Below are 57,671 nucleotides of genomic sequence, written 5' to 3' on the forward strand. Positions count from 1 at the left end.
TTCTAAATTAGAATAAAACGTTTCTTCTTGTTCCAACAAATTCATCCTTGTAAAATGTTCTTGCTGCATCTCTTGATATATTTTCACTTTTGCCTCTTTTGTTTTAACTGAATTTATATTATAAACACATCCAGCTAAAGTAACCTCTATAAAACTTTTCTTTACCTCTTCATAAATTCCTTTTTCATTCAGCGCATCAAACACTTGCTCATATGCTTCAAAAAACATTTCTGGATTTTTACTTTTTACACTTTGAAGATTATTCTTTTGTCCAATTCTATAACTTATTAAAACCTCATCTATATATGTAATTTTATTCGCTAACGCTAACGATAATAATACAAAAAAAGCATCATTTGTATGCTGCAATTCCTGAAACTGCAATTTTTCTCTTTCAATAAATTTTCTACTATATAATTTTGTCCATGGACACGGTGTCGTAATATTAAATATCTTTTCCGGTATATCCTTTCGTGAAAATACTGACTTATCTCCTATATACTCTTTCCGCAAAAAATCCGGTCTTTCTTTATGTTCTCCATTATCTACATTAAAACACTCCCCTCCAAACAAAACTATATCTGCATTTACTTTTTTCCCTTGTTTATATGTTTTTTCCAATAGTCCTCTTTCAAACAAATCGTCCGAATCAAGGAATATAACAAATTCTCCATTTGCTTGTTTCAATCCATTATTTCTTGCAACTCCAGCATATAAATTTCTTTGATGTAAAATTTTGATTCTATCGTCTCTTTTTGAATATTCTTCCAAAATTTCCAATGAACGATCCGTCGAACCATCATCTACACAAATAATTTCTATTTCTTTTAATGTCTGACATATTAAGCATTCAATAGCTTCTTCTAAATATGTTTCTGCATTATATACTGGCATTATAACCGAAACTTTAATTTCACTCATTTGTATTCCTCATTAAATGTTATTTTTTAGGACTTTTTTCGGCTCCATAAAGCCAATTTAATACAGCGCGGTATATATAGCAAATATTTTCCAACTCGAAATGTTATTGAATTTTTTATTGCTTTTATTTCATTTTCCAATCTCTCATCTTCTTTTCTTTGCTTTTCTTTTAACAAAATCACTTCGTCCCTAAATCTTCTATAAAACGGATATCCATACTTCTCTTTTCTATCTATTTCTAAACAATCATACACTCGTCTGATCCACTCTTCAATTTCTGTCTCACCCTCTATAATTCCACAACAAATTATCTCTCCAAACTCCTCCGTCATCCGAAACCACGTCAAATCAACTAGTCTTTCCAGATGATTTCTAACTGCCATATCCATATCCATATAGATACCCTTCAACAGCGCTATCCGTTTTTCTCTTGTCCATTTCAAATCTCTATGACCATAACGATATCGATACACCACTTTCTTTACCGCATAAAACTTTTCGGCAGTAATCATCGCTTTTACAAAAAATGGAGGATCCTGAAATCGAATCAATTTAGGGAAATACAACTGATGTTCTAATATAAATTCCCGATTATATAAAAATCTATGATACCCAAAATCAAATTGCCAATCCCTGTATTCAATTACACCCTCTTTTTGAAATACATATCCAAAATACTGTTCTGGAAATTCTGTTCTGACCTCTCCCGTCCTGTCATTGTATTCACTAAACTCCCCGCCACATATCTGACACCCACTATTTTCCGCTTTTTCAAAAAGGACTTCCAGAATATCCTTTTCTGGATACCAGTCATCTGGATCCATAAAAATCAGATATTTACCGGAAGCCTTTTTAATTCCGTTATTCCTTGCTGTCGAAACTCCCTGATTTTCCTGACGGATCGGTAAAATTCTGGCATCTGCTTTCGCATATTCTGCCAGAATTTCCCATGATCGATCCGTTGAACCATCATCAATACATACTACCTCTATCTCTTTTAAAGTCTGGCTCAAAATACTGTCCAGGCACTCTTTCAGATATAATTCCATATTATAAATAGGAACAATTATTGATACTTTCGTCATATGCTCTCCAATCATTTCTATTTTCTTTGTTCCATATATGCATCACATACAGTCTCTACTTCGCCAGCCATTTTAAGCACCCCATGATCCAACCACGCTGCATGATCACAAAGTTTTTTCACTGTCTCTATATTATGTGACACAAATAATAAGGTTGTTCCACCCTCCAGCATGTGACTCATGCGTTCCATACATTTCTGTTGGAAAAGGAAATCACCTACTGCCAGAATTTCATCAACAATTAAAATCTCCGGCTTAACCATCGTTGCAATCGAAAAGCCAAGTCTGGCAGACATACCGGATGAAAAATTTTTAATTGGAGTATCAAGGAAATCATGCAATTCTGCAAAATCCACAATTTCATCAAAATGCTCTTCCATAAATTTCTTCGAATGTCCTAAAACAGTTCCATTCAAATAAATATTTTCACGAGCTGTTAAATTCGGATCAAATCCTGCTCCTAACTCAATCAGAGGCGCAATCTCTCCATTTACGGTAATACTCCCTTTATATGGCTTTAAAATTCCACTAATTGCCTTTAAAAGTGTTGATTTTCCAGAACCGTTCACGCCAATGAGCGCCCACGCTTCACCTCGTTTTACTTTAAAAGAGACATCTTTTACTGCCAGAAATTCCTGAAATATCAGTTCTTTTTTTATCAGCTTAATAATGTATTCCTTCAGGTTATCAACCTTTTCACTCGCCATATTAAAACGTATGGTTACGTGATCTATTTCGATTGCATAATCTTCCATTTCAGCACCTGTTCCTTAAATATATAAAATAAAGTCATCCTGTTTTCGCTTAAACATTAAGACTCCAAGCACCAGCATCACAAATGCTATCAACCAGCCGCCCCAGAAAACACGTGGTCCCGGAAAACGACCATAATAAACTAAATCTCTAAACTGCGCCACATAATAATATAACGGGTTCAATCCCTTTACGATAAAGGCAACACTGCCTGGTAAGGACTCCACCGGATAAAAAATCGGTGTTAAGTACATCCATGCTGTAATAATTGCCTGGTAGATATACTGCACATCTCTAAAAAAGACATTGAACTCTGCTAAAAAGAATCCCAAACCACAACAAAAGATATATATTTGAATTACTACAATTGGGAACAAGAAAAAGGTCCAATATATATGTGCTCTTGTGGCAAGCATAACAATAAATAATGCTCCAAACGAAAATAGCAAATCCACCATACAGCTCGTCACCTTCGATAAGGTAAAAATGTATTTTGGCACATACGTTTTTTTCAAAAGCGCCGCATTGCCCGTAACAGAGGTCATCGCCTGGTTTGTCGATGTAGACATAAAATCAAACAACATCTTCCCCGTAAACAAATACACCGGGAAATTTTCAATATTCCGGCTGAACATCGTCGAAAACACAATCGTCATAATAATCATGACAAACAACGGATTCAGCACACTCCACAGATATCCCAGAAAGCTGCGTCGATATTTTAGTTTTATGTCACGGCTTACCAGCTGTATCAGAAGATCTTTGTATTTCATAAAAACATTGATCCGGTCAATCCAAGCCCTCATTTTTTGGTTCCTTTCTCTATCTCCAAATACTGTTTCCATGCATCCATGCATGTGAATTTTTGAATCTCATTCCGGTATTTCTCGGCTGCTGATTTATGTTTTTTCATCAACCTCCATGCGTCACGGTAAAGTCCACAAGCCAGCCACATCTGTTTCCAGTCTTTCTTTGCCAGAACGGCTTTTCCCGAAAACGGCTCAAACAACACAACTTTTTTCTTCCGGAATGCCTGGAACGGAGATTCAACTGGCGATAAAGCGATTATTTTTTTATCCGCAGGAAGCAGCCAGCCATTGAATGTGGCTTTTTTTACCAGATTTGCCGCTTTTCTCGCCGGGCCGAAATATTCGTTTACCGTTTTCACTTCATAGGAATCCCGATAGTCTTCCGCATATTGTTTAATCCGACGATAGTCTTCTTCCCCTAATTCTTCCTTCAGATTTTCAATCGGTTTCATTGCAACCTGCTCTCGAAGCCAGTTATTCAACTTTTCTGCATCCGTTTTAGATAACCATTCCGGTCCACGGCAGAAATCATAGAATGCCTGATATGCCAATCGCATTTCTCCGTAGCGGAATTCAATGATATCCACTGTAATACGTTTCCAAATCCATTTAAGGATCTCTGTTTGACTTCTCTCCTTTTCGATCAAAGCGGTCGTAATTAATGTATTCCGCACATCGTAATACGTATTTACGCCTGTAAAGGTAAGTTCAAACCCTTTATGCCATACGCCAAATCCATTTAAAAAGACGATTCCCGCTTTCTGGTTTCGAATGCCAAATTCGATATCATCATGGTGAAGAAACAGCGGGATCGGCAGATTATCCGGGCGCACAAGATTCAAACTCATGCAGCAGCACCACCAGCCGGAATACGGCGTGTTTTTATGAACTGCTTCACACATATATTTATCCGTACATGTGTGGAAATCTCTTAAATCTGCCAGTGGGAAATCATTCTTTACTACAAATTCTTCAAACCACTCTCCGGCTGCCTGCTGAATATACAGGAAATCCTCCCGCCACAAGCTTCCGCCTAAGGTAATATCCTCCCACTCATCCTTCCGCATCCCCAAAAATCCATACGCCCGCACAAACAGCTCCGGATCCATGACCGCATCGTCATCCATCATCTGTACGTGTGTCAGTCCCAGGCGTTCTTTCTCCTCGATCGCTTCAATCATGCCTCTCGTAAAGCCGCCGGCGCCGCCGACATTTCGGTTTGGAATGATGCGAATTGTATCTGGATGCTGGGCAGCCAGGCGGCTGATTTCTTCGTGTTCCGAGAGTGTTCTCCCATTATCCACCAGCCAATAGCAGAGATTCATCGATGCATTTTCCGGGCGCTCTAAAAAGCGGAGAACACTTTTTAAATTTCGCAGCACATACGGTTCGCGTTTAAATGTACAGACAACCGCCGCGATGCGAACCGACTTTTCCTCCTGACATTTTCCCTCATACCACCCAGACAGCTGCGGTACATCTGATTTGCTGCTTATTCCTGGTTTTACTGAAAACCAGAATACACCTTTATCCGTCTCCTGATACGGAAATTCCAATGTCAGCGGCTCCGGCTGTCCGCTCAATTCGATTTCACGGATCATGGTTTCGTCATGTATCAGCCGGACTGCCTGGCAATCGCCCACTTCCAGATGCAGCGTCAGTGTTTCCTGATTTGTATATTTTTTTCTTTTTTCTATATAAAAGAGATTGAAATAGCCATTGAAATCAATCCACTCACCATTCCGGTGGAAATACAGCTCTTCTTCCCTGCAAATGTCCGGTTCTGGGAACCGTATATTCTGTAATCTCATCCGCTCTTCTCCTTCTTTTGTTTCGTCAGAACTGGCGTTTCTGATGTTTCAGCACCCAAACCGCCGCCCCATACAACCGATACCGGCTCATCCGGAGCGCCTTTACCGCCTTATTCCGGTTTGCATGATAAATTCCCGGATATTTTTCCAATAATTCCTTGTCAAACCGAACCAGCTGATTTCTCACCTTTTTATCCGCCGGAAGGCTCAAAAGGATCTTGACTCTTCCTGCCGCCACGCGGGCGATTCCGCTCTCAATATAGCGCAGTTTTTCTTCAGAGCAGGCAATCTCTCCATTCCGGCATTTCTGATAAAATGCACACAGGGATTCCAGCACCCGGTCGTAATTTTTCTTGTTCTGCACCATTTTTTCCGGGCTGACACTCTGACCTACACGTCCAATCCGGTACTGGTAGACAAAATCCGGCAGAAAGGACACGGTCCGCACCCACGGAATCGGATACAGGATGTATTCCGCATCGACGTAATAACAATGTTCGTCGATCGAAAGCGGCATCTGTCTCAAAATCTCTGTCCGCCAGGTAATCCCATGCATTTTCATATAAACCTGATCAGCGATACCATCCAAAACGTATGATTTTCCGTATTTCACGCCCTTGAATGGCTCTTTCATCTCCGCCTTACTCGGAAAAGAGGATTCCTCCCCGCTTCCATTGTCAAACCGCCAGTAAAAGCCGCTGACCACCGCATCATCGTTGGTATGCGCCAATGCATCTAATAAATTTGAAAATGCCTCCGGCTCGACCCAGTCGTCGGCATCGACAATCTTTAGATACCGGCCGCGCGCCTCCCGGACGCCGCAATTAATGCCAGAACCGTGACCGCCGTTTTCTTTATGAATCACACGGACTGTATCGGGATAGATTTTTGCATATTGATCTGCAATTTTTCCGGTGTGATCTGTCGAACCATCGTCTACCACCAACACTTCCAGGCACGACTGCCCATTTTCCTGGTATCTCGCATCCGGTTCTGTCTCTCCTTTCTCCATGTCTGAAATTTCAGGTTTTTCAAGAACTAGACGTTTGTTTGTACATTCGTCACAGAGAGAGTCCAATGTGTATTTAATATATTTTTCCGCGTTATACGCCGGGATGACGACTGTCAGAAGCGTTTCCATTGTCCGCCACTCCTTCCGTACTTTCTTTTAACATCATGATCTTCGGTGTCATCAGCATCAGCTTCAGATCCAGAAGCAGAGAATAATTCCGTATGTAGGTCAGATCCAGTTTCAGCTTGTCATAGGAAGTCGTATTGTATTTCCCGTAAACCTGTGCATAACCAGTCAGTCCCGCTTTCATTTTCAGGCGGTAGCAAAATTCCGGGATCTCTTCCTCTATCTCCTCCGCCAGCTCCGGACGTTCCGGGCGCGGTCCCACGATCGACATCTCGCCTTTCCAGATATTAAAAAGCTGCGGAAGCTCGTCCAGACGGGTTCTGCGGAGGAAGTGTCCGACCGGCAGAATCCGGTCATCATTTTCAGCCGCCAGTCTGGCGCCTGTTTTCGCCTCTGCGTTCTGGATCATCGTCCGGAATTTACAGATCTGAAACTCTTTCCTACCCTCGGTCAGCCTCGTCTGCTTATAAAACACAGGTCCCCGGTCGGTCAGATAGATTGACAGCGCCACCAGCAGAAAAAATGGCGATAAAACAACGATTCCCAATCCTGAAAAGAATAGGTCAATCGCCCGTTTCACAAACCGCTGTCCCCCGGAAATGCCCTCATTTCTTGACAGAAGAAGCGGACTGTCGAAAATATCCAGTTCTTCCGAGGTCCGGAGCAAAATATCCGACAGTTTCGGCACTGTATAGGTGCGGATGTCCTTTTCAAAGCATTTTTTCAAGAGTGCATTTCGCTCCTTGGCTGGAATATCGCCGATAATCAAGGCGTCAAATGTCCCTGCTTCCCGGATGATCGCCTCCATTCCTGCCCGGATATGAATCGCTTTCGCCAGGTAATATTTATCCTCGCGCGAATTGATTTTTTCCATCAGATGAAATGCCGGACGATCGCCGCATACCAGAAGCATTCTTCTCGGCGGAAACAGCAGCCGGTACAGCCGCTGAAATAAATATGTCCAGACGATCGCCGCCAGAAGCTGTACCAGCATCATCGCCAGCAAAGTCCGCGGATCGTGAAATTTCTTATCCAGCAATGAGATTTGTATATAGGTAATAATATTTAAAAGCCCGATCGACAGTATCTGGGAGCAAAGCAGGTTTCCCTTTTTCAGATATCCGATCCGGAATCCCCCATATGTATATAGGAAGAAAAACAAAATTCCTGCATACAGGGCGATCATCAGCCAGTTTCCTCTTCTCCAAAATGGAAATTCAATTAATTTATTGAAATAACCGTTCCAGACGCATCCATAAATTCCCGTCAGGACAGCCATCAAAATGACCGCGCCTCCCATTCGGAACAGCCTCTTGAATGGTTCGTATTGTCTCAAAATCGTATCCTCTCGCAACTGTCTGCTTTCTCACAGGCAAACTCCGCGTACAAATGTACGGTTCTTACCAAACAGTTACTTTCTTTCATCTTTTTTTATCCTGAACTATCAGGCGTGCATTCTTTCCCGCAACTTTTTCTGATACAAATAGCCGCGAATCCCAACCGGCAGTATGCTTGCCGCCACACGCACAGCACAGTTACTTATATATTCAGGAAATGTCAAAAATCCACTTTTATAAAAATGGGTCTGCAGACGTATATTTTCTCTCGCATACGCCAGACCGCCGCGCCGCTGCATCATGCCATTTCCCGTTCTCGCGTATACCAGCACATCCGGCAGATTTTCCGCCCGATAACCAGCCTGCAGCATCCGCACCCATAGTTCGTAATCTTCGGCACCCTTCACGGCACGATAATTGCCAACCGCTAAAACAGCGTCCCGCCGCATCATAACCGCCATGTGGTTCATCGGGTTGCGCTTGCGGGCAAATATAAGAATCTCCTCATAACCGCACGGCAGCGTCCGGGTACCGGTGATACAACAATCTTCTGGAATCTCCACCGGCTCTTTCGGTGTATCTATCGTCCACTGCATATTTGCTGCTTTTTCCAGCGAATCCATCTCAAACTCGGCAATCGCCCCGCTCGCCAGCGCCAGCGCTGGGTTGCCTCGGAACTGCACCAGCTGCTTTTCACATCGTTCCGGACAGGCGATATCGTCGCTGTCCATGCGGGCAATCAGATTATTTCGGCAGCTTTCCACCCCTGCTGCCAGTGCCGGTCCTATGCCGCGATTTTCCGGCAGACGCACGATTTTCACCTGTTCGGACCATGTTTCTTCTAATTTTCTGATTACTGCATCGAGTTCTTCCGTCAGCGGACCATCGCAGACCAGGACAAACTCATCCGGGGAAACACTCTGTTTCATCATGCTGAGCGCCGCCCGGTAAAAATAGAACGGATTTTCCTTTCGGTAAACAGGCATCAGAACGGAATACTTCATATCTATACTTCTCATATGCCTGCCACCTGCTCCCGGTTTTCATCGCCTTTTACACGGATCGCCAGTTCGACCCGCCGTGCTGCTCCCAGCATCGGTATCTCCAGCGTCACAACCCGTTTTCGGATTCGTTTCCGCACAATCTGTCCCAGCGACTCTCCCAATATGCCTTCCGCCGACACGAGCTCTCCCGCCTCGTTTACCTGTACGAGAAATCGTCTTACCGTATGCTGCGGATCCTCTCGAAGCAGACGTTTCAGGAAATCTTCCTCCGCCTTTTCCAACGGTACTGCCTTCTCATCGAGCGGAAGCTTCGCAGAACCAGCCAAAATTCCTATCTTCTGTTCCAGTTCTCCCGCATCATCCGTATCCACAAAGATATATCCCGGAAACATCGGCTCCACACCGATGTGATAAATCCCGCCCATCCGCCAGGACCGTTCTTTAGACAGCACAAAACAGGGCTTATCCGACTCTCCCGAATAAACCCGGTTCAATTTCTCTGCCATCTCAGCTTCTCTTCCTGTAGGCGTTTGTACTGCGTACCACATACCGAGCTTCTTCCTCTCGTTTTTACAGTTTTCGCAGAATACCTAGTTCTGCGAAATCTTTGTTCATTATACTATGCTTTTAGAGCGAATTCAATAGAAGTTTCTCCCAAGAATCTATTATGAAATTATTAAGATACGCATTTCTGATCAATTATTTACCAAATTTCCGATTAATACTATTTAAAAATCAATATTATCAAAATAAAACTCCTTTTGTGTCTCTGAAATTTCCTCCAAATTTCGCAGAACTAGGTATTCTGCGAAATCTTTATTGTTTGATTTATTTTGCAATACCATACAGTATATATACACATTATCTTTATGCTCAAATTGTGTATAATTGCCCTTACTTAGTTTTTTAACATACAAAAAGCAGAGATGGATCTTTTTATGATTTCATCTCTGCTTCCCAATTTTCTTATTCTTTTATGTCCTACCGAATTTTCTGATAGAGCCGTATATCCCTTAATACCGTTATCTTAGATACTTACTTTTTCTTCACCATACACCGTTTCTTAAAAAACGAAATGCCATAGCAGAGTACCTGATCGTAGTCATCCTCATACTCCTTCGCATACATTCTGTCATCAATCTGCCACAGAGCTGTATCGCACTCACTTTCTAATTTTTCCAGATTTTTCGTATACTTTGCCTCAAAGACTGCAACCCGTGCATTGATGGAATCGTAGACGACCACATCACTGCGCCCCTCTCCATGCTCCTTATTGGAATCCACCATATACCCAGCACCGGTAAAGATTCCAGCGAGAAAAGCATGGTAAAAATCTTCCCGATAATCATGGTAACTGATCGTGCGCCGCAGCAAAGCATTCATCTCTCTTGTAATGCCCTCGCTGTCACCGTTCCAGACCGCATCAAACAGGGCATTCCGATCACATTTCCTGGTGCTGTTATCGAACCATTTGATAACGATCGTTTCAAAGATCTCTTTAATTTCCGCATTCGGAATCATAAGGGCAGACATGCCATCTGGTAGTTCATCCTTATAATCAGCTCTGTGCGCTTTCGTTAAGTATCTTGTCAGATACAACATGCTCTGTTTTTTATCGCTTATTTCAAATATAATAATTATTTCTGTCTCGCCTTAAACGCCCGGTCAATCTCCCGCTTCGCGTCCTTTTTCGCCAGATCGTCTCTCTTATCATACAGCTTCTTACCGCGTGCCAGACCAATCTCTACTTTTACGAGACTTCCCTTAAAATACACCTGCAGCGGCACCAGCGTATATCCTTTTTCTTTGATCTTTGACATCAGGCGGCGGATCTCCAGTTTGTGGAGAAGGAGTTTCCGCACACGCAGCGGATCTTTGTTAAAGATATTTCCCTTCTCATATGGGCTGATATGCATGCCGAATACATACACCTGACCGTCGCTCTCGATCTTGATAAATGCCTCCTTGATGCTGCATTTACCCATGCGGATCGATTTAACCTCGGTACCGAATAACTCGATCCCGGCTTCGAATTTATCATCGATAAAATAATCATGGTAGGCTTTCTTATTGTTCGCCACCATCTTGATTCCTGCTCCCATTTTAATTCCTCTTTCCCTCTCTACTTTTTACATCTTATTTTACAATCTTCTACTTCCAGTACACCGCCGGCATAAAATCAATCGTCCTCGCATACCGGTCGCACGCAGTCACGCGGACGCGGATAGTCTGACCGAGTTTGTACGTCTTTCTCGTCATCTCTCCGACCAGCTCATAGTGTGCTTCGTCAAATACGAAATAGTCGCCACGCAGTTCATTGACATGAACTAATCCTTCAACCGTGTTCGGCAGCTCGACATAGAAGCCCCAGTTGGTGACACCGGAAATGACTCCCTCGAATTCTTCTCCGATGTAATGTTCCATGTACTGGACTTTCTTCATCTTATCTGTTTCGCGCTCGGCTTCGTCAGCGCGGCGCTCCAGGGCCGAGGTCTGGACTGCCACTTCCGGCAGGATTTTTTCAAAATGGGCGGTTTTTCGCGCATCCATATTGCCATGCAGGCACTCTTTGATGATCCGGTGGATCTGCAGATCCGGGTAACGACGGATCGGGGAGGTGAAATGGGTATAGTATTTCGCCGCCAATCCAAAATGACCGGAGTTCACGGTCGAATATTTCGCCTGTTTCATGGAGCGCAGCGTCAGACGGCTGAGCAATGCCTCCTCCGGCGTGCCCTCGATCTTTTCAAGCAGCTTTTGCAGCTCTTTCGGGTGGACTTCGCCGCCCGGCATCCGCAATGTATATCCAAAGTTGTTGATGAACGTGCCGAGTTTCGCCATCTTCTCCTCATCCGGTTTCTCATGGATTCGGTAGAGGAACGGCATTTCCTGCCAATAATAGTCCTCGGCTACCGTCTCATTTGCCATCAGCATGAAATCCTCGATAAGCTTCGTCGCCGCGTTGCGCTCATACGGCTTGATCTCGATCGGGCGTCCTTTGGCGTCGAGTAAAATCTTGCTCTCTGGAAAGTCGAAGTCAATCGCACCGCGCTCCTGGCGCCTCTTGCGGAGAAGCTGCGAAAGTTCTTTCATTTGCAGGAATAAATCCACAAATTCCTTATATTTCTCCTTTGTCTCTGCATCATCATCCGTGATGATCGCATTGACCGCCGTATACGTCATCCGGCGATCGACGCGGATCAATGTCTCTGCAATCTCATGTCCGATCACGACGCCTTTGTCATTGATCTCCATGATACAGCTCAGCGCCAGGCGATCTTCGCCCTGATTCAGGGAACAGATACCGTTTGAGAGTTTATGCGGCAGCATCGGAATGACGCGGTCGGTCAGATACACGCTCGTTCCGCGCTTTAATGCCTCGCGGTCAAGCGGGCTGCCCTCGCGGACATAATGGGTCACATCCGCGATGTGTACACCGAGCCGGTAACCCTGCTCCGTCTTTTCCAGCGTGATCGCATCGTCGAGATCCTTCGCTTCCTCACCATCGATCGTAACTGTCGGCAGATCGCGCAGATCCTTGCGTCCCGCCTTGTCCTCCTCGCGGACGGCATCCGGGATCTCTTCAAGCTGCGCCATGACCTCCGGCGGAAATTCTTCCGGCAGACCGTATGCTTTCACGATCGATAAAATATCGACTCCCGGATCGTTCATATGTCCGAGAATGCTGGTGATCACGCCCTCCGGCTTCTTATCCGGGCCGTTTCCGTAATCCTTGATCTTCACGATGACCTTATGACCGGTCACTGCGCCCGCGTCACACCCCTGCGGGATGAAAATGTCGCGTGAAATCCGTGGATTGTCCGGGATCACAAAGCCGAAACCGCCGTTTTTCTCATACAGACCGACCAGCTCCTGATTGGCGTGCTCCAGGATCCGCACGATACTTCCCTCGGCTCTGCGTCCGCCGTCGCTCTCCTGCTCAATCACAACCAGCACCTTATCGCCGTGCATCGCGCCCTTTGTTTTTTCACGCGGAACGAACACATCCTGCTCACGTCCCTCGATTGTCACAAAACCGAAACCCTTCGGGTGTCCCGAATAAATACCTGCCTCTGAAAATGTCTCCGGGCGTCCCAGCTTGCCCTTGCGGGACATGCTGATTTTTCCCTCTTCCAGCAGATAATCGATAACCCGCTGCAGCTCCCGGCGCTGTTCCTTCGGAATATTTAAAAGAAGTGCCAGCTCCTTCAGCTTCATCGGCACGTATGCCGGTTCATTCATGACATCCTGAATCATCTTGCAGCGGCGGGTAAACTCCTCCTCGGAAGCGCCAGCATCCTCACGCTCCTTCTTGCCGCGCTTTTCGCGCTTCTTATCCATCTCACGCTCAAACTTTCGATCACGGTCTTTCTTTCCCGCTTTATCCTTTTTCTGGCGCACCGATTCCTCTTTCGGACCTTTCGCACGCTCCGGCTTTTTCTTCTTTTTTCCGTACCTCTCTTCCCACTCGCCGATCAGCCCATCCCCGTCAATCTGGCGCTGTACGCTGCTCTCCCGGCTTTCTCCGGACATTTTCTCTTCCCGCGCTTCTTCTTTCCGCATCGCAAACCGCTGTTCTGCATTCTTCCGGATCGTCTCCAGCATCTCATCCGAGAGCTTCATCTCCGTCTGCTGACGTTTTTCAAACGTCTCTCTTTCTCTCCTGCGATTTTCCGGCATTTTCTGTCCTTCCTCTTTCTGTGAAGCTGCCGCACTCTGCATCTGCGCCTGGCGCTTCTGCTGTTTTGCGTATTTCTGAGCCTCGCTTCTCTTTATTTTTCCCATGATTTTATCAAATATGTTCAAATTTATCTCACTTCTCTTTCTCAATATGAAAAAAAGGCTGCCACGCGACAGCCTCTTAAAGGTTCCTTACAGGAATTTCAAATTCAAAACTAATGCAAGGATCAGCCACAGAATTGCAGCATATTTGGTCAGCTTCTCCAGCTTTCCTTCCATAGAACGGCTTTTATTTCTGCCCCAGTAGCTGTCAGCCATACCGCCGATGGAACCGGACAGACCTGCCGATTTGCCCTCCTGCAGTAGGATTACCGCCGACAGGAATACACAGATAATAATAAATATGATCGTAAGGATCGTCTTGATCATCTTCGCACCTCCTGAATAAACATAGTAATCATAGCATATTTTCGGCGGAAGGACAACTGTTTTTTTCCCGACTTCAACCCGGGAATTTGCCGTATTTAAATGCGAAGCCACGGCAAATTCCGTTACCGGGCTTGATTTTATCTCCCGTCGTGCGATACAATAGAGTTCTATCACATTTACAATCAGCGAAATCCTTTTTTTCATGGGAACAGCTATTTTTTATCATAAAACGAGTCAGGAGGGTTCTATTTTGAAAAAATTCACTTCGGCGTTTGGGCGTCTGTTTCTCTCTGCCGTCCTTATTTTTCTGGTGTTCTACACCATGATGCCAGCCATCAATCTGCACGATCAGGATTTCATCGTATTCCTGATTATCTGCATTCTGATTGTACTGGCAGTCAACTTTATGGAAAGCATTCTCATATTTCTGAAAACAATGCAGCAAAACCGCGGCGTTGAGATCGTGCGCGATCCTGTGACCGGACGGATGGTTCTGCGGCGCAAATACGCCGACGCCTCCGGCAGCCCGTTTGCCGGTTTTAAGGCGATGGGACGTCCGTGCAAATATGGCACGATCGCGATCGCTGTCCTGATCTTCTTTTCCCTGATCGCCTCGGCGGCGGGCGTCCAGCTTTTTAATGCGTCCCGCTACCGCGATCTGATCACCGTTACCGAGGGCGATTTTGCCTCAGATGTCGCAGAGCTTGGCATGTCGCAGATCCCGGTCGTTGATAAGGACACCGCCTCCCGGCTCGGAAGCAAAAAGCTCGGTGAGATGACCGACCTGGTCTCCCAGTTTGAGATTCAGGAAAATTACACACAGATCAACTACAAGGGGACACCGTACCGCGTGACGCCTTTGCGCTATGCCGACCCGATCAAGTGGCTGTACAACCAGAAGAAGGGACTTCCGGCATACATTGCTGTCAATATGGTCGATCAGAATACCGATCTCGTCTGGCTGTCCTCCGGCATGAAGTATTCCACCAGTGAATATTTCTTCCGCAATATCCACCGCTACATCCGTTTCTGCTACCCGACACGGATGTTTGAGACGGTCTCCTTCGAGATCGACGACGATGGAAATCCATACTGGGTGGCGCCGACCATCGCCTACCGGATCGGCTGGTGGAACGGCAAGGACATCGACGGCGCGATCCTCGTCAATGCTGAGACCGGCGAATCTAAGTGGTACGCCAAGGCGGATGTCCCACAGTGGATCGACCAGCTCTATGATTCGAACCTCATCATGGAACAGCTCGACGACAACGGCAGATTTCAGAATGGTTATTTAAACTCTATCTTCGGTCAGCGCGGCGTGCGTCGGACGACCTACGGCTACAACTATCTAGCCATCGATGACGATGTGTGGCTGTACACCGGCATGAGCTCTGTAACCTCAGATGAGTCGAACATTGGCTTCGTCCTCGTCAACCTGCGGACGAAAGAAACGAAATTTTACACCGTTCCGGGCGCCACCGAGCTCGCCGCAATGGATTCCGCGCGCGGACAGGTGCAGCACTTAAATTACAGTGCGACCTTCCCGCTTCTCTTAAATATTTCCGGACGACCGGCATATTTCATTTCCCTGAAAGATGCTGCAGGGCTTGTGAAAATGTATGCGTTCGTCGATGTCGCGCAGTACCAGATCGTCGGCACCGGACAGACGATCGATGAGGCGAAGCGCAATTACCGTGAGACGCTGGGACAGGAGGAAATCGAAGATCCGACTGCCAAGGAACCGGCGGCAAGCGAAACTGTTTCCGGCACGGTCGAGGCGATCGAGAATGTCGTCGTTTCCGGTAACACCTACTACTATTTCACGCTGACCGATGACCGCACCGACAGCGTCTACACCGCTGCGATCACCGTTTCCGAGCGGCTTCCGTTCGTGCAGGCGGGCGACTCCGTTTCCTTTGAGTGCGTCGAGAATGGTTCTACAAAAGAAGTTATAACCTGGAGGTAAGATAACATTGAAAAGTGAAGATATGATTTTAAAGGCAGCCATCGTGCACATCCTTGATTCTTCGGTGGGAATCCCGGTTCTCTCCGACCAGAGCATGGAGGTCGGACCCGATTTTTCCGACTTTCTGAAAGCGCATATCGAGAAAATAACGGAAAGTGACGATGTCAAGCACTGTACATTTGCAGAAGGATCCGAGGTCAAAGAGCTGCTGCAAAACTGCACCCCGGACAATTTCGTCGAGACGAGCAAACAGCTCGCCGAGCGCCTCTACGACATCATGAATGCGAATATTGACATTCCAGCCGCCGATGTGGCGATGACCGTGTTCGGCTGCAAGGGCAAGGATTATCTGGCATTCTTAAAGATGAACTACAAGACCTCCTACACGCATCAGACCAGGGAAACGGACGGCGGCAACAGCAACGAGATCATTTTACAGCGCGCACTGCTTCCGGGACAGGGACAGCGCCTCTCCGAGGCGTTTGTCCTCGATCTCTCCGACGGCTCCCTGATTCTGGCTGAGAAAAAATATGAGGTCAACGGCGAAAAATGCTTCTATTTCTCCGAGCTCTTCCTCGAATGCCGCGCCCCGCTCTCCCAGAAATCCAAACTCGACATCGTCACCCGCGCCGTCGATCAGGTTGCCAAAAAATATTACGGCGACGAGGATGCACAGAAAAAGATGGAAATCAAAGACATTATCTGTAATGAATTAGAGGAACAGGGCGAAATCAAGGTGTCCGAACTGCGCGAAAAAGTATTTCCCGGCAGCCCGGAGATGCTCGAGGAGCTGGATGAAAAACTCGACCGCTACAACCTCTCCTACGAGACGGTCGCGCCGAAAAATGAGCAGACGATCAAGAAATTCCAGAAACAGAAGCTGTACACTGACACCGGAATCGAGATCACGATCCCGATGGAAGAATATAGAAATCCCGACCATGTGGAGTTTATCACCAACATGGACGGGACAATCTCGGTGTTGATTAAAAATATTGGGATGCTGAGCAGTAAATAGCATCTCACACAAAATTTATTTATCGGCTGATTCAAACGATTGCGATACATAATAACAGAAACATCCATCAGTCATGCCGCTGATCAAACCGTGTATACACCTCACAGAACCGCGCCGCAAACGACGGCTCGCGTCCACCCGCATACAGATGAGAAACATCCCCAAAACTGCTCATGCGGAAGGATGCAACGCCGGAGCGGCGCTCTTCTGTACAGAGCACCGTCACCGACGACGGCGCAGCACAGGTTCCGTGCCAGAGCTGCATCGGAGAGATATTTAAAAGATAGGAAAGCAGGACGCACTCGACGCCAAAATGACAGAATAAAACAATCGTGTCCTCATTCGGTGCCACGGCCCGGTAAAACAATCCATTTCTCACATATCCGTGCCGTCTGAGCAGCCGGTCAAGCTCTCCAATCACCCAGTCGTACTCTTCTTTTACATGGGCGTTCTGAAAGACTTCTGTTTCATGCCAGTGATCCTTATCAAAATACTTCGGCTCCGCCATCCACGCATCCGGCAGCCAGTCCCAGACACAGTGCCCGGAATCCTTCCCCGGATGTACCGCCTGCGGGGCAAATTCACGCAGCCAGCTGCAGGTTTCTGCCGTGCGGCAGGCTTTTTTTAAGGTCAGGGACGCCGTGTCCTTCGCACGCCCCAGCGGCGATACATAATAAGCCGCCACCGGAATCGGCGCCAGACGGTCTGCCAGAAGCTTTGCTTCCTCCCAGCCAGCCGGGGTCAGGGAATCAATTGAGTAATCAGGATCCGCATGGCGGACAATCAGAAGGCGCATAGGAAAACTCCTTTCGTAAAGAAATGTTACAAAACCAAAAAGCGCGGTGCTCATGACCAGGGGATGTATCTGGGCGCGGGCAAAATTAGAGCATCTTCCGATACTCCTGCTTCCACCCATTTAAAAGTTCTCCCGCACTCTCCATCCGCCGGACCGGATTGCGGTCAAACATCGTTTCGACCATGCGGACATTCCCGCACTTCTCCGCGGTCTGGTTCGCCTCGTCGAGTTCCCGTTTCCAGATCTTCTTCTGTTCCGGCGTCATCGCAGCCGCATGGCGCTCCTTAAGCTCCAGTTTCGGGTCAATCAAGGCAAGCTGGTACAGGTGCTTCAGCATCTCCGGGCTCTTGTCGAAATTGTACGCCATTTCATAAGCAGTAAACGCTTTCTCAAACCAGAAAATCCCGGCATACGCCGCCCCGATATTGTTCCAGATCTTCGCAGTAAATTCGTCCGTCAGCGATTTGACCCGCCAGTCCTCCAGAATCCGGTTGTAGTAATAGATTGCCGTCCCAAACTGCCGCAGGCGGAAATAGTAATCCGCCGTCTCCTTCCGGAACTCCGCCGCATTCATTTTGCGAAATGCCGCCAATTTCTGGCGGTATGCCGCAATCTCCTTTGCCGTATAATAACAGCACTCCTGCAGAATCACGATCGGCAGCTCGTCCTGGCTCTCGCCGCTCCGCTGCCATGCCTCCAGTTTGCCGGCCAGAAACGAAAGTCCCAGCTCCGAACGGATAAACTCAATCAGGCGGTCATCCACAAATCCATCCAGCACCAGAAGCGGATTCTGATAAATGACATAACACAGCTCCTGCGATGATGCGATATGGACGCCCAGCCGTTCTATGTAAAAAGGATGTCGAACCGGCTCCTGCCGGCAAAGTATCAGACTCATAATGAAACCTCTTGTTTAATCATCCGGTTTGTCGCCGGAAACAATTCTCCAAATCCCAAATCACGTATCATGACGATCATCGTGTCTTCCCCGGTAAATCCAAATGCCATCTCGATCCGGGTCGTCCGGTCCGGGCGTTTCGGGAATCCCTCGAGCGGAATCTTCACCGTCTTCTTTTTGCGCGGTTCCAGCGGCTGGAGTGAAAATTCTACCTCCGGCGTGCCCGACACGATAAATTCCGCCGTCATTTTCGTCTCATACCAGCTGTCCCCGGCGGATGCCAGCACCAGCTGTCCCTCTTTTTCACGTTCCTGAATCTTTAAGGAAACCGTTGTTTTCAGCCGCCCCTCACAGATACAGGTAAAATGGTACGCACTCTGCGCTTCACAGAGATCTTCCGAGCGGATCAGCGCCCCTCGGGTAAATACATCCATCTCCGCAAACACCCGGCGCCGTTTGCAGATCTGCTGCATAAAATCTGCCGCCCAATCCGTCTGTGCAAATCCCCTGCCGGTCAGGATGATCGCTGAAAACAGGCGCTTCTGCAGCAGCCGTTCCGCACAGGAGGAAAGGATCCGGTCTGCCATATGGATGCCCGCGTCGCTGTCCAGCACATTTAAGTGGAATGACTCCTCCAGTTCCTCCTGATCCGCGACCACCTGCATCTGGCGCAGCCCGCGCTGCACTCTCAATTCATAATAATGAAGACCATTCTCCGAAAGTTCAAACATTCCCACCTGGTTGCTCCAGACTTCCCGTTTCTGGCTCATCACGTAATATACAAAGCTCTCCGCGTGACTGATCACATGCACCCGGCTCCGGTCGATTTCCAGAAAATCGGCACAGTACATCAGGCAGTCCACCAGCTTTACCTCAAGCTTTGGCACCGTGATCACCAGGTTTTCTATCTCTTCTTTTCCGGACGCCTGTCTGGGAATCGCAAGCACCTGCTTCAGGAACATTTTCAGCAGATATAAGCCCTCGTAGCGGACACCGTCGATCGTGGCGGTGCCGTCCTTCATCGCCAGGGAAAGCAGCTTATCTTCCACTACCATGCCCTCTAACGCGCCCCCGGCACTCTCCTCTGACACCCGCCAGACGTCCGAATCCGGTTCTTTTCCGATCCGGGTCGGAACCGACCAGATCGTCTCCTGACCCTGACAGGATATATGTGTGCATGAATCACACAGATCCATGCCAATTATAAGTCCATTCATCTATCGTTTGTCCGTCTGTCCCTTTCCTCAGGCGATCGGGAAAAGTGCGCTTACCACCGCATCTCTCTTCTGGTACTCCCGCATCTTTTCCCGAAGCGCCGTCTCGTTATTTACTTTTAAAGAAAGACTCATCTCATTGAGCGCCGCAAACCGGCTTTCCCGGCTGCGTCCCGGAACCTCCCGGCAGGAAATCTCTCCCTTTTCTTTCGTCTTCCGGACGCCGTCCTCTTCCTCTTCGATCTGATATTCCAGCGTCTCGCCCTCAAAAATCACCTTTTCACGGATGTAAATATCCCGGTAAACGAGACGCATTTCCTCATAGTGGAACTCTTCCTCCTGCGGCAGAATCCGCAGCCGCAGATACGGGCGCACCGCTCGGTTTCCGTGATACTCGATGATTTCTTTATCTAAAATATTGCCCGGGATATGGATAAACCGCGCCAAATCTTTAAAATAGGCAAAAATCATGCCCGCATCTAAAAGCACATCCACCACCGACTGGCACAGGCGCCGCTGTTCCTCCGAAAGCTCCGGCAGCGTCGCATAATACTTTGTCAGCGCCAGCAGATAAATATCCGGGATCCGCTCCCGATCAGAGCTTCCCTGCACAGCACCCTCCAAAAATGCGAACACCTTGTCGTCCGTCGGACGGTTTTCCAGAAAATATTCCACGCTCTTGACCGTGAAATACGCGCGCACGACAATTTCCCCTGTTTTCTTGCGCGACGCATAAAGCTCGAACACCCGGTCTAACTTTGCTGTATTGCCGGTAAAGAGCATCTGCGCCACCAGCCGTTCCTCCAGATCGTACGTCTCCACCCGGAGCCGCAGCCCCTGCATCAGGACGCGGTACATCTGATCCACCGTACCGTTGAAATGTTCGCAGAGATAATCGAGAATCACACTGTCCGGCTTCTCGTGTTCAAAGACATACCAGGTCAGATAAAGCAGGTGGTCATCCCGGTCAAAGAGATTTTGAAGCAGCATTCTCCCGCAAAGCCGCAGCAGCAGATTGACCGGCAGACCTTCCAGACCATACCGGCACACCATCTCATACGCCTCGCTGAAATGCCCGCACCGGATCAGCGTCCCGCAGACGCCGTTTCTCTCATCCCGCGTCAGCTGGTCCTTGTCAAGACTCAGAAGGTATGAAACACTTCCATCCTTTTTCTCATCCTCAATCCCATCCGCCATCCTCTTATAATACCGCACGATCGCTGACAGCACCTTTGCCCTAAACAGCGGGTGCAGCTCCATCTTCTGATCCGCGTGCTCCAAAAGGATCGCATCGTCCCCGGTCAGTACCTCCTTGCGGCAGGCTTTTGCACACGCATTCATAAAGAGGAACGGATGCATCGGATTCATTTCAAAACAGGTCTGTAAAAGTTCCTCCATATCCGTAAATACCGGCTGGATGGCGCAATTTACCCGCGCATACCGCGTCTCATTTTCATCCTGGAATAGAACCAGATCGCGCTCCGAAAACAGCGGCACATACGCCGTGCCCTCGTTCAGCACATACGCGTCCTCCGTCATCTGCTCCTCATGGCGCACCACCACGTATTTCATCGCCGGTTCCCGGCATTCTACCCGGCAGGATTTCAAAATCCCCGGCAGGACACGCGCCATCTGCGTATCGATCAGTTCCGGATAGATCAATTTCCGGTACAGGACCGCCAGGGCACCGTCTATCCGTTCCTTGAAAAGCTGATCCACCGCAAACTCTTCCATCGCCCGCTCGTACATCCGGTAAATATCCGAATCCGGCGTTCCATATGTAAGAAGGTTCGCATAAAGCTTCGCCAGTGACCCCGCATCCAAATTTGCCGAATACGAAAAGTATAAAAATACCTCACGCGACATCAGGCGGTCATAATTCTCCGGCATCGCATATAAATAATATTCATACAGGCGCGTCAGACTCAAATCTGCCTCCAGCGCCCGGCTATACCATTCAAAACAGGCTGTCTCCCGGCAGTCTCCCCGGATCAGCATTGCACAGAGCGCCTCCAGAATCTCCGTCTCCGGATACAGCCCGTAAAGTTCCGTCAAAAGGCGTCTGTAAAACTCCCGGTACGAACGGGACGCACGCATCACCCGGACCGCCGCCAGTGCCAGCTCGCGGCTGATAATTTTCCGGCGTGCCCCATAGTACAGGGCATGAAGCTCAAAATTGCCCGCATTGTCTAAAAGGATCGGATCACTCTCCAGAAGTTTCAGTCCCGCCGCATAGAGGAATGGGCTGTGACAGCCATCCTTAAACTCCTGCTCCATGCTGATCAGCACCGTAACCGGATTTTTCTGCAGTTCCTCATCCAGACGCAGAAGCATCAGATAATAAAACAGGCTGCTGCCCGTCTCCTCCGACGCATACTGCTGCAGCAGGCGGATCAAAGTGTCCTTCTGCTCGGCATTGCCGGTCAGCGTCACGTACAGATAGCGGTACAGGCAGTTAAGCTTCCGGTCGCCCGATATTTTAAGCGCCGCTGAATCCTGCAGCTCCTTTAAAATCGTCTGCGCTTTCTCACGCCGATCAGTCAAAAGGTATAATTCCGCCTGCAAAAGCCGCAGTCCCGCGTCATAGTGCGTCATTTTCATCAGATCCAGTTCCCGCTGCATTTGGTGAACCGCCTCCGTGCCGCCGATCCCATTTTCATACGCCAGACGGGCAGTCAGATAATTTCCAAGCTCTTTCTGGAATGACATATGTGCCCGGTCGCATCCGCCCGCATCGGCAGCCGATGCCTCGATCGGGATCCGCACGGTTTCTCTGGCAGTGTGAATCAGGACGGCACCGAAATTCTTTCCGGCATGCAGCCGTTCCGCCAGAATCCGTACCGGAAGACGGAGCAGACCATCTTCAAAATCCGCCTGCGTCGCACTCTTCTTTGGCAAATGGAGGAACTCGCCGTCTGCCGTCACCTCCAGGTACACACTGCCCCAGTTATCCATCCGGATCTCGATCGTGTCCTCGGCATTCTCAGCCAGCTCGGCATATACGCGCGCCCTGCCCGGAATCGTCAGACCGACCGGCTTTTTCACGCCCAGTCCAACCAGAAATTCTTCCATAAAATTTGCACGGCTGCCGTGCCCCTTCAGGCCGTCATAGAGTGCCCGCACATGCAGATCCTGCATAAACGGCACTTCCACAAAATCCGGGTACTCCAAAAGCCGGAGCGCCGTCTCCATATCATTTTCCGCGACGTGCAGAAAATCTTCCGCCGTTTTCAGATCACCTAAAGTCTTCCCGGCGTCTGCCACCTCGACGTGAAACTCATACGGAATCTCCTCTTCCCCGCAGTTTGTCACCAGATAAAAAGAACCCGTGATCGTGTCGCCTGCCGTCAGGAACGAAGTGTCCACTTCATATACGATCCGGCACCGGAGTCCGCCAAACGAATTGTTATCCCCTGGAATCCGCACCCGCAGGTTCGAGGAATACACAAATCCCTTCACACTTAATCCATTTTCGCTCCCGATCCATAAATTTCTCTGCATCAGGGTATTCATCCGCAGCGTCTCGTCTATCTTTTCAGGCGACCAGGTCATCTTCGGCTGTTCCGAATCGATGATTCCCTTCGCCAGCCGGTTAATTCTCTCTTTCATTCCTATCACCTGCCGTTTCATTATCCTGTCCCGGTAACTGCTTTGTCTTCCCACAGTTCCGTCGGTTCGAAATCTCGTACCTTATATCATACCATATTTTGTCTGCATTTACATCAGGGAATTGGAGAATTTCGCTGATTGCCCATCCGGCATTTTTTTCAAGTCGAACGTCCGTGAGACTTGGCGCGTGATTCTGGTCAGCGAAGCTGACATATTCGTTGCTGTTCACTTATACTGTTCTCAGCAACGGGATTTTGCCGATGCTTCGCATTCCAAATCGGCAAAATCTGCTGCCAGAGCTGTATCGTACGGAATTTTCAGTTCAGAAAATTCCTATATGCAAGTAAAACACTTATTCTGTGCAGAATCACTGCGCATCCTCGCGGAGCGTTTATCTCAGTCGGAGACCCAACTCCCACTGAGACAAATTTGCTATTACTCACCACCTGAAGAGGTGGGAGTCTTCTCGACTGAGATAAAAACAAGCGCTATCCTGCCTGCCGGGCAAAAATTTGATGGTTCCGCCCGGTATGTAAAATAGCGCCTGTTTCCAGTTTTCAATCGTTTTCTAATTTTTCTTAATTTCCTAATCCCAGTCGCCCACATACAGGCGTGTGCCAGTCTGCCAAACTGTTGGTTCATAGATCGTCCAAATTGGATATGGATATGCTTTTCCTTGCAGAGAATCATCTATTGCGATCGTCTGATCAACGCCATTGGTGCCTGTTTTGGACGACAGGTCAGCGGCACCTGTCCTGGTAATACTGGAATAGCTGTCCTTTACAGAGCTGCTGTCCACATAAGGTGCGCCAATGATTGCGTCGCTTAGCTTTGGCAGATACCAGCATTCTTCCGGGACCGAAAGAATGCCAGCTTCCAGCTGGGCTCCTGGCCCCCACCACCAGGTATTGTTCAACTGACCAATATAGTGTCCAAGGAACATTGAGGTTCCAGCCGCTTTCACACTTCCTGTTGTGTAGCAGTTCGAAAGAACCAGTTTTGCAGAATCATATTTTCCAAATAAACCGCCTGCGATGGCATTATATGTATTCGTTCCACACGCATCCGCTGCACTGAAACTCTGTATTACCGAAATCGGACCATCCATCCACCCCACGAGGCCTCCGGCACACCTGCCGCCTGACACATTCTTTCTATCTGACAGCACTTCCGCACCACTTTCCGTATAACCGTAAGAGCGGTTCCGTCCGCCGACATAACTGTTTTCAATGCTGAATTCTTTCCCGGCAGTTCCGCCATTCTGGTTGTTTTTCAGGTATCCATACAAACCTCCGGCGGTTCCAGTTGTATCCACATACCCAGAGAAGAAGCTGTTTTCCAACTTCATCTGACCAGAGCTCTCGGCAAAGCCGACCAGACCTCCGCTAGCATCGGTTCCCTGTATCCGTGCATTTTTTCCTGGAACATATACGTGATTCATCACTAAATCACTTACTTTTGCTTCCCCGATCAAGCCTCCGGTTTTTCCTCCACTTATTTGCAGCGTCGGTGCATCTACAACTACATGGTCGAGTGTCAGACTGCCACTGTTCGTGCTTCCAACCACCGCGCCTGTTGCCAGCGTTCCAGAAATCCGGGATTCTTCTCCATATATATGGATATTTTTAATCGTTAGATAGCTGTCCGCCGAAGTGCCTGCCTGCGCCACCAGCCCTGCTGTATTCTGCCCCTGACAGGAAATGTCCGGATCCTTCAGATTCAAGTTTGATATCGTCAGATGATCCGTCTTCTGAAATAAAGCCGCACCATTCCAGGCAACAGGAGTTATCTTTAAGCCTGCAATCGTATAACATTCACCCAGTTTTGCTTTTTCTTTCTCATCCACCTCCGCATCATAAGAGATAATATCCGGGTTGTTAATCGGCCAGAAACTTCCACCTTCATACTTGGAATTTCCCGGACTGTAGATCGTCATCTTTCCGTATGCATCTTTCACCTCTTTACAATACGCTTCCGTCTGTGAGGTAATCGAATCATCCTCCTGCCAGAGAATATTATCGGTCTGAATGACCCGTGTGATCTTTAAACCACCATAGCCTTCTCCGCAGAAATTCAGATTCTGCAGATGACGTCCATTGGCGACCTTAACCGTATAGGTATCCGTTCCATCACCATTTCGTTCAATTACATCGGCAAAGCAGCTGTTGAACTTGTATGAGAGCTTTGTATTTTCTGTCGGCGGATAGCCATCCTCGCTCAATTTTACGATAACATTTTCTCCATTTATGTAACCGCCCGGCTGATAACCTCCCCAGGTACCCAGACTACAGAAATTTCCACCCTCACGTGATAAATCATCCAGATAGAAACGCAATTTCAACTTTTTCTCTTCCGTTATGCCTATTTCAAAACGATTTACCCTGTTTTCTGCAGCAAAGCTCGTCCAACTGCCATTTGCCTCATTTTCTGCACAGCTGGCAGCTTTCTCTTTCGTATCTACAAAGCAAAATTTCGATCCCGTTCTCAGAGTATTTTCCTGCAAATCACCAGTATTGACTTGGAGAACATACCACATCGTTTTACCGCTCAATTCGCCGGTAATCGAAAATATCAGATGTATTCTCTGATTTTCTTCAAGCGGAGACGGAGAGACATAATTGATATACAGCCTGTTTCCAGTATGCAGCGCCTCTTCGTTCTCGCCCTTGTCCCAGTCCCCGACATGGTTATTCAGAAACCACGAAAATCCCTTTGAAGCGTCCTGCGCAGCAAGTTTTTCCGCTACTTTCTGGATCGTCGGCATCGGATAAATCAGTATTTCTGCCTTCTTTAATTCCGGATCATACGGATATGTATTCCGCTTTTCCTCCGTATCTTTATTTTCTTCCTCACTGCTATCTGCATTCGGATCCTTTACACCAAACAGACTTGCAAGAGCCTTGTCATATGCAAGCACATACTTCTCATTCACCTTACTGCACACATAGCACCCCGGATAAACTGATTTTTTGTTCGTCCCCGTACCACTCGTCTCCGATGGAAGTATTCCATTCGTTCTACTTGCATAATCATAAAACGCAACAAATGCGGATGCCTTCAGTGCCGACGCCTCTTTCTCGTCGTCCGATTCAGTTTCATTGCCGTTTCCGTCCGCCGCTGTACCAGTTCCACCTTCCGTTTCATCCGATTTTTCCTCAGCCGTCGGCGAATACACCGACGCCGACACATATGTATTCGCTATCTGACTGTCTGCCGGAAGCTGTGCGGCGAGACCTCCTGCGAATCCGCCGGTATATGCCGCTACGTTATAACGTCCGGTAAGATTCTCAAAGGCTGTATTGGCGTTTGCCCCATTCCCTGGTTTTTGGGAGGTATCAAACTTCTTGTTTGCTGTATGACCGCCGACATAACAGCTCTGAATCTGCACCGTGGAACCGCTTGCGGCGGCTACAGCTGCTGCTTTCTCAGCAGTTCCGACCAGACCGCCGGCGTACATACCTTCCACATAGAGCGCCGCTGCGCTGTCGGTCAGGGAAATTTTCCCCTTTGCCGTGCCGATCAGGCCGCCCGCCGTTCCCTTTAAAGCGCGGATCCGGTATTTGCTTTCTTCCTCCAGCTTCAGATCGGCTGCTTTTTCTGTGCTGCTTCCCAGCTTATCACGGAAATGATTCTCCGCCAGCGCATCCTGGACGGTCAGACTGCCGCCCTCAGATGTGCCGATCAACGCACCGGCGGAAGCGCCAGTCTGCTCTGCCTGCACCTGTGGATATTCCACCTGCACCTTTTTAATTTCCACCGTTGGCAGCTTTATAGTTCCCCGGGAATCCGTTCCCGGCGTCACCGCGCCGATCAAAGCGCCTGCATTCTCCTTCGTCCGGACCACCGGCTGGCGGATCAGCAGGTTTTTAACCCTCATATCCTGCGTTACCGTTCCAAACAGTCCGCCCGTCCCATCTACTGCTGTGATTGAACTTGCCGCCGTTTTTCCTACCTGCAGACCATCAATCCGGTATGTATTTCCCTGATAGTCCAGTGGATACGGCAGGCTAAGCGGAAGATAGCTTCCCGACTCCGTGGTATATGTCTGTGCCGTCGGGTTCGTCCGATCTGCATTCGTTTCATCCGTCACCCGGTAGGCAATCGAGATGGTTTCCGCATTCTGATTCAAAAAATTCGATCCAAATGCCGTATGCAGCTTCGCCACATGTCCGCAGTAACCGCTCTCGTCCGCAGTGTTTTCTCCCGCTTTCCAGGTCAAATCGCTATTCTGCATCGCCGTAACCGTTTTGGGCGTAGTCACCGCTCCCGTGTACAGCTGATCCGGATCCCAGCCTGAAACCCTCTCATCCAGATTTTCCAGATGGCGGAAGCTGCCGATCCCCACGCTTCGGTCCGTACCGATCGATGCAAAGAGGCTGCTGCCTGAATCTGTATTGCTCGTCTTAACCTGCGAAAGCGCTTCATTGTTGAAAACCTGCGCGTACACAAAGATATTTTCGCCCGGAATAAAGGAGGCAAAACCTCTTTCATCCTGCTGAAATGTCATATCCGTCTGTGCCGGCTGGTTGAAATCCATAAATTTGAATCCTGTACTTCCGCCCGTGCCGGCTGGCGCCGTTATATCATCCAGAATGACCTGATACGTTCCATCCGAATCGCCCGAAGTTCCGGACACCTTCGCCACACGCGCCGAACGACTGCTTCCCGGGGCATTGATCTCGATGTAGCCGGTTGTACCGCTCTTTTCTCCCTTTACAAACAGGCTCAGCGAATGTTCATTTTTATTCGGATCCCCGATTTCCGCATATAAAATATCATCATTCACCAATTTCACTGTCGGTGCCTCGAATTTCTCCACCGGCAGTTCCGGAACTTCCAGATTTCCTGATGCGTAATATCCGATCGGCAGCTTCTGATCCTTATAATTGGAGTTAGCACCCGTAAACCGCTCCCGTTTTCCGGCATCAGACGCCGCCGCCAGAAGTGCCTCGCTTCCGATATCTGTCTGCACAAACTGATAATGATCCGAATACCACACCTCGCGGACCAGTCCCGCCTCCGCATCATAGAAAATTAGATAGCTCCCGTCTCCACGGACGGTCTCATCAATCGATCCAAACGGAAGAAGGCGCTGCCGGATCTCCTCGGTCCCATTCGCAGATGCCAGCGCCATCTCACCGCCAGACTCTTCTTGTTCCGATTCAGGCTGCCCTTCCTGTTTTTCCGGCACATAGAGAACCCCGTAGATATTTCCCTCTTTCTCCTCCGCCAGCACTGTATTATCTACCGAAATTCCCAGCTTTGCCTGCTTTTGATCGTCTGAAAATTCCCCCTGTGCCTCCATATGGAGCAGACGCGGAATCGTCCCACTGGAGACCTCCAGTGTCAGATGATTCTGCGCCGCCAGAAAGATCTCCTTCGCCGTCTGATCCATCTCCAGACGGCGGAGCTTTCTCTGGTAATGAATCACCGCAACAAAAGAAAGACTGGCAAGAATACCGACAATCGCAATCACCGTCAAAAATTCCGCCAGCGTAAACGCCGCCCTTCTCTTCTGTTTGTTCTGTCTCTTCTGCTCCATCTGTCCTCGTTCCTCTTTTAATTTTATTTCTGATCCAGGTTGACCGCACGCACGGTCAGGTTAATCGGCTTTACCACCGCTTTCCGGGAAGTTCCCATCGTATCTTTTTTCCGGTAGATCGCCAGATTTTGAACCGTAAAGCACGCCGTCTCCTCCGAATAGGTATAGCCATCAAATGCCGTATAATATTCATCCGAGATCGCCGCCTGCGTCAGCAGAGGTATCTTATTATACGCATCATCGTAAGTATAATCCCCATACCATTTTTCAATGCCCGTGCCAGACCAGTCTGTCGCACTAAAGTGCAGCCACAGGTGGCTGTTTCCACTCCGCAAAAGAGGTGTTACCATTTCTCCTGTTTCGGAAGTCCCAGCAGAATTTTTCACTTCCAGCGCATTGGCAAATTCATCGGTCATCAGCTGCGCCGTGAGCGACAGCGCCTGCTCTGCATCTGCCTGATCCTGCGTCCTCTGGTAAACATTTTTTACCATCATCACGCCGCCCCCAAGCACCGTGCCGATCATGCCGAGAATCACAATCGCCGCCAGCAGCTCCGTCAGCGTCATACCGTTCTTTGACCGGAGTTTTTTCTGACATACTGAAAAGAGCTTGCAGTGACCCTTGGATGCCGTCTGTTTCTGCTGCCTGCAATGCCTATTTCTGCATCTACGGCATTCACTTCTCTCCTGTCCCATCTCTGTCTCCTCTATCGGTATCTGTAAAGCAGATCTTGTAAGTTTACCTCTTCCTCTTCTGCATCCGAATCAGCCTGGCTCACATACAGCACGATCGGATACTGTCCCGTCCGGTAATTCGTCTGTGTGCCTGTCTGGTAGGCATTTGACGCCAGGCTTTTCTTCATGCCGCCGGTTCCAGATGCCTCCAGCTCCAGAACATATCTGCCCGACGCCTGTTCCGCTGTCCGGTTGTTCTCCAGCTGATTGCGGCTGTCATAATAGCCCGCCATCTGCTCTTCGCCCTGCTGCAGCATCCTGCCGGACGCCAGAAATGCACTCAGAAACATCGTCATTCCCAGTGCAATCACAAGAACCGATATCAGTACCTCTGTCAGCGTCTCTCCCGCATTGGCACGCAGCTTTCTTCCAGCTGCCCATTTCATTCTACTTATCATTCTGCAGCAGCTCCTTCTCTATTGTTCCGTTCTGCCAGCGGATCGTCGTAATGATGGTCGTCGTCGTGATCGTGTAGGAATCGTCATCGCCCGATACTGTGACCTTCTTCCTCTCGGAGCTATGTGCTGCTTCCAGCTCCAGCCGTTTCTCGCACCGCTCTTCCTTCCTGTCATCCGCCGTTACTGTATCTGAGATAACCGCCTTGATTTTATAATCATTCGTCATCCACAGACGTACACTGGTCTTTAACGGGTCAATCGTGTTCCCGCTCGTTCCGTCTTTCTTCACTGACAGGGTAAAATCTTTGTACGCCATTTCTTCCTCCGACGCATCGTCCCCGTCTGCCAGCTTCCGATACTCATTATTTCTATAAATATCCACGATCAGTGAATCGAGAATCGCGCTATTCCCACTCTCTAGGCTTGACAAATCCGAATCCGTTCCATAGAACTTCTGCCACGACGCCTCATTATCCGTGTTTTTCCGGCTGCCGACGTAGTAGCAGTAAAAATCATCCTCATCGTCTTCCTCGTCTTCCCGGCTGTCATGCACGATCACTTCCTTGATCTTGACTATATTCTCCGTCTTCTGCAGTTCATCCCGCAGAAATACCGCCGCCGAGTCCACCGCATACCGCTTCTGATCTTCTCCCGGAAGATTCCGGATCTTACCAGCCGATGCAGAGGCGGACGCCAGAATGATCGACGCGCCTACCCCGCAAAACACAAAAAACAGGAGCGCCGCCATCAAGCTGGCGCCATCCTGATTTTTCATACGCATGAAAACCTGCCTCCAGATTTCCGGGCGTTTTTCACTGTTCTCTGCTTTTTTCATGCTTTATTCTCCCAGCGCCGCCTCTGCCGCTGTCTCAAGGTCCGAACGCTGCAGGTTCGACACATCCGCATTTTCCAGTCCCGACGGTGCCTGCGTCTCCTCCGGTTCCAGCTCCAGGCCTTCCTCCGATTCCGCATCGTAGCGGGTCTCAAAATAGGTCAGCTGGAACGCCACCGCCACCGGGTGGATGCGGATATCCTCTAACTCTTCATTTTCCAGATCTTTATCATCCTGAATGCTCAGATCCTCGATCAGACAGCGGTATGGTCCTTCGACCACCTCATGAAGCATTGAAACAGCGTGATCAAACGAATCTGCCGTAAAAGAAATATTCATCGCGCGGCGGATCTCCATTCCGTCCACCTGCGGCTCTGAATACTGGAAAGTAAAATCATACGCATTCGCAAAAATACGGTTCAGTTCCTCCGTCTCTGTCTTGAAATGATTGTAGGCCGGAACCATCGGCGCATTCGATGCCTTGTTTTCCTCGATCTCTTCCTCCATCTGCCGGATCTGCATCGCTTTCATCTGCTCCAGCTGAATCTGGGCATCCAGCTCCGCCGTGTCCGCCACCTCAATCCGCCGCTGCACCGGCAGGTAAAATCCGGCATAGTAGCCGCCCGCGATCAGGGCAAAGACTACAACCAGCAGCACTATTTTCTGTGTTTTTGTTAATACATATTTCCCTAACGAATTCATTCTTCTTTGCCCTCTTCTGGTTCGTTAAAAAATACAGCCATTGACACTCCCACCTGCTTCAAAGATGCCAGAACTCTCTCTTCGCCATCTTTCTTCACTGTTTCCTCCAGCGAAGCGGTCACATAGCGCGCATTCGGATCCGCCTGTGCATCACGGACCAGCTGCGGAAAGAGTGTACCATTGGGAATGGTTCCTTCCAATGACATCTGATCCGAGGTGATCGAAACACTCGAAACTGCCGTCAGCGGGAAAATCTGTGATTTCAGGGAATCCAGCATCATCCGGCGGTCCGGAAGCTTACTCTCTTCCTCATTCAGATACCCATTTCCATAATGCGCGTACTCTGCCAGGACCTCACCGTACACCTCGTTGGATTTCTCCAATGTACGAAGCTCCTTCTCTGTCGCCGCATAAACCGCCTCTGCCCGGTCTGCCTCCTGCAGGGGAAGCATTACGCCAAATCTCGAAAATCCGTAGACAAAAACCATAAAAACGGCAAACGCGCCCAGCTCCGCCGCTATTTTTCCTTTTTTAGTCTGCTTCTGATACAGATTGATGCGCCGTTTTTTCGGATACTTCGGACCGCCAATCTGCATATTCGCGATTGATTTTAAATCAGCCACCGCTCTTCCTCCTTATGCAAGTAATACACCGTATGCCTGTGGGCTGTCGATCCACTCGTCTTCCTCATCCAGAGAGACCTCCGGCAGAAGCTCCGCCACACTCCGCACCGGCAGATCCAGCGTTTCTTTCAGCGCATCAATCAATTCCCCGTATCGTGCGCCTCCGCCGCAATAATAGAGGCTGTCGATCGTATTATTCACATTGTTGAAACTATAAAAGTTCAAAACTCGCATGACCTGGACGGCGCGGGTCCGGTACTGCTCCTCCAGCACAGCCGCCATCTTTTCTTTGTCGGTCTCCTCGCGGTTTTCTTCCTCCACCTCAATTCCCAGTTCCTGCATCTTGTTCTTATCTCCCAAACGGATCTGCTCGATCTCCTCACAGCCCGGCTCCATGGTACGGGTAATATCATAAACCCCCTCACGGAAGAAATGAATCCGCAGCGCCTGGGTTCCCAGATCCAGAACAGCGTAATCCTTTCGCTCTTGTGCATACTCCAGAATCCGCTCCAGGCCAAGCACCGCCGGGACCAGGCCGACGAGCTTCAGGCACGCCATCTTTGCCAGCTTTTCAAACTGCTGCGACAGCGTCTTCGTGCACGCCGCACCAAGAAGATCCATCGTCCTCTCTTTCGTCTGAATCATCGCGTAATCAAAAACATACTTGTCCATCTCATTGCCGATATAGTCATGAAACTCATACGGCAGATTCAGCCGGAGCTGTTCTTCCGTCATCAGCGGCATCTCAAACCGCCGCACATACACGTCCTCCTGACGGATGACAAATACCACATTCCGGCACCGGATCGCATATTCTTTCAATAAATCCTTTATCAAATCCGCACAGACGTGCATATCGGTCAGATCCATTCCCTGAACCCGCTCGCTGATGAACTCTTTCAGTTCACCCTTTTCCGCATATGCAATCTTGATACGGTAATGTCCAATTTCAATTCCTAAACAATTCTTCATCTCTGCACTCCCCTTAAAAGAGTTTTATCGTGTACAGCTTACAAAAGCCACAGCCCCCTATACCATCCTGTCAGTTGTTCACCAAACAGAAGCATCAGAAAGAAAGCTACCGCAATCGCCGGTCCAAATGGGATTTTCCCCTTTCTCCAAACCAACGAACATCCGATTCCAAGCACACAGCTGAGAATCAGAAAAAACAATACCTCCCAGATAGAACGAAGGTACAGCCCCGTCACAAAAAAGAGCTTGATATCCCCGCCTCCCAGGCTTTCCTTTCCCGTCAGGCGCTCAAATAAAAGTGAAAGTGCCAGCATACCGCCCGACAAGCCAGCCCCCGTCAGAACACCACGCAATATCTGTGCGCCCGTTTCCGGCAGACAGACTGCCGTTCCGAAAAAAATCAGGACTCCTGCCACCTGCAGGCGATCCGGTATGATCCACGCATGCAGATCCGTGAGCGTCAGGCACAAAAACACAATCCACAGAAGCATCCCCCGCAGTGCCAGCACCGAAACATCGAACCGGTACACGATCAGGCAGCACGCGATCCCCGAGACAAGTTCCGCCCAGAACGATTCCGCCGGGATCTTTGCCCCACAGTAACGGCATCTGCCCCGCAGACACAGCCACGAAAACAGCGGCACCAGATCCGGCACGCCCAGCACATGCCCGCAGGCATCACAGTGCGATCTCCCCTTTAGGATCGAAGTTCCCGCAAGCATCCGCCCCGCCAGACAGTCTGTGAAACTGCCGAGGGCACAGCCGAAGATAAATGTAATAGTTAATATGTAAATCGTTAAAAATGTGGTTTGATGCAGCATCGCCGCGTTCTCTCCCGTCTATGATTTCGTCTCATATCTGCTCTATCAGCTGTCTAGCAGAAGTCTGGTTTCCTGCAATTGCTTATTTCCAGCTCCCCGGTTTCGGTCCAAATGGATTTCTCTCTGTCCCGCCAAGTTTCCCATTTTCCTCATAAAACGGTGCGGTCTGAACCGGAGCCGTGTTCGGATTGACTGCCGGATTTCCTATATATATCAGAATGTCTGGACATGGGGTCTTTGCTTCTTTTGCTATCTGGCGGTATTCCTGTCCCAGCGCATTTACCTGCTTAATCGTCCCCTGAGCATCCTGGATCTTTGTGCCCTCCCCATATGCCGTATCGACAATCTCGCCTTTTTGAACGTTATAACGGTAATAGCGGTACGCCTTGGCTGCCTGATTTTCATACTTTTCCAGGCTTTCATCACTTCCGTACAGCATCGCCACTGCAGCCGCCCGCGCTGCGCGGATGTTTGCCTGATTCGTCGCTATGATTGCTTTTTTCCGCTGTGCCGTGAAAATCGGAATGCTGATCGCCACCAGGATTCCCACGATGGCTACCACTACCAGAAGTTCTGCCAGTGTGAAACCGCCTTGTTTCTTTTTCATCTGCTATCTTCCCCCTTAGTAATACACCTTTTAGTGGGTGGTGTTGGTTTGTGCGGTATGGATCATTCTTATTTAATAAAATGATTTTAACACCTTTTTATATTTTTAGCAAAAATGGATGGGAAAAACCCATCCATTTTGCCACGTATGTGGTTATTTATGAACACTAATTTGATTTTTTTCCAACATACAGTTTAATAATCGCACCATTGATTTCATCTTTATCCGTAGATGCTGTTCCATCTTTACTCGGCTCAATTGATACACTAAACAAATTGTACTTTTCTTTTCCATCAACATCTTCAATAGTTGTTTCTGTAGTAGCTTTTCGTGTCGTTACTACAGAAGCCTCTCCTGTACTAATGTCATAATCATAGTCAATTTGTGAAGCTGAATCTGCACTGTCTGTCAGATACTGAGCAACCGCTGCCGCCTTCGCTGCTCTCATATTTGCCTGATTCGTAGCCTTTCTAGCCTTGCTCAGCTGTGCCGTAAATACCGGAATCGAAATTGCAACCAGGATGCCCACGATCGCAACAACCACCAGCAGCTCTGCCAGTGTGAAACCTTTTTTGTTCTCACGAACTTTCTTGATTAAGCTCTTCATAAAATCAATCTCCTTATTGTATAGTATTTTATTAATGAACAGAGAATTATCTCTGCGCCATCCAGCCTCTGCCGTATCACATTTCACATGTGTGCAGTCAATTCTTACATCAGATCATACATTGTAAAGATAGGCAGATAAATCGACACTACAATGATACCCGCAAAAATCGCAAGCACAACCAGCATCGTCGGTTCCAGAAGCGCCAGAAGCCGCTGGATTCGGTAATCCGCCTCGTTGGTGTAATAATCGGCGACATTGTCCAGTGTCTCCTCGAGTTCACCGGTTTCTTCTCCGACGGAATACATATCGACCATCGTCGGCGGGAAATATTTCTTTCCCCGCAGACATTCCACCAGACTGCGTCCCTGCTCGATTCCTTCGCGCATGGAGCGGACATCCTCGCTCAGAAGTGCATTGTCCATAACCTTCGCCGTCGTGTCAACCGCCTGATTGATCGTGATACCTGCTGCCAGAAGCACCGACATTGTATTGGCAAACTGTGCTGCGCCGTTCATCTGGTTGATCACGCCCACAAGTGGAAGGGATAACATGATCTTTGCTTTCTCAATCCGTCCCTGCGGCGTATTGCCGTAGACCTGCGAACCAATCTTCAAAAACGCCAGCACCGCCAGCATCAGCAGCCACCATTTCGCGAAAAAATGGGAAGTCGCAATCAGCATCCGCGTCATCAGCGGCAGCGTACCGCCCAGATCGGTAAATACATCTGCCAGTGTCGGGATAACCTTCGCCATGACGATAATCAGGACAACCACCGCAATCGCAACGACGAACAAAGGATACGTCATCGCTCCCTTGATCTTCTCCGTCGTCTTGTAGGACTTTTCGTAAAACTTCTGAAGCCGGTCAAAGGAGTGTTCCAGCGTACCAGACTGCTCGCCTGCCCGGATCGTCTCGATAAACGTGAGCGGAAAACGGTCGCTATACTTTTCCAGCGCCGACGCAACGGTACTTCCGGCAGCTACTTCCTCTGCCGCAGCCCCCATGATCTTCCGGATCCGCTTGTCCTCATTCTGATCTGCCAGCATACGCATCGCGCGCGCCACGGTCATACCCGAATGAAGAGTGATCGCAAACTGCGAACACAGGATCGCCAGCTTCTTCGTCTTGATCCGCCTGCTTCCGATCTCCATCTCCAGGAGACTGCCGTCATCAGGTCTTTTCTTCTCTTTCTTCTGACTGATGCTCAGAAGAATCGGATAGTTTTCCCGGATTCTGGAAGCGGCTGCCGCTTCACTCTCAGCCTGGAGCACTCCCCGGACTTCTTTTCCATCCCGTCCCAGCGCTTTATATGAAAAATTCGGCATCTCTCATACCTCCAGCCACAGGATTCAGCTGTACGCCATCTGTATGTACATCGCCATCTGCATCCTTTTATGATTATTTTAACATCTTTGTTTATTTTTGTAAATATGCCGTCAATCTTTTGGATATTTTATATAAAAGTGTGCATCTAGATTGGCTTATTTTTTGCTATTTTCTCTATACTTGCTTTGTTTTTGCCAATCTATTTTTGTATATATTTTTCACCAACACATCTGACTTTTCTTTCTTTTCCAGACTATTTCTGGTATATAGATCATCAGGGCGGAAATGGTACGTCCCGCCCTGACACTCCCAAAAGAATAGCTCCCGTTTCTTTTTATCTTCTCTCTTATTTCTCGTTCTTCTTATCCAGCATCTCTTCCATCGTATGCCATCCCAGCACCGCGCATTTGACACGCGCCGGCATATGGGAAACATCGACCAGGGCACCGGCTTCCTCGAGTTCTTCGATCTCGTTCTCGCTTGCCTCGCCCTTGATCATCCGCAGGAACAGATCCGCCAGATGGCGTGCTTCCTCTTCGGATTTTCCGATGATCAGATCCAGCATGATATCAGCGGACGCCTGGGAGATTGCGCAGCCGCTTCCCTCAAAAGCACCGTCTACCACCTGTCCATCTTCGACCTTCAACTGAAGAATGATGTCATCTCCACAGCTCGGATTGACGCCCTCTAATACCAGATTGGCATCCGGCAGCTTTTCTTTATGTAACGGATGCAGATTGTGATCCGTCAGTATTTCATTGTAAAAGGTTCTATTCTCCATATCCCATTTTCCTCCGGATTTCTTTCAGGTTCTGGACAAAACGGTCGATGTCCTCCTCCGTATTGTAGAACGCAAAGCTGGCACGCGCTGTTGCAAATACACCCAGATGTTTTAAAAGCGGCTGGGCGCAATGGTGGCCTGCGCGCACATTGACATTTGCGGCATCCAGAATCGACGCGATGTCGTGCGGATGTACGCCGTCCACGGTAAAGCTGATAATTCCGTTGTGCTCTTCCGGCTTATCGCTTCCCTGGATATGAACGCCCGGAATCTGCTGCATCGCCGTCATTGCCCGTGTTGTCAGCAGCTCCTCACGCTTCCGCACCTCGTCAAATCCGACGTTCATCAGATAATCGATCGCTGCCTGTAAGCCGACCGCACCGCCGCCATTGACGGTACCGGCTTCGAATTTGTGCGGCAGTTCGGCAAAGACTGCGGATTCCCGGCTGACCGAATCGATCATCTCGCCGCCCGTCAGGAACGGCGGCATCGCATCCAGAAGGGTCTCTTTTCCGTACAGGACGCCGATTCCCATCGGTGCCATCAGCTTGTGACCGGAAAATACAAGGAAATCTGCATCCAGTGCCTGCACATCCACCGGAATATGCGGGGCGCTCTGTGCCGCATCGATGACGATGACACCGCCTTTTTCATGCACCAGTTTCGTCAGCTTCTCTACCGGATTTCTGCGGCCAAGGACATTGGAAATCTGCGGCATCGCTGCGATCTTTGTCTTTTCTGTCACCAGGGCTTCCATATCCTCATCCCGGTAGGAACCATCCGGCTGACATTCCAGATAAACGAGCTTCGCGCCTGTCTGTCTGGATACCATCTGCCACGGCAGGATATTGCTGTGGTGGTTATCAATGCTGATTAAGATCTCATCGCCTGCTTTCAGACTGGTTAAACCATAGCTGTACGCGATCAAATTCAGGCTCTCGGTGCTGTTGCGTGTAAACACGACCTCGCTCGTCTTTCCAGCATTGATAAATTCCCGCACGCGCTCTCTTGCCGCTTCATATGCCTCCGTCGCCTCGATTCCCAGCTCATAGAGCCCGCGGAGCGGATTGGCATTTTTCTTTGTATAGAAATCTTCCACTGCCTTTAATACCGCCTCCGGGCGCTGTGCCGTCGCCGCATTGTCCAGATATGCGATATCCGAACCCGCAAGCAGGGGAAAATCTTTCTTGTAATCTGTCATGTTCTGTTCCTTCTTATATATTTGTTTGTATACTTGCTGCAAAAACAAACCGCAGCCAACTTACAGTTTTTTCATTTTATTATCGCTTCTGGTTCATGAACTCCTGAACCTGCTTCTGTACTGCCTCGTCTGCTACCAGCTCATTCAGCGCGTCGATTCTCGCCCGCGCTACCATGCGCTCAGCTTCCTCTCTCGACAGTCCACGGGAGCACAGATAAAACAGCGTTGCATCGTCCAGATCGCCCATCGAAGCACCGTGATTTCCTTCGACATCTTCTTCCGCACACAGAATCAGCGGAATTGTCTGGTTTACGATGTCATCGCCGAGCAGCAGCACATCCTCGCGCTCAGTTCCCTTTGCCCCGGCGCATCCCGGCACGAAATCGATCGTTCCGCGGAACAGCTTGGAGGAACCGTCCTGCAAAACGCCAGAGACTTCCATCATACTCTCTGTCTTTTTGCCGCGGTGGCGTACTGTATAGTTCATATCCAGCTTCTGGTTTACACTGGTGTAATAGCCGATCTTCGCGTCAAATGCGCTCTTTTTTCCTTCCAGCTCGGTCAGGCAGCCCGCGTAGACCTTGCCTGCGCCCAGCTCCAGTTTCAAAAGCTCAAATGTGGCATTTTCCCCGCAGGACGCACCGATATCACTCAGGCAGGTATATCCGGCGCCGAGAAGCTGCACTTCCTGAAGCTGTACCTTTGCATTCTTTTCCGCATGGACCTTTACCTGGAACGAGGATGTTCCCTGTGCGTCCTCCCCGGAGCGGAATACGATCAGCACGTTTAAGCGGCTGTTTTCCTTTGCATCCAGGCAGAGGCGGTTCTGATAACTGCCGTTTTTGTAATCGACGCAGAGAACCGTCCATTCTGTATTTTCACTCTGCAGAACAGCTGCCGCTTCCGCTGTCAGCCGGTAGATACTTCCCGCACCGGCATTTTCTTCTGCAACAGCCGTTCCATTTACAGTGTCCGTTCTATTTGCGCCAGCCGTTCCGCATTCCGCCGCCATCGCATCGTACTCGCGTCCCATGCCGGTCTGGATCTCGTCCCACTCTTTTCCGGAGATTTCTTTTTCCCAGGTCACACCTGCTGCCAGGCGCTCCGGTTTTATCAAAACACTTTCCTCCGGCCACTCAATCTGTATCTGGCTTTCGTTCATTCCCAGCCGGTTCCAGGTTCGGGTCGGAAGAATGTTTACTGTCATTTCTTTCTGTCCCATTGTTTCCTCCTGTCGTTACCATTCATGCACTTGCATGCCCCGCAGCAGAATCTGTCATTTCAAAATCCCCGCTGCAAACAGTAACCATCTATTATCCGATACTGCCTTTCATCTCAAGCTGAATCAGGTTGTTCATCTCAACCGCGTACTCAAGCGGCAGCTCCTTCGATACATCATCCGCAAATCCGCTGACGATCATTGCGCGCGCGTCCTCCTCGCTGATGCCGCGTGACATCAGATAGAAAACAGCCTCGTCGCTGATCCGTCCGATCTTTGCCTCATGGCCAACGTTCGCGTCGCGGGTCCGGATATCCATCGCCGGGACCGTATCGGAACGTGAAATATCATCCAGCATCAGAGACTGGCAGGAAACCGATGCCTTAGAACCGGATGCCTGTTTTCCAATCTGCACGCTGCTTCGGAACGTACTGATACCGCCGTCCTTGGAAATAGATTTCGTATTAATATAGGAAGAAGTCCGTTTACCCGTGTGGACTACCTTCGCACCGGTATCGAGGTTCTGACCCTCTCCGGCAAAAGTAATGCCGGTAAATTCCATTCTTGAATCATCGCCCTTTAAAATACTCATCGGGTACAGATACGATACATGGGAACCAAAGGAACCCGATACCCACTCGATCGTGCCGCCCTCTTCCACAATCGCGCGTTTGGTGTTCAAATTGTACATATTTTTCGACCAGTTCTCGATCGTCGAATAGCGGAGTTTCGCATTTTTGCCGACGTACAGCTCGACACAGCCCGCATGCAGGTTTGCTACGTTATATTTCGGCGCAGAACAGCCCTCGATGAAATGCAGATATGCCCCCTCATCAACGATGATCAGAGTATGTTCAAACTGTCCGGCTCCCGGTGCATTGAGTCGAAAATAGGACTGAAGCGGGATCGTAACCGACACGCCCTTTGGCACGTACACAAAAGATCCGCCGGACCAGACCGCCCCGTGCAGCGCTGCAAATTTATGTTCCTGCGGTTTGACCAGATGCATAAAATGCGTCCGGATCATTTCCGCATATTCGCCGTGCATTGCGCTCTCCAGATCGGTGTAGACAACGCCCTGCGCCGCTACCTCCGCGCGCACGTTATGATATACTAACTCCGAGTCATATTGGGCGCCCACACCTGCCAGTGATTTCTGCTCCGCCTGCGGGATTCCCAGACGCTCAAAGGTATCTTTGATGTCCTTCGGAACCTCCGACCATTTGGCGCTCATCTTGGATTTCGGGCGGACATAGGTTACGATATTATCCATGTCCAGATCCTCAATATCCGGTCCCCAGTTCGGGACCTGCAGGGAATTGTAAATCTGTAAGGACTGCAGACGGAACTGCTGCATCCATGCCGGGTCATTTTTCTCCTTAGAAATCTTCTCAACGATCTCCGGGGTCAGACCCGCTTTTACTTTATATGCGTCATTTTCTTTGTCTTTTATATCGTAGATGCTGCGATCTATGTCATCTACATACGTTTTTTCTTTCATGTTCGATGCCTCCATATTACCCGTGCTGATTCGTTATTACTGTCGCGTTATCCTGCGGCACCTTCGATTTCAAAAATGCCTGCCTGCGAACAGTAACGATTAGTTCCGGGCGTCTGCCACACCCGCCTCACGGATAAAGGATTCGTAGCCTTCCTGGTTAATCTTATCAACCAGGGAGCCGTCACCGGTTGCCACGATCTTTCCATCTACCATGATGTGCGTATAGTCAACATGCAGTGCATCGAGAATCCGGGTGCTGTGCGTGATAATAAGAAGCGCGCCGTTCTGGTTCTTCTGGTACTCTTCCACACCCTTAGAAACCAGACGGACTGCATCAACATCCAGACCAGAGTCTGTCTCATCGAGGATTGCCAGGCTCGGATTTAAGAGCATCAGCTGTAAAATCTCAGATTTTTTCTTCTCACCACCGGAAAAGCCCACGTTTAAGCTTCTCTGTGCATACGATTCATCCATCTGGAGAATGTCCATCGCCTTTTTGAGCTGTTTATGAAATTCCCAGATCTTTAAGTTCTTGCCAGTCTGCTGGCGCATCGCGCTCCGCAGGAAGCTTTCCAGCGAAAGTCCCGGTACCTCCAGCGGCTCCTGGAAGGACAGGAACATACCGGCTTTGGAACGCTTGTCCGTGGACTCATGTGTGATATCCTCACCCTTAAATAAGATCTGACCGCCCGTGATCTGATATCGCGGGTTTCCCATCAGGACGTTTCCGAGCGTCGATTTGCCCGCGCCGTTCGGTCCCATCAGGACATGTACCTCTCCTGCGCCGACGCTCAAATCAACGCCGTGCAGGATCTCTTTTTCTTCTATATTTGCTTTTATCTGATTTACTTCTAACACTTTTTCTGCCATAAAGCACTCCATTTCCGGGACCGGCTGAGACATTCATGCTCGGTCTGTCTGATCTGTGACAGCCGCCTCGTCACGAAAGCGGTTATCCCTCTTAGCAAACGTCCATCTCTCTGGTTCCTTTTTTCTATATTCAAGTCGAACGTCCGTGAGACTTGGCGCGTGATTCTGGTCAGCAAAGCTGACATATTCCTATCAGAATCACTGTGCATCCTCGCGGAGCGTTTATCTCAGTCGGAGACCCAACTCCCACTGAGACAAATTTGCCATTACTCACCACCTGAAGAGGTGGGAGTCTTCTCGACTGAGATAAATCTGATTGTTCAGACAGCCAGATTACCCTATGGCTATTATAGGTATTTATTTCCGGATTGTAAACCCTCATTTTTCACAAAACAAGAAAGATTCTTATTATATTATTGAGACTTTTTTTCGTTTATTATTGAGTCAGCATCATCCACCCCCAATACACAACCCCTAATCCCCACGAACTCAGAATCCCATACAGGATCACCGGACCCGCGATTGTAAATATTTTGCATCCGACACCAAATACCTGCCCTTCCGCCTTGTATTCCAGCGCCGGGGATGCAACTGAATTGGCGAATCCGGTGATCGGAACCAACACACCAGCCCCAAAAACACGCGCCAGCTTCTGGAATACATTTGCCCCTGTCAGGATAACGCTGAGCAGAATCAGTCCCAGCATCGTCCAGAGCGCCGCTGTTTTCTCCTCCATGCCTGTCTGAACCAGACAATTTGTGCTGATCTGCGCCGCCAGGCAGATCAGCCCGCCGGAAATGCCCGCCATCAACACATTTTTCCATGTACTGTGGACGGGCGTAACCGATTTGACATATGCTTCATATTGATCTTTTCTGGCTTCCATGGTTTCTCCTCTCTTCTACTGTCTTCCAATTCCATATAAGAAATAATACAGCGAACCCGCACATTTCCCCGCCGCAATCGAAAGAAGGAGATATGGCAGCCCCACTGCCAGACGCAGGCGGCGGCTCAGCACCGGCAGGGCTTTCAATGTCTCTGCCAGCGACATGACGAGGCAGCCTACAAAAATACCACAGGAAAGTCCCGCAGCCGCTAGAAGCAGCTGTCCGGAGACATTTCCAAGCATCACCAGAAATCCAGCACCAGCTCCCGTTCTGCCACCGCCTTCTGCTGCCTTCTGCCACAACTCTGCCTCCGGCATTGCCGCTGGCCACGCTATTCTCAGAAAACTCCCGGTCAGCTGTTTCACTTTCTCTGTAAATAAATCCACCACATTTCCAAACAATCCTCCCAGCGCGATAATCGTCTCATACAAGAAAATTTTCCCCTTCGACGCCGTCGCCGTCTTTCCAATCAGGCGCGGATAAACGCCGATGACCACCAGAAAGGCGTAGACTCCTGCTGCCACCGTGCTTCCCGCCGCCAGCCCCGCCAGCAAAAGCAGCGCTTCTTTAAGAAACATCGATGTCATCCTCCTTCCGCTCCTCGTTCTGAATCAGCGTTTTATTGACATTTTCCTCATACAGGCGCATTTCTACCTCCAGCGGCGTCGGATCGAGACTGAATTTCCACGAAGTAAAATGGTTAAAAAACAGCAAAATCCCCACCGGAAGCCCGATCGAATAACCGACCTCCAACAGCGTTGTTCCGTCCGACGCCTGCCCCGTCGTGATCTCATATATTTTCCTGAATACATCCAGCACGTTTGCATCATTGTTGAATGTCATGATCGCAAATGCCGCCCCGAAAAAGCAAATCAAGCAGACGAACAGCGTCTTGCACCACTGCCAGACAAGCGCCTGACGGCGCGGCGGCTGATAATGAATGACATAGTCCGTCTCCCCCAGATTCTGCACCGATGTCCCCGGAATTTCCCGTTCAATCTGCTGGATAATCTCCATGACGTTTCCAACCAGACGGCTTTCGCGCTGTTTCCCGCCGCCGCGGATCCTCTTCACGATCATCGCACGGCAGCGGCTTTCCACGCTTTTTTCACTGCAATAAACTTCTCCCAGGCTTGCAAGCGGTACATTTTTCTCATGTACCTGCGTGATCTGGCTGAGTTTCAGATAGACCGTCTGTGTCATAATGCTGCCTTCTCCGTCTGTGCCTCCGGTCTCAAAAATGCCTCCGCGCTGTCCCCGGAATGCTGTACGAAGGTTCCGTCAATGTAGACGCTGTCCCGCCCCACTGCCATCAGACAGAGACAGAGCGCTGCCACAATCAGAATCATGCATCCGACCCAGATACAGATTCCCATCTTTTTTTTCATTGTCACTTTCACATTTCCCGTCATTTTTTTCCATCCTTCCTGTGTATTCTGGAAACTCCAAAAGTTCCTGTATCCAGTAGTATGGCTGTCTTTCAATGGAGTATGCACATTCATATATTCTGAATTATGAGCCTGTCTTTTTTCTCATGTTTCTTCCAGCTTTGCGCGCATCTGCCCTAATATTTTCCGCTCGATCCGCGACACCTGTACTTGTGAAATGCCGAGCTGCGCCGCGATCTGAGTCTGTGTCTGATCATAAAAATAGTGCCGCACAATGATCTCCCGCTGCCGTCCATTGAGCATTTTCAGCAAATCTCCCAAAAGCATCCGGTCAAGCAGAACCTCATTCTCCGCTGTCTCCCCAGCAATCCGGTCCTGAAGCAGAAGACCAGTTTCTTCCCCGGCGCTGGCTGGTGCAGAGAGCGATTCAACCGGACTGTCCGCCGCCATCGATGCGGCAGCTTCCTCACAGCTCACTCCAATCTGCGCCGCCAGCTCTTCCAGCGTCGGCTCCCGCCCAAGCGCCGTGCAGAGCGCTTCCCGCGCTGCCCGGAGCCGCTGGTTTTGCTCTTTGATGGAACGACTGACCTTGATGATCCCGTCATCCCGGAGAAAACGTTTGATCTCCCCCGCAATCATCGGCACCGCATAGGTCGAAAAACGCACCTCATATGATAGGTCAAACTTATCAATCGCCTTCAACAGCCCGATACTTCCGATCTGAAATAAGTCCTCCGTCTCACACCCCCGCCCCGCAAAGCGGCGGACGATGCTCCATACAAGTCCCAGATTATCCTTTACCAGCGCCTCCCGCGCCGTCTTATCGCCCTGGTGTGCCCGTTTGATCTGCTCGATGGTTTTATCCATAGGACTCTGCCGTTTCTTTTTCTTCCTGCTCTTTATTCATATATCCCCTTCCAATTCGCTTTTTCATCGTCACGCACGTTCCGCAGCCCACCTTGGACTCCACCTCGACCTCATCCATAAACGCTTCCATAAACGAAAAGCCCATCCCTGAGCGCTCGCCGGTCGTGTCTGTCGTATACATCGGCTCCATCGCCTTTTCCACATCCATGATTCCTTTTCCCTCATCCCGGACCGAAATTATCAGTTCTTCTCCCTCAATCCGCGCTTCTATGTAAATAATTCCGATTTCATCGCTATACCCATGAATCACCGCATTTGTCACCGCCTCCGAGACCGCCGTTTTCACATCCTCCAGCTCCTCCATCGTCGGATTCATCCGACTCATGAATACTGCCGCTGTGACACGGGCAAACTCCTCGTTCGATGAATGGCTGTCTATCTCCAGGTGCATCCACGTGCCATTCTTCTCTGCTTGTCTCTGTTCATTCTGTTCAAATTTTCTGTATTCTTCTGAATTTTTTATTTTTTTAAGTTTTCCTTTCACTTCCGTTTCTGATACAGATATATCATCCGCATACATATTCATCTCTCCTTTAATGTCTCCCATCCAGTGCCTCCTCTCTCGTCCGGTACGACTGCACCAAACGATACACGCCACCGATCCGCAAAATCCGGCGCATCCGCTCGCCTGCCCCGTACACCGCCACCGTGCCGCTGCTGCCCTCCATCTGCTTATACCGGTTGAGAATCACACCGATCCCGGAACTATCCATAAATTCCGTCCCCGAAAAATCAAAAATAATCCGGTTAATATAATTTTCCGCCAGAAGCAGGTCTGTTTCATATTTGAGTGTCAGGCAGTTATGATGATCTACCTCCTTCGGCAGATGAATCACCAGCGCCGAATCGATCGCTTCGTATGTAAACATATTTCGTTCCATATCAGGATTCCCCCTTTTTCGATTTTTTATGCGGCATGTTTCTGCTTCGCGCGAGTGCGCATCATTGGCACGTTAGTGCCTTTTTGTGTAATAGGGAATTCCAAGGAATTTCCTATTACACAAAAAAGCACCGTAAAGTTTTTATCTTTACAGTGCTTTTCTTCTTAATTATCTGCCGTATTATATTTGTACTTACTGCGCCGCTTGCGTCTCCGCTCCGCTGCCTGCTGCCGTTTCATCCGCCGCAGTCTCTCCCTGACTGATGATGGACTGACCTGGAACTGCAGCCTGCTGGTTATCCGGCGCAAGCTCGGCGAGCTGCTGTCTTGCCTTGTCCGCCTGCTCGGAATCCGCATACTGGGTCACAATCTGCGTAAACATTTCGACCGCCTTGTCTGTCTCGCCCTGTGCCCGGTAAATCATACCCATGCTGAAGATAACCTTCGGGTTTGCCGGACGGATCGCCAGACAGGTCTGGTAATCTGCCAGTGCTTCCTGCATACGACCTGCCGACCACATCGTGTATGCCAGATCTTCCAGCGTCTGGTAGCCGTTTGTCTCGATGTCCTGCTTTACCCCGTTGGCAATGGAAACGACCGTCTCGTCCGTAAATAACGACGGATCAAAGCCCTCATAATAGGTAACCGCCTCTGCCAGGTTATTGTTGCGGTATGCCTGCAGCATTTTGACGAGCTTCGCATACTGGTTCAGAACGCTGTCATTGCTGTTGAGCATCGTATCCAGCTTGTTCTCCGCCTCTTCTTTGTCCTTTTTCGAGGTCTCAATGCTCTCATTTAAACTGTCAATCTCTTCATTTTTCTGATTGAGCTGCTCGTTGTACTGGAGCATTTCCTGCGTATGTGCATTATTTGCCTGCTTAATCTTGGCTGGCATCACCAGGAAAAAGATAACTGCCGCGCCCAAAAGCAGTCCAGCGCCGATATTGAGCACCGACTGCAGTCCCGTATTCTCCTTGTACGTCGGCGGCATAATAACATCATCATCCTGCATCTGGCGGTGGGAAAATGCGTTTTTCAGCTTTCTCCGCTCGATATCCGCCTTGCCGGTATGTTCCTTAACAATCTCCATATACCAGTTCGCCTTGGGATTGTTTTTATCAATCTTGAGTACCTTATACAGGGATTTGCCCGCTTTCGTATAATCCTCATGACTAATATGCAAAAGAGCCAATAGAAGATGCGCTTTTACAAATCTCGGATTAGCTTCTACAACTCTTGTAAGCTGTAAGGTCGCCAGATCGTCGCTTCCGGTCTGCGCCTGCAAAAGCGCCTGATTATATTTCTGAATCGTCGCGCTCGCCTGATCCAGACGATCCTGTTTGCGCTGAATCTGGTCTAAATAATAATCAGCCCGGTTATCCTGTTCCTTAAAGTTCATGCTGATAACCCACTGCACCAGCGCCTCCGACACCTCACCCATCTCATAATAGATAAGTCCGAGAAGATTTCTGGCATCAATATGATACTTGTTCAGGTTCAGGCATTTTTTCAGATACTCGACCGCCCCTGTTAAATCCCGTCTCTTTGCCCGTTCCAGCCCGGCATTGTAAAAGCTGTTGGAAATCAGGCGAATTTTTCTTGTTCGATCCATCATGTCCGCCTATTCCTTCATATGTTTTAAAAGTTCCATCATAATATCCGACATATCTGTCAGGTCACTCTTCACGATCGCCTCGCCGACCTCCTCGACCTCCAGACTCGGTTTAAAATGTTCGATTTCTTCCTCGAAATTGATTGTCATTCCTTCGCCACTCATGTTTTTCCTCCAGAGTTTCTTCCTTTATTACATGGATATACATTCCCGCTAATCTTACACCATTCTGGCGGTGCTGTCAAATCCAGTTCGGGAAATCTTTTTCTCCAGCTCTCCGATTAAATACAGAGAACCCACACAGAAGCAGGTATCCTCCGGACGTTTTTCCTGAACCAGTGTCTGATAAGCTGTTTTTACATCTGGTATACTTTGAACCTCACAGCCTTCTGCCACCCGTTGTGCTGCTTTTTCCATCGCCTCCATCGAAAGTGCCCGCGATGTATATAAATGAGTCAGCACCAATCGATCCGGCTTCAGTTTCCGCATCAGTGTTTCCAGCATCGATTCATAATTTTTATCTGAAACGGCTGCAAACAGCAGAAAAATCCGACCATCTTTCCCGGACTCTTCTCTTCTGCGCGCTGCCACCTCTGCCGCCGCGCCCGCAAACGCACGGATTCCGCCCTCATTGTGAGCGCCATCCAGATAAACTCCGTCCTGGATCTCCTCCATGCGTCCGCGCCATACCGCATTCCGGATGCCCGCTGCCGCTGTCTCCCCGTCCACTGCAAGAAGCCGCGCCGCCTGGTAAGCGATGCAGGCGTTGACCGCCTGATATTCCGCTTCGAAGGGAATAAACAGACGCTGGCTTTTCTCTTTTATCATCAGAATCATCCCGCCATGTTCCCGCCGAAGATCCGTATACACTGCCGGGCTGATCGGATATGCCGGACAGGAAAGTTCCGCCGCCCGATTTCTGATAACAGCCGAAGCCGCCGCATCCGTATCATCGTACACCACCGGCATATTTTTTTTCAGGATTCCCGCCTTTTCGCCCGCGATCTGTGTCACCGTGCCGCCCAGGTATTCCATATGGTCAAGGCTGATCGAAGTGATGACCGTAAGCGCTGGATGCTCGATGCAGTTCGTTGCATCCAGCCGTCCGCCAAGCCCCGTTTCCAGAATGACATACTCCGGCTTTTTCCGGCGCACCATCCACATGAACATCAAAAACAGATATTCAAAATACGTCGGACGCCCCAGTCCTTCCTGCTCAAAATGAACATATGATGCCTTAACCGCCTCAAATGCCTCCAGGAACAGTGCATCGTCTGCTTCCTGTCCATCAAAGGAAAAACGCTCCGTCACGCGCACCAGATGAGGAGACGTAAACCGCGCCGTCTGCTTCCCGGCTTTCTGCAAAATCGCATCGAGAAACGAGCAGACCGACCCTTTTCCATTCGTTCCGGCCACATGTACGATTCTTTCCTCCTGCGGCAATGCATTCAGGTATGAAAGCATCCTGCGAAGCCCCTCCGCCGTATGTTTTTCACTGGTAAATTTCGGTATCTCATTCAGATATGCATCTGCCGCTTCTACCGTCCATTCTTCTTGTCTCATGGCATGAAATATCCTTTCCTGGCAAACGGAAGCGGCAGTACGAACTTTGCCGTCTGCCGCCTTGTCTTTTGTATGTTATTATTTTATATCATTTGCGGAGATCGTGCAAGTGGTTATATGGAATAAAGGCTGTACCTTCTTGTGTAATAGTAACTGTTCACAGGCAATGGAGAATTCCAAGGTATTTCCTATTATGCAAGAAACCCCTCTTGATAATCAAGAGGGGTTCCACTCATCAGCTCCCTGCCGGACTTGAACCGGCGACCTACGCATTACGAACGAGAAGAAAAGCCTTTCCATGCTCTGTAAAAAGTCTTGAAACCATTGATTTATAAGGGTTTTTCGAATCCTATTTTCTCTACTTTTTCATAACTTTTGGGGACTTTTTACGATTTCAGTCCCCAAACAGTCCCTAAAAAACATCACTCTACCAGATGCAGCGCGGCGCGCTCGGTGCTGCTTGTCCATGTCCTCTGAAAGCGTTCCACGCCATTTCCTCGCAGTCCATCGCCGTATATTTCTTCGTACTCTGGCAGAAACCGCGCCAGGCGCTCCCGATAGTACCAGCTCCGCAGCCGCCGGATCGCCTTGCTCTGCTTTGTCCGTGCCTCTGATGCCGTCAGACCGCACAGCCGCCCCGCCTCTTCCAGCGTGGCGCTATATTGGTACCTCGCCCGGATGATCGCCGCCTGCTTCGGCTCCAGCTCATCCACACACGCCCACACCTCCCGGCTGCATTCCTCGCGCTGGATCCGCTCTATTACATCCTCTTCCAGACTTTCAGCAGATGCAACCAGTTCGCCCGCTGTGGCATCCTCTGAACCATCGCGCCCTGTTACAGGTGCTTCCAGACTTCGCAGATTCATCATACAGGCGTTTTCCCGAAGTCCCTCGACCTGTTCAAGGGTAAGACCCATAAAGCGGCAAATCTCGGCATCTGACGCATCACAACCGTGTTTTCTGTAATATTCGGCTTGATATTTCTGCATCTTCTGAATCTGTTCCAGGCAATGCACCGGGAGCCGCACACAGCCGCCGCTGTTCTGCAGATAGCGCCGCATTGCCTGACGGATCCAAGGTGCTGCATAGGTAAGGAACTTACATCCTGCATCCGGATCGAAGTTGTCTATAGCCGGATACAATGCAAGATAGCCCTCTTGCTCTAAATCCTCCACTTCTCCGCTGTCCCGATACTGCCAGGCAATCGACCGAATAAAGTTTTTTACCTGTCCATACAGAAGCGCCATGTTGTTTCCCACATCCTCCCCGGACTGGATCCGGATCACAAGTTCCTCGTTCGTCATGTCCTTACCCCTCTTTGTTATTTATCCCATTTTCCTGCAATCCAGCGCCCCAGCCAAACCCCAAGTACGATCGCAAGCACCTTCAGAATCTCATCCACTCTCTTTTCCTCCTTTCATCCGGCGATCAACGTATTCTTTCCCGTACTCTTCCACCGCGTAATCATAGCCGTAAATATTCAGCTCTACATCAAACATATCTTCTATTTCGCAGCGCTGCAGGCGATTAAATCTCCTTTCAAGGCTTTCTATCCTATCCATTGCCCTCTCCTTCCTCGCTCTCTCTGATAAGCCGTTCAAGCTCATCAATCCGGCGTTTCTGTTCGTCTGTGCGAATGGATGACAGAACCGCATTACAGCCAACTATGATTGTATTTCCGGTCTTGCTGTCCATTTCTCCGTTCGCGACCATGTTGATTACCCGTGATATAGTCCGGCGCACCTCCGTTGCACTGTTTGTCCGTAATCTTATTTTTCCCATCTACCACCTCACATAAAAAAAGCGCCCCGAACAATCCAACAGGAAAGCCCGAAGCGCTCTTTTATTATTCCGGCTGTGCCTGATAATAAATAGCCTTTGTTTTATTATCCAGCGCAAACGCATCATAGACGATACGCCCCTCTACCAGATCACCACTGATTCCCGGCGGATCCTGGTGGATTTTATAGTCAGCCAGTTTGGTTGGTGCTACCGTCGCGGATGGATGAGCCAGCATGAAACCGAAGTGTTCCGGAAGTCTTACCGCCGGCACCTTGATCACGTTCGTGCCGTCAAGGTTGGCAATTACGCCGCGGATCCTTAAATCGTTCCCGATCTCCGTTTCCATTGTGATATCCTTGCAACGCTTCATAAGCTGGTACACTTCCGGGCTGACAACAAGCTGTCTGTCAGTCTCCGGCACTTCCTCATCATCCAGCGCCTTGCTCGCTTTCAGAATCTCCGTATAGATATTTTCAGCGGTAAGCGCTACCGCATCCGGTTTATTGCCCGCTTTCGTTGCCATCACTTTATAGGTGTATGCGTCCACTTCCGGAATCACTACCTCACGGAGCTGTCTGGCAAGTGCCTTTGCCGCTGTGAGCTGCTGGTTTGTTTCGTCCGCATCCAATTTGTCAATCGTGAATGTGAACGATCGATCTCTTGTCATTTCAAAACTTTCTGTAGTGGCGTCAAGGTCTTTCGCTGTTCCGTATCTGGAAGCCGCATAGTCAGAAACCGGATGGCGGACATAATCGTTCATTTCCGCGGTACTGATTTTATAAATTTTGACAATGCGGGCACCTACGAAATCAAAGTCCTGGTTCGTAAGCAGTGAAATTTTACTTTCTGCCTTAAATTTTTCGTCCGTATACGGGGCGAACTTTGTTACTAAATCAATCGACATTCATTAACTCCTTTCAGTCTAAGCCGAAAGCCTTTCGAATATCCGCCTCCTCGCCATCTTTGAGAGCGCCCGGAGTAACGCCCACCACCCGCGGGATCGGTGCTGCGTTCGGCGCCTGGATCTGCATCGCTGCCAGTTTCCCGACATTCTCCATGAACGTTTCAGCGTTTGATGTATCAAGGATATCTAACAATTCTTTCGGATATCCTGCTTCCGTCAGCTTTTCAGCACATTTCATTCTATTTTCTCGCCGGGTAAGATCCAATTCTCTTTCCTCGATAGTCTGCCCGGTGCCTCTTCTTTCTCTCGCTAATCTGTCCTGAACGATTCTATTCACTTCTTCCTGTGTGAACGTCTTCGGTTCTGTGCTATCCCCCGCTGTCTGCTGGGTGTTGTTTCCCTCTGTCTGAGTGTTAGTGTTATTTTCCATTCCATTTCCTTTCCCGTTTTACGCCCGGTAGGCTATTTTAAGCAAACAAAAAGGCGCAGAAACAACTTCGTTCATTTCTGAACTAAGCTATTCCCGCGCCATTCTATCAAAGGCTTCCACAGTTTGGAGAGTAAACAGGCACACACATTTTTCTGTGGGGTACTATCAATGTTTTGTTTGCTATATCTATTATACCATAATAGGGGGATATATTCAAGAAAACCATTGATTTTACAAAGGATTCCGGCTGTTTTTCAAGCCATTTCAAAGAAAAAACAGGGGATAAGCTGCTTTTTTTCAAGTGCCTATCCCCTGCCAAAATCTTATTCCATTGTCACATATGCCTTTAAGAATCTGCCGTCCTGTTTCCTAGCCACCTTTAAATTCTTCACATTCGGCGCCAGCCTTTCAAGGACTTTCTGCAGCTCTTCCGGCCGCTCATACGATATTTTTATCTTTATCACGTTTTTCCTCCTTTTCCGTCGCGCTTTCCGACTCTATTTCACGAAGCAGAACGCCAGCGCAAACAGAAAATTGATAAACAACGATGCTTTCAGGAACTCCCATGTCATTCTTTCATTCATTCCTATACCTCCAAGGGTGTCGCGTTTCGCTACTCCCCTTATTCCTCCAAGGGTGTCACATTTCGTTACTTCCCGCACTATCGCAGCGGTCAGCGGTTCAGTCTGATTAAATCTATGTAAAGCCGTCTGTACTTTCGGACATTTTTGTCTAAAAGCCGTCCCACATTCCCAATTTGGGAAGCAGCTTGAAATGTCGGAAAATCCGACTTTAAAAAAAGCAGTTCGTTATTTTGCATCTGCATCGCGCAAATCATCCGCGATTCTATCCAGATGCGTGGACACGCCAAACAGCGCATCTTGTAAGCTCTCCTGCGTCAGTGAATCCGTCTTTTTATTATCCAACTGATTCGACAGCCCCGATACCATTCTCGAAATCCCGATTATTTCCGCTGATAAATCACATAAATTTATTTTTTCTTCTCTCATGTCTTTCCCTTTCCGCCGGGCTGTGATATTATATTCCATAGCTTTGATTATATTCTTTTGTTTCACAGCTCCGGCTGTGTGCCCTGCCAGATGCGCCAACATCCGCAGGGCTTTTTTCATGCTCCTAGAACCTCTTCCAGAAATTTGTCATTCTCTGCCTTAGCTTTTATCTTCCTTATGCTCGTCTCTGGCATAGGGATCGAAATACATATTTGAATCAATCGGTTAGATATGCGGCCGTCACATTTAAGTGAATCTATAGGCAAATTGGACGTAACAATGATGGGCTTTCCTTCACACATTCGATGATCGATTAATCTAAACAGTTCTTGATCCGCCCATGCTCCGGCTTTTTCACTTCCCAAATCATCCAAGATAAGCAAATCGCAGTTTAAATATCCGAAAACACGGTTCGGAACTCCTGCTCCTTGATCGTACGTTTCTTTTACTGCCTGTAAATACTCCACCGCAGAAACAAATTTAACCGTCTTTCGGTATTTTACTTGAATAGATCCCGCCAAACAGCACGCAAGGAATGTTTTTCCACTCCCTTTTGTCTTGCTCCATATGTACAGCCCCCTGTTTCTACTCTCCCATTTCGGGTACTCTTGCCAAAAACTAGAAACAACCCTCATTGTAAGGCCTGTATCGGTTCCATACACAGAGAAATCAAACTTTCCCATATCTGCCTCGCTAAATATACTCGGAAAGCCTGGATCGCCCAAATCCGCGCGCCCTTTACATATCGGGCAGGGGCTCCCCATTCGGACAGGTGTATCTGGATCATATTCAGGAACAATCACGTTTTCTATTGCGTACCCGCTCCCGCAGCAGATTTTACACACGCCCTTCTCGTTTGAGGCGTTCCCATACTTCCTGTATATCCGAGATGCGCTCCGGATCTTCCTCTGGGTTTTGTATTGTTTCTGTTCCATTCTTGTCTGTTCCTTTCTCCGAACTGCTCAACTGTTCCTTCTGGCTACGAATCAACCAACCGTTTATAAACTTTTCTATTCCCCTTCGGGTCTTGCGTTTCGTTGGGTTTGCATCGCACCATGAAGCCATGCGATAAAGTTCACGCTCTACGTCAAGCTCTGGATATGCTTGTTTCCACATTGCCAGTTTTTCCGCTGATACGTCATAGAATGATCCATCATTCAGAATCATATATATTCCCGTTTCACTATCTGAGGTCCGCACAGAAGGGAGTATATTATCCTTATTTATATTATCCTTATTTAACTCTATACTATCTTTACCTAACCTATCCTCGGTATGACTTACGGCTGGCAACTGGTTGTCATGTGGTTGACAACTGCCGCCCAAATAGTAAACACCGTTATTTATATTCAAAATTCTCAAAAGCTCCGGGAATCGTGTATCGCGCTTTCTATCCGGTCTAATCCAATTATTTACAGACCAGTCAGCAATTACTATAACACCATTTTCAAACGGAATTATGTATCCGCATGAAGCTAAATGTTTCAAATCTCCCTCAGTGCATCCCACCGCCCTTTGTACCTTCTTTGGGGATGCTATAAAGCCGTCATCGTCAGCCTCCATCCCCAAGTGAAAATATAATGCCTGTGATGTCAACGGCATATTTAAAAACTTGTCCGTTTCAACCACGTCCTTCGAAAACATTCGTCTATTTGCCATTGTTCGCCCTTTCTCCTGCTGCCTGCTCCGCATCTTTCCGCCGCTGCTCTTCCATCAACTTGAATCCGTGCTCTCTGATTGCGGCTCTTAGTTCATGCTCCAGCGTGTACTCAAACGGATACTGATTTTTTTCACTATTAACCTCTCGCAAATATACCCACAGCATTGTCTCTGGTATATCAAACTCAAGTCCGATCTTTACCATCATGTCGTGTTATACCTCCTTTACTGTCTCGGATCACCGTTGTTAAGATATTCAACCAGCTTTTCAAAGTTAATCAGATACCGACATCCCGCCGTGATATACACGATCTTCTTTTCCAAGCATAAGCACCGCAGCCGGTTGTACGAAATTCCGGTCTTTTCAGATGCTTCCTTGATTGTAACCATAGTTGGTACTGTCATATTCCTGTTTCTCCTTTCTGATGCCCTCTGTGCATCCCAGACGCCCCAGCCCGGATTGTCTTTAATCTTCGATAATTTCGGTTACATCCACGCCCAGAGCGCGGGCGATCTTTCCGGCCGTCTCCGGGCGCACCTCTTTACCAGGGCGCAAGGCCCCCAGCAACGTTCCACGCGGAATCCCAGCAGCTACAAGCTCTTTCGGGCCCATGCAGGCTTTCGCTCTTGCAAGCAGATATTTTTCTTTGTTGATTTTCATTTTCTCACCTCCAAAAAAACAATCAAATGTTTGTTACACTCAAACATTATCACATTCTTTTGATTGTGTCAAGCGTATTTCAACGTGCTTTTGATTGTTTTATACTTGTTTATGTGTTATATTAAAAGTGAGGAGGTGATGATTTTGACCACAGGAGAATGCATCAAAAAAAGAAGAACTGAATGCGGCTTATCTCAAAAAGAACTGGGGCATTTAATAGGCGTATCTCAACAAATGGTTGCCCAATATGAAAATAATCTTAGAAACCCCAAAATAGAAACCTTAGAAAAAATTGCTAACGCATTAAACTGCACAATTGCTGATTTAGCTGAAACCGTTTATGAAGAAAAAAATATTCGAATCCCTTTTACATTTACTCGTAACGAAGACCCTTTTTACGAGAGAAAAGAAGTCTTTTTAGAAAAGCTTCTATCTCTATACACCAAAGCTCGGGACAATGCAAAAGAGGAGGTTGTTTTTTTAACTGCAGAAATACAAGACTTAGACGAGCGTATCGAAAAACTTGAAAAAAAGCTTCGAGAAAAACCAGATACAACCGATCCGGATCACAAATAAATCTGACCGAACGAATCGTTCTGCACTTCCTCTGTTTGTCCCAGACGCCCCAGCCCGGCAGGAACAAAAAGGAGAGTAAACGATGGCATCAATTAAAAAAACAGGCGAAAACGCCTATCAAATCGTTGTGAGCTGTGGATATAACAGCATCGGCAAGAAGATCCGCCGGAAAATCACTTACAAGCCGGAGCTGTTGACGGCTAAGGGAAACCCCAAAAGCGCGGCATCTATCGAAAAAGACGTTGCCGCATTTGCCGCCGATTTCGAGCGCAAGGTATTAACAGGTCAGTACACAGACGGGCATATTATGACGTTTGAGAAATACGCCGCCAAATATCTGGCAGAATACGCCGAAGAGAACCAGGCACCGCGAACGCTGCAATCTACAGAATCAGCTATCAAGGAATTTATAAGCGCGTTCGGGTATATGACATTGGAAAACCTCACGCCGCTCTATTTACAGGAATATGTGAATGCGCTGTTGAAACGTAAAAAGGCAGACGGATCCGGGGAAACGCTTTCATGCGGTACCGTCAAACGCAAGGCTGCCGTTCTGTCTGCCATGCTCTCGCAGGCTATCCGCTGGAATCTTCTATCCGCGAACCCGATGGAGCGCGTACAGATAAAAGCACCAGACACACCGGAGGATGAGAAGATCGTGTTCTTCTCACAGCCGGAAGCCGAACGCTTCCTTGAAGCCCTGGAGAATCCCGCCTATTATACCGCATCTGGTAGGCTGGCGCGACCACTCGACACACCAGCGCAGCGCCTCGATGATCTCCGGGCGAACCGGCGCAGCATGACACAATATAAATTTCTCTTTTACCTGGCAATCTTTACCGGATGCAGGCGCGGGGAACTTGTCGCCCTCACATGGGACGATCTGGACTTTACGAACGCGACTATCAGCATAGTGAAAAGCGTTTGCCGTGTAAAGAAAGAAATCATCGTAAAGAGTACCAAAACAAAAAAATCTGCCCGCACTATCTCACTTCCAGAGATCGTTATCTCCCTTGCACAGGAATGGAAGAAGGAACAGGAATATTACAGGCTTTCGATTGGCTCCCAATGGAGAGACGGTGGATATATCTTTACCCGCTGGAATGGGAAAATGATGGGACTTGAAACACCTTACCAGATTTTACACCGTGTTATAAACAATTACAACGCCACGCAGGCAGACGA

At 48.8% G+C, this 57,671-nt stretch carries 59 protein-coding genes (2 of these 59 only partly in view); 4 read left to right on the forward strand and 55 right to left on the reverse strand.

Annotated features, from left to right (window positions below):
- From DXC57_RS02275 to secG, 13 genes are all read right to left on the reverse strand, one after another.
- On the reverse strand, window positions 1–921 hold the 5' portion of the coding sequence (locus tag DXC57_RS02275; RefSeq protein ID WP_118472838.1) for a glycosyltransferase. Its footprint begins 1,176 nt before the window's first position; only the first 921 of its 2,097 coding nucleotides appear in the window; its start codon is at window positions 919–921; its stop codon lies beyond the left edge, outside the window.
- 26 nt (window positions 922–947) lie between these two features.
- Entirely contained in the window at window positions 948–2,006 is a 1,059-nt protein-coding gene (locus tag DXC57_RS02280) for a glycosyltransferase (RefSeq protein ID WP_182427334.1), read from the reverse strand.
- A gap of 17 nt (window positions 2,007–2,023) precedes the next feature.
- On the reverse strand, window positions 2,024–2,761 hold the full coding sequence (locus tag DXC57_RS02285; RefSeq protein WP_118472840.1) for an ABC transporter ATP-binding protein: 738 nt from the start codon (window positions 2,759–2,761) through the stop codon (window positions 2,024–2,026).
- Between the two features lie 15 nt (window positions 2,762–2,776).
- Complete coding sequence (locus DXC57_RS02290) at window positions 2,777–3,604, reverse strand: ABC transporter permease (protein ID WP_333549114.1); 828 nt, start codon at window positions 3,602–3,604, stop codon at window positions 2,777–2,779.
- Complete coding sequence (locus DXC57_RS02295) at window positions 3,562–5,379, reverse strand: glycosyltransferase (protein WP_118472842.1); 1,818 nt, start codon at window positions 5,377–5,379, stop codon at window positions 3,562–3,564. The genes DXC57_RS02290 and DXC57_RS02295 overlap by 43 nt, the downstream gene beginning before the upstream one ends.
- Before the next feature lie 25 nt (window positions 5,380–5,404).
- Window positions 5,405–6,391 carry a glycosyltransferase gene (locus tag DXC57_RS02300; RefSeq protein WP_333549113.1) on the reverse strand — a complete coding sequence of 329 codons (987 nt, stop codon included), beginning with the start codon at window positions 6,389–6,391 and terminating at the stop codon, window positions 5,405–5,407.
- Between the two features lie 91 nt (window positions 6,392–6,482).
- Window positions 6,483–7,853, reverse strand: coding sequence for an exopolysaccharide biosynthesis polyprenyl glycosylphosphotransferase (locus DXC57_RS02305; RefSeq protein WP_118472844.1), 1,371 nt, complete (start codon window positions 7,851–7,853; stop codon window positions 6,483–6,485).
- A gap of 108 nt (window positions 7,854–7,961) precedes the next feature.
- Complete coding sequence (locus tag DXC57_RS02310; protein ID WP_118472845.1) at window positions 7,962–8,873, reverse strand: glycosyltransferase; 912 nt, start codon at window positions 8,871–8,873, stop codon at window positions 7,962–7,964.
- Window positions 8,870–9,406, reverse strand: coding sequence for a transcription termination/antitermination NusG family protein (locus DXC57_RS02315; RefSeq protein WP_118472846.1), 537 nt, complete (start codon window positions 9,404–9,406; stop codon window positions 8,870–8,872). Before DXC57_RS02315 ends, DXC57_RS02310 begins: the two co-directional genes overlap by 4 nt.
- A 487-nt stretch (window positions 9,407–9,893) precedes the next feature.
- Window positions 9,894–10,391, reverse strand: a complete 498-nt coding sequence (locus DXC57_RS02320) for a PD-(D/E)XK nuclease domain-containing protein (RefSeq protein ID WP_337412500.1) — start codon at window positions 10,389–10,391, stop codon at window positions 9,894–9,896.
- Window positions 10,392–10,495: 104 nt separating this feature from the next.
- Window positions 10,496–10,960 carry an SsrA-binding protein SmpB gene (gene smpB, locus DXC57_RS02325; RefSeq protein WP_022358767.1) on the reverse strand — a complete coding sequence of 155 codons (465 nt, stop codon included), beginning with the start codon at window positions 10,958–10,960 and terminating at the stop codon, window positions 10,496–10,498.
- 49 nt (window positions 10,961–11,009) lie between these two features.
- The gene (gene rnr / locus DXC57_RS02330; RefSeq protein ID WP_118472882.1) at window positions 11,010–13,115 is read right to left on the reverse strand and encodes a ribonuclease R; all 2,106 of its coding nucleotides are present in this window, start codon (window positions 13,113–13,115) and stop codon (window positions 11,010–11,012) included.
- A gap of 615 nt (window positions 13,116–13,730) precedes the next feature.
- Window positions 13,731–13,967, reverse strand: coding sequence for a preprotein translocase subunit SecG (gene secG / locus DXC57_RS02335; protein ID WP_107000428.1), 237 nt, complete (start codon window positions 13,965–13,967; stop codon window positions 13,731–13,733).
- A gap of 250 nt (window positions 13,968–14,217) precedes the next feature.
- On the opposite strand from secG, the gene DXC57_RS02340 reads away from it, so the two are divergent.
- On the forward strand, window positions 14,218–15,933 hold the full coding sequence (locus DXC57_RS02340; RefSeq protein WP_243101263.1) for a CvpA family protein: 1,716 nt from the start codon (window positions 14,218–14,220) through the stop codon (window positions 15,931–15,933).
- A gap of 7 nt (window positions 15,934–15,940) precedes the next feature.
- On the forward strand, window positions 15,941–16,951 hold the full coding sequence (locus DXC57_RS02345) for a nucleoid-associated protein (RefSeq protein ID WP_117795671.1): 1,011 nt from the start codon (window positions 15,941–15,943) through the stop codon (window positions 16,949–16,951).
- Window positions 16,952–17,018: 67 nt separating this feature from the next.
- Here DXC57_RS02345 and DXC57_RS02350 read toward each other — a convergent pair whose 3' ends face one another.
- The 42 genes from DXC57_RS02350 to DXC57_RS02550 all read right to left on the reverse strand — a co-directional run bounded on the left by DXC57_RS02350 (window position 17,019) and on the right by DXC57_RS02550 (window position 55,910).
- On the reverse strand, window positions 17,019–17,747 hold the full coding sequence (locus DXC57_RS02350) for a histidine phosphatase family protein (RefSeq protein WP_118650978.1): 729 nt from the start codon (window positions 17,745–17,747) through the stop codon (window positions 17,019–17,021).
- Between the two features lie 85 nt (window positions 17,748–17,832).
- Window positions 17,833–18,645 (reverse strand): hypothetical protein, encoded by an 813-nt coding sequence (locus DXC57_RS02355; RefSeq protein WP_118522718.1) that lies wholly within the window; start codon window positions 18,643–18,645, stop codon window positions 17,833–17,835.
- Window positions 18,642–19,862 (reverse strand): DUF5716 family protein, encoded by a 1,221-nt coding sequence (locus DXC57_RS02360; protein ID WP_118650980.1) that lies wholly within the window; start codon window positions 19,860–19,862, stop codon window positions 18,642–18,644. The genes DXC57_RS02355 and DXC57_RS02360 overlap by 4 nt, the downstream gene beginning before the upstream one ends.
- A 27-nt stretch (window positions 19,863–19,889) precedes the next feature.
- Window positions 19,890–23,468 carry a DUF5717 family protein gene (locus DXC57_RS02365; protein ID WP_118650982.1) on the reverse strand — a complete coding sequence of 1,193 codons (3,579 nt, stop codon included), beginning with the start codon at window positions 23,466–23,468 and terminating at the stop codon, window positions 19,890–19,892.
- 586 nt (window positions 23,469–24,054) lie between these two features.
- Entirely contained in the window at window positions 24,055–29,010 is a 4,956-nt protein-coding gene (locus tag DXC57_RS02375) for a prepilin-type N-terminal cleavage/methylation domain-containing protein (protein ID WP_118650984.1), read from the reverse strand.
- A gap of 23 nt (window positions 29,011–29,033) precedes the next feature.
- A complete protein-coding gene (locus tag DXC57_RS02380) occupies window positions 29,034–29,705 on the reverse strand; it encodes a type II secretion system protein (protein WP_118650986.1) in 672 nt (223 codons plus the stop codon).
- 11 nt (window positions 29,706–29,716) lie between these two features.
- Complete coding sequence (locus DXC57_RS02385; RefSeq protein ID WP_147354069.1) at window positions 29,717–30,142, reverse strand: hypothetical protein; 426 nt, start codon at window positions 30,140–30,142, stop codon at window positions 29,717–29,719.
- Window positions 30,132–30,977, reverse strand: a complete 846-nt coding sequence (locus DXC57_RS02390) for a hypothetical protein (RefSeq protein ID WP_118650990.1) — start codon at window positions 30,975–30,977, stop codon at window positions 30,132–30,134. Before DXC57_RS02390 ends, DXC57_RS02385 begins: the two co-directional genes overlap by 11 nt.
- A 3-nt stretch (window positions 30,978–30,980) precedes the next feature.
- On the reverse strand, window positions 30,981–31,676 hold the full coding sequence (locus DXC57_RS02395; RefSeq protein ID WP_118650992.1) for a hypothetical protein: 696 nt from the start codon (window positions 31,674–31,676) through the stop codon (window positions 30,981–30,983).
- The gene (locus DXC57_RS02400) at window positions 31,673–32,299 is read right to left on the reverse strand and encodes a hypothetical protein (RefSeq protein ID WP_118650994.1); all 627 of its coding nucleotides are present in this window, start codon (window positions 32,297–32,299) and stop codon (window positions 31,673–31,675) included. Before DXC57_RS02400 ends, DXC57_RS02395 begins: the two co-directional genes overlap by 4 nt.
- 12 nt (window positions 32,300–32,311) lie before the next feature.
- Window positions 32,312–33,271: a pilus assembly protein PilM gene (gene pilM / locus DXC57_RS02405; protein WP_118650996.1), complete on the reverse strand. Its 960-nt coding sequence runs from the start codon at window positions 33,269–33,271 to the stop codon at window positions 32,312–32,314.
- Window positions 33,272–33,309: 38 nt separating this feature from the next.
- Window positions 33,310–34,092 (reverse strand): A24 family peptidase, encoded by a 783-nt coding sequence (locus DXC57_RS02410; protein ID WP_118650998.1) that lies wholly within the window; start codon window positions 34,090–34,092, stop codon window positions 33,310–33,312.
- An 82-nt stretch (window positions 34,093–34,174) separates the two neighbouring features.
- Complete coding sequence (locus DXC57_RS02415) at window positions 34,175–34,699, reverse strand: type II secretion system protein (RefSeq protein WP_118651000.1); 525 nt, start codon at window positions 34,697–34,699, stop codon at window positions 34,175–34,177.
- A 166-nt stretch (window positions 34,700–34,865) separates the two neighbouring features.
- Window positions 34,866–35,306, reverse strand: a complete 441-nt coding sequence (locus DXC57_RS02420; protein ID WP_118651002.1) for a prepilin-type N-terminal cleavage/methylation domain-containing protein — start codon at window positions 35,304–35,306, stop codon at window positions 34,866–34,868.
- Between the two features lie 104 nt (window positions 35,307–35,410).
- Complete coding sequence (locus tag DXC57_RS02425) at window positions 35,411–36,634, reverse strand: type II secretion system F family protein (RefSeq protein ID WP_118651004.1); 1,224 nt, start codon at window positions 36,632–36,634, stop codon at window positions 35,411–35,413.
- Between the two features lie 347 nt (window positions 36,635–36,981).
- Complete coding sequence (gene sufU, locus DXC57_RS02430) at window positions 36,982–37,416, reverse strand: Fe-S cluster assembly sulfur transfer protein SufU (protein ID WP_022358947.1); 435 nt, start codon at window positions 37,414–37,416, stop codon at window positions 36,982–36,984.
- Window positions 37,406–38,617 (reverse strand): SufS family cysteine desulfurase, encoded by a 1,212-nt coding sequence (locus tag DXC57_RS02435; RefSeq protein WP_107000052.1) that lies wholly within the window; start codon window positions 38,615–38,617, stop codon window positions 37,406–37,408. Before DXC57_RS02435 ends, sufU begins: the two co-directional genes overlap by 11 nt.
- A gap of 79 nt (window positions 38,618–38,696) precedes the next feature.
- Window positions 38,697–39,839: a SufD family Fe-S cluster assembly protein gene (locus DXC57_RS02440; RefSeq protein WP_118468779.1), complete on the reverse strand. Its 1,143-nt coding sequence runs from the start codon at window positions 39,837–39,839 to the stop codon at window positions 38,697–38,699.
- 91 nt (window positions 39,840–39,930) lie between these two features.
- Window positions 39,931–41,337: a Fe-S cluster assembly protein SufB gene (gene sufB / locus DXC57_RS02445; protein WP_118468781.1), complete on the reverse strand. Its 1,407-nt coding sequence runs from the start codon at window positions 41,335–41,337 to the stop codon at window positions 39,931–39,933.
- A 99-nt stretch (window positions 41,338–41,436) separates the two neighbouring features.
- The gene (gene sufC / locus DXC57_RS02450) at window positions 41,437–42,207 is read right to left on the reverse strand and encodes a Fe-S cluster assembly ATPase SufC (protein WP_107000429.1); all 771 of its coding nucleotides are present in this window, start codon (window positions 42,205–42,207) and stop codon (window positions 41,437–41,439) included.
- Between the two features lie 436 nt (window positions 42,208–42,643).
- Complete coding sequence (locus DXC57_RS02455; protein ID WP_117795708.1) at window positions 42,644–43,093, reverse strand: SpoVA/SpoVAEb family sporulation membrane protein; 450 nt, start codon at window positions 43,091–43,093, stop codon at window positions 42,644–42,646.
- A 15-nt stretch (window positions 43,094–43,108) separates the two neighbouring features.
- Complete coding sequence (locus DXC57_RS15620) at window positions 43,109–43,672, reverse strand: stage V sporulation protein AB (RefSeq protein WP_243022489.1); 564 nt, start codon at window positions 43,670–43,672, stop codon at window positions 43,109–43,111.
- Window positions 43,662–44,297, reverse strand: coding sequence for a stage V sporulation protein AA (locus DXC57_RS02470; RefSeq protein ID WP_118570432.1), 636 nt, complete (start codon window positions 44,295–44,297; stop codon window positions 43,662–43,664). Before DXC57_RS02470 ends, DXC57_RS15620 begins: the two co-directional genes overlap by 11 nt.
- The gene (locus tag DXC57_RS02475) at window positions 44,294–44,506 is read right to left on the reverse strand and encodes a hypothetical protein (RefSeq protein ID WP_022358678.1); all 213 of its coding nucleotides are present in this window, start codon (window positions 44,504–44,506) and stop codon (window positions 44,294–44,296) included. The genes DXC57_RS02470 and DXC57_RS02475 overlap by 4 nt, the downstream gene beginning before the upstream one ends.
- A gap of 120 nt (window positions 44,507–44,626) precedes the next feature.
- Window positions 44,627–45,349, reverse strand: coding sequence for a SigB/SigF/SigG family RNA polymerase sigma factor (locus DXC57_RS02480; protein ID WP_118468787.1), 723 nt, complete (start codon window positions 45,347–45,349; stop codon window positions 44,627–44,629).
- Window positions 45,342–45,800: an anti-sigma F factor gene (spoIIAB, locus tag DXC57_RS02485; protein ID WP_243022491.1), complete on the reverse strand. Its 459-nt coding sequence runs from the start codon at window positions 45,798–45,800 to the stop codon at window positions 45,342–45,344. Before spoIIAB ends, DXC57_RS02480 begins: the two co-directional genes overlap by 8 nt.
- A gap of 142 nt (window positions 45,801–45,942) precedes the next feature.
- Window positions 45,943–46,290 (reverse strand): anti-sigma factor antagonist, encoded by a 348-nt coding sequence (locus tag DXC57_RS02490; protein WP_022358681.1) that lies wholly within the window; start codon window positions 46,288–46,290, stop codon window positions 45,943–45,945.
- A gap of 192 nt (window positions 46,291–46,482) precedes the next feature.
- Window positions 46,483–47,904: a tetratricopeptide repeat protein gene (locus tag DXC57_RS02495; protein ID WP_243022490.1), complete on the reverse strand. Its 1,422-nt coding sequence runs from the start codon at window positions 47,902–47,904 to the stop codon at window positions 46,483–46,485.
- A 6-nt stretch (window positions 47,905–47,910) separates the two neighbouring features.
- Window positions 47,911–48,066: a hypothetical protein gene (locus tag DXC57_RS15405; RefSeq protein ID WP_022358683.1), complete on the reverse strand. Its 156-nt coding sequence runs from the start codon at window positions 48,064–48,066 to the stop codon at window positions 47,911–47,913.
- A gap of 54 nt (window positions 48,067–48,120) precedes the next feature.
- Window positions 48,121–49,464 carry a Mur ligase family protein gene (locus DXC57_RS02500; protein WP_118651006.1) on the reverse strand — a complete coding sequence of 448 codons (1,344 nt, stop codon included), beginning with the start codon at window positions 49,462–49,464 and terminating at the stop codon, window positions 48,121–48,123.
- Between the two features lie 422 nt (window positions 49,465–49,886).
- Window positions 49,887–50,768, reverse strand: coding sequence for a sigma-70 family RNA polymerase sigma factor (locus DXC57_RS02505; RefSeq protein WP_118651008.1), 882 nt, complete (start codon window positions 50,766–50,768; stop codon window positions 49,887–49,889).
- 90 nt (window positions 50,769–50,858) lie between these two features.
- The gene (locus DXC57_RS15410) at window positions 50,859–51,026 is read right to left on the reverse strand and encodes a hypothetical protein (RefSeq protein WP_181357150.1); all 168 of its coding nucleotides are present in this window, start codon (window positions 51,024–51,026) and stop codon (window positions 50,859–50,861) included.
- Window positions 51,019–51,246, reverse strand: a complete 228-nt coding sequence (locus tag DXC57_RS02510; RefSeq protein WP_107000061.1) for a hypothetical protein — start codon at window positions 51,244–51,246, stop codon at window positions 51,019–51,021. Before DXC57_RS02510 ends, DXC57_RS15410 begins: the two co-directional genes overlap by 8 nt.
- A 64-nt stretch (window positions 51,247–51,310) precedes the next feature.
- On the reverse strand, window positions 51,311–52,150 hold the full coding sequence (locus DXC57_RS02515) for a hypothetical protein (RefSeq protein ID WP_118651010.1): 840 nt from the start codon (window positions 52,148–52,150) through the stop codon (window positions 51,311–51,313).
- 13 nt (window positions 52,151–52,163) lie between these two features.
- On the reverse strand, window positions 52,164–52,580 hold the full coding sequence (locus DXC57_RS02520; protein ID WP_107000063.1) for a hypothetical protein: 417 nt from the start codon (window positions 52,578–52,580) through the stop codon (window positions 52,164–52,166).
- Between the two features lie 323 nt (window positions 52,581–52,903).
- A complete protein-coding gene (locus DXC57_RS15415) occupies window positions 52,904–53,044 on the reverse strand; it encodes a hypothetical protein (RefSeq protein WP_182427331.1) in 141 nt (46 codons plus the stop codon).
- Window positions 53,045–53,389: 345 nt separating this feature from the next.
- A complete protein-coding gene (locus DXC57_RS02525; RefSeq protein ID WP_118651012.1) occupies window positions 53,390–53,710 on the reverse strand; it encodes a hypothetical protein in 321 nt (106 codons plus the stop codon).
- Window positions 53,707–54,525 (reverse strand): ATP-binding protein, encoded by an 819-nt coding sequence (locus DXC57_RS02530; RefSeq protein WP_118651014.1) that lies wholly within the window; start codon window positions 54,523–54,525, stop codon window positions 53,707–53,709. The genes DXC57_RS02525 and DXC57_RS02530 overlap by 4 nt, the downstream gene beginning before the upstream one ends.
- On the reverse strand, window positions 54,428–55,249 hold the full coding sequence (locus tag DXC57_RS02535) for a hypothetical protein (protein WP_118651016.1): 822 nt from the start codon (window positions 55,247–55,249) through the stop codon (window positions 54,428–54,430). Before DXC57_RS02535 ends, DXC57_RS02530 begins: the two co-directional genes overlap by 98 nt.
- A complete protein-coding gene (locus DXC57_RS02540; protein WP_118651018.1) occupies window positions 55,239–55,457 on the reverse strand; it encodes a hypothetical protein in 219 nt (72 codons plus the stop codon). Before DXC57_RS02540 ends, DXC57_RS02535 begins: the two co-directional genes overlap by 11 nt.
- Window positions 55,458–55,474: 17 nt before the next feature.
- A complete protein-coding gene (locus DXC57_RS02545; protein WP_233430162.1) occupies window positions 55,475–55,654 on the reverse strand; it encodes a helix-turn-helix domain-containing protein in 180 nt (59 codons plus the stop codon).
- A gap of 61 nt (window positions 55,655–55,715) precedes the next feature.
- Entirely contained in the window at window positions 55,716–55,910 is a 195-nt protein-coding gene (locus tag DXC57_RS02550) for a hypothetical protein (protein WP_118651020.1), read from the reverse strand.
- A 144-nt stretch (window positions 55,911–56,054) separates the two neighbouring features.
- Between DXC57_RS02550 and DXC57_RS02555 the strand changes: the two genes are divergently transcribed.
- Window positions 56,055–56,486, forward strand: a complete 432-nt coding sequence (locus DXC57_RS02555; RefSeq protein WP_182457185.1) for a helix-turn-helix domain-containing protein — start codon at window positions 56,055–56,057, stop codon at window positions 56,484–56,486.
- Window positions 56,487–56,568: 82 nt separating this feature from the next.
- A protein-coding gene (locus tag DXC57_RS02560) for a tyrosine-type recombinase/integrase (protein ID WP_118651024.1) crosses the window boundary here: on the forward strand, window positions 56,569–57,671 show its 5' portion. The gene runs 109 nt beyond the window's last position; 1,103 of the gene's 1,212 nt are visible here — the first part of the coding sequence; it begins with the start codon at window positions 56,569–56,571; the stop codon falls past the right edge of the window.

The sequence above is a fragment of the Clostridium sp. TF06-15AC genome (assembly GCF_003481165.1).
Classification (GTDB): Bacteria; Bacillota; Clostridia; order Lachnospirales; family Lachnospiraceae; genus Otoolea; species Otoolea fessa.

Excerpts from the sequence above, each read along its gene's own strand:
- DXC57_RS02280 (WP_182427334.1), bottom strand. The coding sequence starts at position 2,006 with ATGACGAAAGTATCAATAATTGTTCCTATTTATAATATGGAATTATAT.
- DXC57_RS02285 (WP_118472840.1), bottom strand. The coding sequence starts at position 2,761 with ATGGAAGATTATGCAATCGAAATAGATCACGTAACCATACGTTTTAAT.
- DXC57_RS02290 (WP_333549114.1), bottom strand. The coding sequence starts at position 3,604 with ATGGAAACAGTATTTGGAGATAGAGAAAGGAACCAAAAAATGAGGGCT.
- DXC57_RS02295 (WP_118472842.1), bottom strand. The coding sequence starts at position 5,379 with ATGAGATTACAGAATATACGGTTCCCAGAACCGGACATTTGCAGGGAA.
- DXC57_RS02300 (WP_333549113.1), bottom strand. The coding sequence starts at position 6,391 with ATGGAGAAAGGAGAGACAGAACCGGATGCGAGATACCAGGAAAATGGG.
- DXC57_RS02310 (WP_118472845.1), bottom strand. The coding sequence starts at position 8,873 with ATGAGAAGTATAGATATGAAGTATTCCGTTCTGATGCCTGTTTACCGA.
- DXC57_RS02315 (WP_118472846.1), bottom strand. The coding sequence starts at position 9,406 with ATGTGGTACGCAGTACAAACGCCTACAGGAAGAGAAGCTGAGATGGCA.
- DXC57_RS02320 (WP_337412500.1), bottom strand. The coding sequence starts at position 10,391 with ATGTCTGCCCTTATGATTCCGAATGCGGAAATTAAAGAGATCTTTGAA.
- smpB (WP_022358767.1), bottom strand. The coding sequence starts at position 10,960 with ATGGGAGCAGGAATCAAGATGGTGGCGAACAATAAGAAAGCCTACCAT.
- rnr (WP_118472882.1), bottom strand. The coding sequence starts at position 13,115 with ATGATTCAGGATGTCATGAATGAACCGGCATACGTGCCGATGAAGCTG.
- secG (WP_107000428.1), bottom strand. The coding sequence starts at position 13,967 with ATGATCAAGACGATCCTTACGATCATATTTATTATTATCTGTGTATTC.
- DXC57_RS02350 (WP_118650978.1), bottom strand. The coding sequence starts at position 17,747 with ATGCGCCTTCTGATTGTCCGCCATGCGGATCCTGATTACTCAATTGAT.
- DXC57_RS02355 (WP_118522718.1), bottom strand. The coding sequence starts at position 18,645 with ATGAGTCTGATACTTTGCCGGCAGGAGCCGGTTCGACATCCTTTTTAC.
- DXC57_RS02360 (WP_118650980.1), bottom strand. The coding sequence starts at position 19,862 with ATGAATGGACTTATAATTGGCATGGATCTGTGTGATTCATGCACACAT.
- DXC57_RS02365 (WP_118650982.1), bottom strand. The coding sequence starts at position 23,468 with ATGAAAGAGAGAATTAACCGGCTGGCGAAGGGAATCATCGATTCGGAA.
- DXC57_RS02375 (WP_118650984.1), bottom strand. The coding sequence starts at position 29,010 with ATGGAGCAGAAGAGACAGAACAAACAGAAGAGAAGGGCGGCGTTTACG.
- DXC57_RS02380 (WP_118650986.1), bottom strand. The coding sequence starts at position 29,705 with ATGGGACAGGAGAGAAGTGAATGCCGTAGATGCAGAAATAGGCATTGC.
- DXC57_RS02385 (WP_147354069.1), bottom strand. The coding sequence starts at position 30,142 with ATGATAAGTAGAATGAAATGGGCAGCTGGAAGAAAGCTGCGTGCCAAT.
- DXC57_RS02390 (WP_118650990.1), bottom strand. The coding sequence starts at position 30,977 with ATGAAAAAAGCAGAGAACAGTGAAAAACGCCCGGAAATCTGGAGGCAG.
- DXC57_RS02395 (WP_118650992.1), bottom strand. The coding sequence starts at position 31,676 with ATGAATTCGTTAGGGAAATATGTATTAACAAAAACACAGAAAATAGTG.
- pilM (WP_118650996.1), bottom strand. The coding sequence starts at position 33,271 with ATGAAGAATTGTTTAGGAATTGAAATTGGACATTACCGTATCAAGATT.
- DXC57_RS02410 (WP_118650998.1), bottom strand. The coding sequence starts at position 34,092 with ATGCTGCATCAAACCACATTTTTAACGATTTACATATTAACTATTACA.
- DXC57_RS02415 (WP_118651000.1), bottom strand. The coding sequence starts at position 34,699 with ATGAAAAAGAAACAAGGCGGTTTCACACTGGCAGAACTTCTGGTAGTG.
- DXC57_RS02420 (WP_118651002.1), bottom strand. The coding sequence starts at position 35,306 with ATGAAGAGCTTAATCAAGAAAGTTCGTGAGAACAAAAAAGGTTTCACA.
- DXC57_RS02425 (WP_118651004.1), bottom strand. The coding sequence starts at position 36,634 with ATGCCGAATTTTTCATATAAAGCGCTGGGACGGGATGGAAAAGAAGTC.
- sufU (WP_022358947.1), bottom strand. The coding sequence starts at position 37,416 with ATGGAGAATAGAACCTTTTACAATGAAATACTGACGGATCACAATCTG.
- DXC57_RS02435 (WP_107000052.1), bottom strand. The coding sequence starts at position 38,617 with ATGACAGATTACAAGAAAGATTTTCCCCTGCTTGCGGGTTCGGATATC.
- DXC57_RS02440 (WP_118468779.1), bottom strand. The coding sequence starts at position 39,839 with ATGGGACAGAAAGAAATGACAGTAAACATTCTTCCGACCCGAACCTGG.
- sufB (WP_118468781.1), bottom strand. The coding sequence starts at position 41,337 with ATGAAAGAAAAAACGTATGTAGATGACATAGATCGCAGCATCTACGAT.
- sufC (WP_107000429.1), bottom strand. The coding sequence starts at position 42,207 with ATGGCAGAAAAAGTGTTAGAAGTAAATCAGATAAAAGCAAATATAGAA.
- DXC57_RS02455 (WP_117795708.1), bottom strand. The coding sequence starts at position 43,093 with ATGGAAGCCAGAAAAGATCAATATGAAGCATATGTCAAATCGGTTACG.
- DXC57_RS15620 (WP_243022489.1), bottom strand. The coding sequence starts at position 43,672 with ATGTTTCTTAAAGAAGCGCTGCTTTTGCTGGCGGGGCTGGCGGCGGGA.
- DXC57_RS02470 (WP_118570432.1), bottom strand. The coding sequence starts at position 44,297 with ATGACACAGACGGTCTATCTGAAACTCAGCCAGATCACGCAGGTACAT.
- DXC57_RS02475 (WP_022358678.1), bottom strand. The coding sequence starts at position 44,506 with ATGACGGGAAATGTGAAAGTGACAATGAAAAAAAAGATGGGAATCTGT.
- DXC57_RS02480 (WP_118468787.1), bottom strand. The coding sequence starts at position 45,349 with ATGGATAAAACCATCGAGCAGATCAAACGGGCACACCAGGGCGATAAG.
- spoIIAB (WP_243022491.1), bottom strand. The coding sequence starts at position 45,800 with ATGCACCTGGAGATAGACAGCCATTCATCGAACGAGGAGTTTGCCCGT.
- DXC57_RS02490 (WP_022358681.1), bottom strand. The coding sequence starts at position 46,290 with ATGGAACGAAATATGTTTACATACGAAGCGATCGATTCGGCGCTGGTG.
- DXC57_RS02495 (WP_243022490.1), bottom strand. The coding sequence starts at position 47,904 with ATGATGGATCGAACAAGAAAAATTCGCCTGATTTCCAACAGCTTTTAC.
- DXC57_RS15405 (WP_022358683.1), bottom strand. The coding sequence starts at position 48,066 with ATGAGTGGCGAAGGAATGACAATCAATTTCGAGGAAGAAATCGAACAT.
- DXC57_RS02500 (WP_118651006.1), bottom strand. The coding sequence starts at position 49,464 with ATGAGACAAGAAGAATGGACGGTAGAAGCGGCAGATGCATATCTGAAT.
- DXC57_RS02505 (WP_118651008.1), bottom strand. The coding sequence starts at position 50,768 with ATGACGAACGAGGAACTTGTGATCCGGATCCAGTCCGGGGAGGATGTG.
- DXC57_RS15410 (WP_181357150.1), bottom strand. The coding sequence starts at position 51,026 with ATGGATAGGATAGAAAGCCTTGAAAGGAGATTTAATCGCCTGCAGCGC.
- DXC57_RS02510 (WP_107000061.1), bottom strand. The coding sequence starts at position 51,246 with ATGGGAAAAATAAGATTACGGACAAACAGTGCAACGGAGGTGCGCCGG.
- DXC57_RS02515 (WP_118651010.1), bottom strand. The coding sequence starts at position 52,150 with ATGTCGATTGATTTAGTAACAAAGTTCGCCCCGTATACGGACGAAAAA.
- DXC57_RS02520 (WP_107000063.1), bottom strand. The coding sequence starts at position 52,580 with ATGGAAAATAACACTAACACTCAGACAGAGGGAAACAACACCCAGCAG.
- DXC57_RS02525 (WP_118651012.1), bottom strand. The coding sequence starts at position 53,710 with ATGAAAAAAGCCCTGCGGATGTTGGCGCATCTGGCAGGGCACACAGCC.
- DXC57_RS02530 (WP_118651014.1), bottom strand. The coding sequence starts at position 54,525 with ATGGAACAGAAACAATACAAAACCCAGAGGAAGATCCGGAGCGCATCT.
- DXC57_RS02535 (WP_118651016.1), bottom strand. The coding sequence starts at position 55,249 with ATGGCAAATAGACGAATGTTTTCGAAGGACGTGGTTGAAACGGACAAG.
- DXC57_RS02540 (WP_118651018.1), bottom strand. The coding sequence starts at position 55,457 with ATGATGGTAAAGATCGGACTTGAGTTTGATATACCAGAGACAATGCTG.
- DXC57_RS02545 (WP_233430162.1), bottom strand. The coding sequence starts at position 55,654 with ATGACAGTACCAACTATGGTTACAATCAAGGAAGCATCTGAAAAGACC.
- DXC57_RS02550 (WP_118651020.1), bottom strand. The coding sequence starts at position 55,910 with ATGAAAATCAACAAAGAAAAATATCTGCTTGCAAGAGCGAAAGCCTGC.